41 protein-coding genes (1 of these 41 only partly in view) are annotated in these 45083 nt (G+C 63.2%); 27 read left to right on the forward strand and 14 right to left on the reverse strand.

Going from position 1 to position 45083, the window contains the following annotated elements; translation table 11 throughout:
* Positions 1-1521: the 5' portion of an excinuclease ABC subunit UvrB gene (gene uvrB, locus AC1DEK_RS26465; protein ID WP_478128284.1), read on the reverse strand. It extends 591 nt beyond the left edge of the window; 1521 of the gene's 2112 nt are visible here — the first part of the coding sequence; its start codon is at positions 1519-1521; its stop codon lies beyond the left edge, outside the window.
* A gap of 110 nt (positions 1522-1631) precedes the next feature.
* Here uvrB and AC1DEK_RS26470 point away from each other — a divergent pair, with 110 nt between their 5' ends.
* The 4 genes from AC1DEK_RS26470 to AC1DEK_RS26485 all read left to right on the forward strand — a co-directional run bounded on the left by AC1DEK_RS26470 (position 1632) and on the right by AC1DEK_RS26485 (position 5701).
* Positions 1632-2828, forward strand: a complete 1197-nt coding sequence (locus tag AC1DEK_RS26470) for an amino acid aminotransferase (RefSeq protein WP_478128285.1) — start codon at positions 1632-1634, stop codon at positions 2826-2828.
* 200 nt (positions 2829-3028) lie between these two features.
* Positions 3029-4429 carry a polyhydroxyalkanoate depolymerase gene (locus tag AC1DEK_RS26475; protein ID WP_478128286.1) on the forward strand — a complete coding sequence of 467 codons (1401 nt, stop codon included), beginning with the start codon at positions 3029-3031 and terminating at the stop codon, positions 4427-4429.
* 4 nt (positions 4430-4433) lie between these two features.
* The gene (locus AC1DEK_RS26480) at positions 4434-5069 is read left to right on the forward strand and encodes an RnfABCDGE type electron transport complex subunit B (RefSeq protein ID WP_478128287.1); all 636 of its coding nucleotides are present in this window, start codon (positions 4434-4436) and stop codon (positions 5067-5069) included.
* Positions 5066-5701 carry a LysE family translocator gene (locus AC1DEK_RS26485; protein WP_478128288.1) on the forward strand — a complete coding sequence of 212 codons (636 nt, stop codon included), beginning with the start codon at positions 5066-5068 and terminating at the stop codon, positions 5699-5701. Before AC1DEK_RS26480 ends, AC1DEK_RS26485 begins: the two co-directional genes overlap by 4 nt.
* A gap of 26 nt (positions 5702-5727) precedes the next feature.
* Here the strand turns inward: AC1DEK_RS26485 and AC1DEK_RS26490 are convergent, their stop codons facing one another.
* The 5 genes from AC1DEK_RS26490 to scpA form a co-directional block, all read right to left on the reverse strand.
* Positions 5728-6204, reverse strand: coding sequence for a VOC family protein (locus AC1DEK_RS26490; RefSeq protein WP_478128289.1), 477 nt, complete (start codon positions 6202-6204; stop codon positions 5728-5730).
* Positions 6204-8252 carry an acetyl-CoA carboxylase biotin carboxylase subunit gene (locus tag AC1DEK_RS26495; RefSeq protein WP_478128290.1) on the reverse strand — a complete coding sequence of 683 codons (2049 nt, stop codon included), beginning with the start codon at positions 8250-8252 and terminating at the stop codon, positions 6204-6206. Before AC1DEK_RS26495 ends, AC1DEK_RS26490 begins: the two co-directional genes overlap by 1 nt.
* A 17-nt stretch (positions 8253-8269) precedes the next feature.
* Positions 8270-9802, reverse strand: a complete 1533-nt coding sequence (locus AC1DEK_RS26500) for an acyl-CoA carboxylase subunit beta (RefSeq protein ID WP_478128291.1) — start codon at positions 9800-9802, stop codon at positions 8270-8272.
* Between the two features lie 48 nt (positions 9803-9850).
* On the reverse strand, positions 9851-10903 hold the full coding sequence (meaB, locus tag AC1DEK_RS26505) for a methylmalonyl Co-A mutase-associated GTPase MeaB (protein WP_478128292.1): 1053 nt from the start codon (positions 10901-10903) through the stop codon (positions 9851-9853).
* Positions 10904-11041: 138 nt separating this feature from the next.
* The gene (gene scpA, locus AC1DEK_RS26510; RefSeq protein ID WP_478128293.1) at positions 11042-13195 is read right to left on the reverse strand and encodes a methylmalonyl-CoA mutase; all 2154 of its coding nucleotides are present in this window, start codon (positions 13193-13195) and stop codon (positions 11042-11044) included.
* A 124-nt stretch (positions 13196-13319) separates the two neighbouring features.
* Between scpA and AC1DEK_RS26515 the strand changes: the two genes are divergently transcribed.
* The 5 genes from AC1DEK_RS26515 to AC1DEK_RS26535 all read left to right on the forward strand — a co-directional run bounded on the left by AC1DEK_RS26515 (position 13320) and on the right by AC1DEK_RS26535 (position 17194).
* Positions 13320-13967, forward strand: coding sequence for a GntR family transcriptional regulator (locus AC1DEK_RS26515; protein WP_478128294.1), 648 nt, complete (start codon positions 13320-13322; stop codon positions 13965-13967).
* Between the two features lie 122 nt (positions 13968-14089).
* Entirely contained in the window at positions 14090-14827 is a 738-nt protein-coding gene (locus tag AC1DEK_RS26520) for an SDR family NAD(P)-dependent oxidoreductase (RefSeq protein ID WP_478128295.1), read from the forward strand.
* Between the two features lie 49 nt (positions 14828-14876).
* Positions 14877-15725, forward strand: a complete 849-nt coding sequence (locus AC1DEK_RS26525; protein ID WP_478128296.1) for a transporter substrate-binding domain-containing protein — start codon at positions 14877-14879, stop codon at positions 15723-15725.
* 12 nt (positions 15726-15737) lie between these two features.
* Positions 15738-16406, forward strand: coding sequence for an amino acid ABC transporter permease (locus tag AC1DEK_RS26530; protein ID WP_478128297.1), 669 nt, complete (start codon positions 15738-15740; stop codon positions 16404-16406).
* Entirely contained in the window at positions 16403-17194 is a 792-nt protein-coding gene (locus tag AC1DEK_RS26535; RefSeq protein WP_478128298.1) for an amino acid ABC transporter ATP-binding protein, read from the forward strand. Before AC1DEK_RS26530 ends, AC1DEK_RS26535 begins: the two co-directional genes overlap by 4 nt.
* Here AC1DEK_RS26535 and dusA read toward each other — a convergent pair.
* Together dusA and AC1DEK_RS26545 are read right to left on the reverse strand one after the other, a co-directional pair.
* Positions 17167-18192 carry a tRNA dihydrouridine(20/20a) synthase DusA gene (gene dusA, locus AC1DEK_RS26540; RefSeq protein WP_478128299.1) on the reverse strand — a complete coding sequence of 342 codons (1026 nt, stop codon included), beginning with the start codon at positions 18190-18192 and terminating at the stop codon, positions 17167-17169. The two genes, AC1DEK_RS26535 and dusA, sit on opposite strands and share 28 nt — an antisense overlap.
* 77 nt (positions 18193-18269) lie before the next feature.
* Positions 18270-19400 (reverse strand): DUF2235 domain-containing protein, encoded by a 1131-nt coding sequence (locus tag AC1DEK_RS26545; protein ID WP_478128300.1) that lies wholly within the window; start codon positions 19398-19400, stop codon positions 18270-18272.
* Between the two features lie 222 nt (positions 19401-19622).
* Here AC1DEK_RS26545 and AC1DEK_RS26550 point away from each other — a divergent pair, with 222 nt between their 5' ends.
* The 10 genes from AC1DEK_RS26550 to xylB all read left to right on the forward strand — a co-directional run bounded on the left by AC1DEK_RS26550 (position 19623) and on the right by xylB (position 31250).
* On the forward strand, positions 19623-20828 hold the full coding sequence (locus AC1DEK_RS26550) for an MFS transporter (protein ID WP_478128301.1): 1206 nt from the start codon (positions 19623-19625) through the stop codon (positions 20826-20828).
* A 68-nt stretch (positions 20829-20896) separates the two neighbouring features.
* Positions 20897-22102 carry an MFS transporter gene (locus AC1DEK_RS26555; protein WP_478128302.1) on the forward strand — a complete coding sequence of 402 codons (1206 nt, stop codon included), beginning with the start codon at positions 20897-20899 and terminating at the stop codon, positions 22100-22102.
* Between the two features lie 172 nt (positions 22103-22274).
* Positions 22275-23594, forward strand: coding sequence for an ABC transporter substrate-binding protein (locus tag AC1DEK_RS26560; protein ID WP_478128303.1), 1320 nt, complete (start codon positions 22275-22277; stop codon positions 23592-23594).
* A gap of 122 nt (positions 23595-23716) precedes the next feature.
* Positions 23717-24574: a carbohydrate ABC transporter permease gene (locus tag AC1DEK_RS26565; protein ID WP_478128304.1), complete on the forward strand. Its 858-nt coding sequence runs from the start codon at positions 23717-23719 to the stop codon at positions 24572-24574.
* A 10-nt stretch (positions 24575-24584) separates the two neighbouring features.
* Positions 24585-25409 (forward strand): carbohydrate ABC transporter permease, encoded by an 825-nt coding sequence (locus AC1DEK_RS26570; protein ID WP_478128305.1) that lies wholly within the window; start codon positions 24585-24587, stop codon positions 25407-25409.
* Positions 25410-25548: 139 nt separating this feature from the next.
* On the forward strand, positions 25549-26583 hold the full coding sequence (locus AC1DEK_RS26575) for an ABC transporter ATP-binding protein (protein WP_478128306.1): 1035 nt from the start codon (positions 25549-25551) through the stop codon (positions 26581-26583).
* 9 nt (positions 26584-26592) lie between these two features.
* The gene (gene dalD, locus AC1DEK_RS26580) at positions 26593-28011 is read left to right on the forward strand and encodes a D-arabinitol 4-dehydrogenase (protein ID WP_478128307.1); all 1419 of its coding nucleotides are present in this window, start codon (positions 26593-26595) and stop codon (positions 28009-28011) included.
* A complete protein-coding gene (locus AC1DEK_RS26585) occupies positions 28008-28823 on the forward strand; it encodes an L-iditol 2-dehydrogenase (protein ID WP_478128308.1) in 816 nt (271 codons plus the stop codon). Before dalD ends, AC1DEK_RS26585 begins: the two co-directional genes overlap by 4 nt.
* 22 nt (positions 28824-28845) lie before the next feature.
* Positions 28846-29784 (forward strand): AraC family transcriptional regulator, encoded by a 939-nt coding sequence (locus AC1DEK_RS26590; RefSeq protein ID WP_478128309.1) that lies wholly within the window; start codon positions 28846-28848, stop codon positions 29782-29784.
* 11 nt (positions 29785-29795) lie between these two features.
* Complete coding sequence (gene xylB / locus AC1DEK_RS26595; protein WP_478128310.1) at positions 29796-31250, forward strand: xylulokinase; 1455 nt, start codon at positions 29796-29798, stop codon at positions 31248-31250.
* Positions 31251-31286: 36 nt separating this feature from the next.
* On the opposite strand, the gene AC1DEK_RS26600 is transcribed toward xylB, so the two are convergent.
* Entirely contained in the window at positions 31287-31859 is a 573-nt protein-coding gene (locus tag AC1DEK_RS26600) for a hypothetical protein (RefSeq protein WP_478128311.1), read from the reverse strand.
* A gap of 29 nt (positions 31860-31888) precedes the next feature.
* Positions 31889-32149: a hypothetical protein gene (locus AC1DEK_RS26605; protein ID WP_478128312.1), complete on the reverse strand. Its 261-nt coding sequence runs from the start codon at positions 32147-32149 to the stop codon at positions 31889-31891.
* 158 nt (positions 32150-32307) lie between these two features.
* Here AC1DEK_RS26605 and AC1DEK_RS26610 point away from each other — a divergent pair, with 158 nt between their 5' ends.
* Entirely contained in the window at positions 32308-32712 is a 405-nt protein-coding gene (locus tag AC1DEK_RS26610) for a hypothetical protein (RefSeq protein WP_478128313.1), read from the forward strand.
* 4 nt (positions 32713-32716) lie between these two features.
* Here the strand turns inward: AC1DEK_RS26610 and AC1DEK_RS26615 are convergent, their stop codons facing one another.
* The 3 genes from AC1DEK_RS26615 to phbB all read right to left on the reverse strand — a co-directional run bounded on the left by AC1DEK_RS26615 (position 32717) and on the right by phbB (position 36658).
* The gene (locus AC1DEK_RS26615) at positions 32717-34408 is read right to left on the reverse strand and encodes a cation:proton antiporter domain-containing protein (protein ID WP_478128314.1); all 1692 of its coding nucleotides are present in this window, start codon (positions 34406-34408) and stop codon (positions 32717-32719) included.
* A 37-nt stretch (positions 34409-34445) separates the two neighbouring features.
* Positions 34446-35786, reverse strand: coding sequence for a dicarboxylate/amino acid:cation symporter (locus AC1DEK_RS26620; RefSeq protein ID WP_478128315.1), 1341 nt, complete (start codon positions 35784-35786; stop codon positions 34446-34448).
* Positions 35787-35920: 134 nt separating this feature from the next.
* On the reverse strand, positions 35921-36658 hold the full coding sequence (gene phbB / locus AC1DEK_RS26625; RefSeq protein ID WP_478128316.1) for an acetoacetyl-CoA reductase: 738 nt from the start codon (positions 36656-36658) through the stop codon (positions 35921-35923).
* Positions 36659-36790: 132 nt separating this feature from the next.
* On the opposite strand from phbB, the gene AC1DEK_RS26630 reads away from it, so the two are divergent.
* Genes AC1DEK_RS26630 through AC1DEK_RS26650 form a run of 5 tightly spaced genes read left to right on the forward strand, consistent with a single transcriptional unit; the run spans position 36791 to position 41789 of the window.
* Complete coding sequence (locus AC1DEK_RS26630) at positions 36791-37807, forward strand: ABC transporter ATP-binding protein (protein WP_478128317.1); 1017 nt, start codon at positions 36791-36793, stop codon at positions 37805-37807.
* Between the two features lie 50 nt (positions 37808-37857).
* Entirely contained in the window at positions 37858-39162 is a 1305-nt protein-coding gene (locus AC1DEK_RS26635; protein WP_478128318.1) for an ABC transporter substrate-binding protein, read from the forward strand.
* Between the two features lie 16 nt (positions 39163-39178).
* Positions 39179-40081, forward strand: a complete 903-nt coding sequence (locus AC1DEK_RS26640; RefSeq protein WP_478128319.1) for a carbohydrate ABC transporter permease — start codon at positions 39179-39181, stop codon at positions 40079-40081.
* Entirely contained in the window at positions 40078-40917 is an 840-nt protein-coding gene (locus tag AC1DEK_RS26645) for a carbohydrate ABC transporter permease (RefSeq protein WP_478128320.1), read from the forward strand. The genes AC1DEK_RS26640 and AC1DEK_RS26645 overlap by 4 nt, the downstream gene beginning before the upstream one ends.
* Positions 40914-41789 carry an endonuclease/exonuclease/phosphatase family protein gene (locus AC1DEK_RS26650; protein ID WP_478128321.1) on the forward strand — a complete coding sequence of 292 codons (876 nt, stop codon included), beginning with the start codon at positions 40914-40916 and terminating at the stop codon, positions 41787-41789. The genes AC1DEK_RS26645 and AC1DEK_RS26650 overlap by 4 nt, the downstream gene beginning before the upstream one ends.
* A 23-nt stretch (positions 41790-41812) precedes the next feature.
* Here the strand turns inward: AC1DEK_RS26650 and AC1DEK_RS26655 are convergent, their stop codons facing one another.
* On the reverse strand, positions 41813-42814 hold the full coding sequence (locus AC1DEK_RS26655; protein WP_478128322.1) for a tripartite tricarboxylate transporter substrate-binding protein: 1002 nt from the start codon (positions 42812-42814) through the stop codon (positions 41813-41815).
* Positions 42815-43008: 194 nt separating this feature from the next.
* On the opposite strand from AC1DEK_RS26655, the gene AC1DEK_RS26660 reads away from it, so the two are divergent.
* Together AC1DEK_RS26660 and AC1DEK_RS26665 are read left to right on the forward strand one after the other, a co-directional pair.
* Entirely contained in the window at positions 43009-43806 is a 798-nt protein-coding gene (locus AC1DEK_RS26660) for a hypothetical protein (RefSeq protein WP_478128323.1), read from the forward strand.
* A partial coding sequence (locus tag AC1DEK_RS26665; protein WP_478128324.1) for an XVIPCD domain-containing protein occupies positions 43803-45083 on the forward strand: 1281 nt, incomplete at its 3' end. The genes AC1DEK_RS26660 and AC1DEK_RS26665, both read left to right, overlap by 4 nt.

The raw sequence follows: 45083 nt of genomic DNA on the forward strand, positions 1-45083 counted from the left end.
CACGTCACTGTGCAGGTAACGCACCTTGACACCGTTGTCGCCCAGATAGTCGGTCAGCTGCTCGGCCATCCGCTTGGTCAGGGTGGTGATCAGTACGCGCTCGTTTTTGTCCACGCGCAGCCGGATTTCCTGCAGCACGTCATCCACCTGATGCGTCGCGGGCCGGACTTCAACCTCGGGATCGATCAGCCCTGTCGGCCGCACGAGTTGTTCCACGACGTTTCCCGCGTTGTCCTTTTCGTACTGCGCGGGCGTGGCGGACACGAAGATGCACTGCCGCGTCCGCGCCTCGAATTCCTCAAACTTCAGCGGGCGGTTGTCCATGGCCGACGGCAAGCGGAAGCCGTATTCCACGAGCGTTGTCTTGCGGGCCCGGTCGCCGTTGTACATGGCGCTCAACTGGCCGATCATCTGGTGGCTCTCGTCCAGGAACATCAGGGCGTCCTTGGGCAGATAGTCGGTCAGAGTCGCGGGCGGCTCGCCGGGCGCCGCGCCGGAGAGATGGCGACTGTAGTTTTCGATGCCCTTGCAATGGCCGATTTCAGCCAGCATTTCGAGATCGAAGCGCGTGCGCTGCTCGATCCGCTGCGCCTCGACCAGCTTGCCTTGGGCGACGAAGAACTTGAGCCTTTCGTCAAGCTCGAGCTTGATGGTTTCCACCGCACTCAGCACCTTGTCGCGCGGCGTGACGTAGTGGCTGGAGGGATAGACGGTGAAACGCGGGATCTTCTGGCGGATGCGGCCCGTGAGGGGATCGAAGAGCTGCAGCGACTCGATCTCGTCGTCGAAGAGCTCGATTCGGATCGCCAACTCGCTGTGCTCGGCCGGAAAGACGTCGATGGTGTCGCCGCGCACGCGGAACGTCCCACGCGCAAAGTCCTGCTCGTTGCGCGTGTATTGCATGCGGATGAGTCGGCCGATCACGTCGCGCTGCCCGATCTTGTCGCCTGTCCGCATGATGAAGCGCATCTGCGTGTAGTCCTCGGGCGTGCCGATGCCGTAGATCGCACTCACGGTGGCCACGATCACCGTGTCGCGCCGCTCCAACACGCTCTTGGTCGCTGAAAGGCGCATCTGCTCGATGTGCTCGTTGATCGAGCTGTCTTTCTCGATGAACAGGTCGCGCTGAGGGACGTAGGCTTCCGGCTGGTAATAGTCGTAGTAGCTGACGAAGTATTCGACCGCGTTTTTTGGAAAAAACTCGCGGAACTCGCTGTAGAGCTGGGCCGCCAGCGTCTTGTTGGGCGCAAACACGATCGCCGGGCGACCCAGGCGGGCGATCACATTCGCCATGGTGAAAGTCTTGCCCGAGCCGGTCACGCCCAGCAGCGTCTGGAAGACCTCGCCGTCCTGCACGCCTTCGACCAGCCCGGCGATTGCCGCCGGCTGGTCGCCCGCCGGCGGATAGGGCTGGTAGAGCTCAAACGGCGAACCGGGGAATTTGATGAACTCACCCTGCTTGACCGGACCTACCGGATCGGCATGCTGAGGCTCTGGAATGACTTCGGACGTATCTGGCATGGCTTGGAGCTGAGAGAGATGCGGCCGCGGCCGGTAAAATTCAAGCGAACCGGAAAGCGTAACGCAGCTCCCGGCATCACGCGAATCGACCACCCGAAAAGGATTTCTCCATGTCTATGTTCACCGCCGTCGAGATGGCGCCCCGCGACCCGATTCTGGGCCTCAACGAGCAGTACGCCGCCGACAGCAATCCGCAAAAAGTCAACCTCGGCGTGGGGGTGTACTACGACGACAACGGCAAGCTGCCCCTCCTGAAGTGCGTCCAGGCCGCGGAAGAAGACATGATGAAGTCGCCCAGCGCGCGCGGCTATCTGCCAATCGACGGTATCGCCGCGTATGACAACGCGGTCAAGGGCCTTGTCTTCGGCGCTGACAGCGAACCCGTGAAATCCGGCCGTGTCGCCACCATCCAGGCGATCGGCGGAACGGGGGGCCTCAAGGTGGGCGCCGACTTCCTCAAGAAGCTGAGCCCGCAGGCAAAGGTGCTGATTAGCGATCCAAGCTGGGAAAACCACCGCGCGCTCTTCACCAACGCCGGGTTCGAGGTCGAAACCTATCCCTACTATGACGCTGCCAAGCGCGGCATCAACTTCGACGGCATGCTCACGGCGCTGAACGCCGCACCCGCCGGAACGATCGTCGTATTGCACGCCTGCTGCCACAACCCGACCGGATACGACATCACGCCGGCGCAGTGGGATCAGGTCATTGCCGTGGTCAAGGCGGCGAATCTGACGCCATTCCTGGACATGGCCTACCAGGGCTTCGGCAACGGGATCGCCGAGGACGGCGCGGTGATCGGCAAGTTCGTGCAAGCGGGCCTGACTTTCTTCGTTTCCACCTCGTTTTCCAAGAGCTTCAGCTTGTACGGCGAACGGGTCGGTGCGCTTTCGGTGCTTTGCGAAAGCAAGGAAGAAGCCGGCCGCGTGCTGTCGCAGCTCAAGATCGCCATTCGCACCAACTACAGCAACCCGCCGATCCATGGCGGCGCGGTCGTCGCAGCGGTGCTGAACGACCCGGCCCGGCGTGCTGTCTGGGAGGGTGAATTGGCCGAAATGCGCGTGCGCATCAAGGCCATGCGGCACAAGTTGGTCGACGGACTCAAAGCTGCCGGAGTGAAGCAGGACATGGGCTTCATCACGTCACAAATCGGAATGTTCAGTTATTCGGGGCTTACCAAGGAGCAGATGGTCCGGTTGCGCGAGGAATTCGGCGTGTACGGCACCGACACCGGCCGCATGTGCGTTGCGGCGCTCAATAGCAAGAACATCGATTACGTCTGCCAGAGTATCGCGAAGGTCGTCTGAGCCGTGAATGGCGGCGCGTTGGAGAGGGCGTCGCCTTTTAACTCAGCCTTTGGGTTGGCCCGCACCCCGATGCTTAAGTTGCCGAAATAAGTGTTCAGGGCGACTCGAATGTCACGACTGCCTTGTCAAGTTGAACACTCGCCCCATTTGTAGAAAATGGCAACTGATATATTGCACTGCAATAACTAACTGGGCCTCCCATGCTCTACCAACTCTATGAAGCGCAACGCTCCCTGATGGAGCCGTTTGCGGACTTCGCACAAGCCGCCTCAAAACTCTATGGGCAAGGCGCTGTGTTTGGGCAAACGCCTATTGCACAACGCATGGCTGCCGGCTACGACCTGCTCTACCGCCTGGGCAAAGATTACGAGAAGCCGGAATTCGGGATCAAGACGGTCAAGGTCGAGGACCGCGACGTGGTGATCCACGAAAGCATCGAAGTCGAAAAGCCTTTCTGCCAGTTGCGCCGCTTCAAGCGCTTCACTGACGAACCGAAAATCCTCCAGACCCTCAAGAGCCAACCCGTGGTGTTGATCGTGGCACCGCTGTCCGGCCATTACGCAACGCTGCTGCGCGACACGGTGCGCACGATGCTTCAGGACCACAAGGTCTACATCACCGACTGGGTCAATGCGCGCCTCGTGCCGCTCTCCAAGGGCGAATTCCACCTTGACGACTACGTCAACTACGTCGAGGACTTCATTCGCTACCTGCAGGCCGAGTACGGCAACTGCCACGTGATCAGCGTCTGCCAGCCAACGGTGCCCGTGCTGGCAGCGGTCTCGCTCATGGCGAGCCGTGGCGAAAAGGCGCCGCTGTCGATGACGATGATGGGCGGCCCGATCGATGCGCGCAAATCGCCTACCGCGGTCAACAACCTGGCAATGAACAAGAGCTTCGAATGGTTCGAGAACAACGTGATCTACCGCGTGCCGGACGGCTTTCCCGGCGCCGGTCGCCGCGTGTACCCGGGTTTCCTGCAGCACACGGGCTTCGTCGCGATGAACCCCGACCGCCACGCGAGCAGCCACTACGACTATTTCAAGAATCTGATCAAGGGCGACGATGCGAGCGCCGACGCCCACCGCAACTTCTACGACGAGTACAACGCCGTCCTCGACATGGATGCGGACTACTACCTCGACACCATCAGGACGGTCTTCCAGGACTTCAAGCTCGTCAACGGCACCTGGGAAGTGAAGAACCCCGAAGGCGTGCGTGAGCCCGTACGGCCGCAGGACATCCGTTCGACGGGCTTGCTGACTGTCGAAGGTGAACTGGACGATATTTCCGGCGCGGGCCAGACGCGGGCCGCGCATGATCTGTGCACGGGCATTTCGTCCGACGAGCAAAGGCACCTTGAGGTCAAGGGCGCCGGCCATTACGGGATCTTCAGCGGCCGCCGCTGGCGAGACCGCGTCTATCCCGAAGTCAAGGCTTTCATCCTGGCGCACGACAAGCCGCAGACGCGCGCATCGCAAGTGACGCTGGCCCAGGAAGACCCGAAGCCCTCCGCTGCGAAGAAGCGCGCGACATCGGCTGCAGCACGCAAGACTGCGCCGGCACCCCGCTCACGTACGTCGCAGCGCAAGTCCGCGTGATGCCGTGAGCGCTCTGGCGATGCGCCTGCTCGAGGCGCTGCCGCAAACGCAGTGCACGCGCTGCGGCTATCCAGATTGCGCAGGCTACGCGCATGCCATCGAAGCCGGTGAGGCGGAGATCGATCAATGCCCGCCTGGCGGTGCTGCGGGCATTGAGCGGCTTTCGCGGTTGACGGGTCGCCCGGCAACGGAAGTCAATCCGCAGTTCGGCGTCGAGGGTCCGCGCGCGATGGCAGTCATCGATGAGGCGTGGTGTATCGGATGCACGCTGTGCCTGGATGCTTGTCCGACAGATGCCATCGTCGGCATCCACAAGCGCATGCATACGGTGATCGAGGCACATTGCACCGGATGTGAACTCTGCGTTCCGGCCTGCCCCGTCGATTGCATCTCGCTGGAAGTGGCCACGCCCGGCCGCAGCGGCTGGCAAGCGTGGTCGCAAGAGCAGGCAGAACACGCGCGCGAGCGCTATGAGGGCCATAAGCTGCGCAGCGACAAGAGGGCCCCTGTTGCCGATCCGAGCCAGGTCGATGCGCCTGATGCGGCGCCCCCGGCAGACCGCAAGCGGGCCATCGTTGAAGCAGCCCTTGCCCGCGCTCGCGCGGCGAGCGCATCCAGAACCGGCAGCGGCAAGTCATGAGCGGCGATACCCTCCTTCTCTTTACCCTGGCCTCGATCGCGCTTGCGATCACGCCGGGCCCGACCATGCTTCTTGCGCTGTCCAACGGCATTGGGGGCGGGATGCGTGCAGCGGGCTGGGGAATCGCAGGTGCGTCGCTCGGCAGCAGCATCGTGATTGCCACCGTCGCCCTGGGCTTGGGCTCGCTGCTTGCGGCATCCGAGTGGCTCTTCAACGCGATTCGGCTCGTGGGCGTCGTCTACCTCGTCTGGCTCGGCGTCAAGCTCTGGCGCGCGCCAGCACCCGATATTGCGAGGGAACTGGCAGCTTCAGCGGCCAAACCGCTTCCTGGCCGCCTTGCGTTGCTGCGCAGCCTCGCAGTGGCGTTGTCCAATCCGAAGTCCCTGCTGTTCTTCGCGGCCTTCCTGCCTCAATTCATCGACACGGCCCAGCCGCAGGGCCAGCAATACCTGCTGCTCGGCGCGATCTTCGTTTGTCTCGACACCTGTGTGATGCTGGGCTACGCCACCGCCGGCACGCAAGCCGTGCGCTGGCTCTCGCAACGCAGCCTGCGCAGGCTCAACCGGGGCTGCGCCGTGGGCATGTGGCTTCTGGCCGGTACGCTTGCGATCTGGCGCCGCCCCGGCGCCTGATCGCAATCAACATTGGCGTCGGAGCTCTAAGAGCCCGCGAGGGCCGTGAAAGCCTTGACGACCTCCGGCGGCGCCTGCACGAGTTCGATCAGCACGCCTTCCCCCGAGATCGGAAACTCCTCGTTGCCCTTCGGGTGCAAGAAGCAAATATCGAAGCCTGCCGCACCGGCACGGATGCCGCCGGGCGCAAAGCGCACACCCCGCGCCGTCAGCCATTCGACGGCCTTGGGCAAGTCATCGATCCACAAGCCGACGTGATTGAGCGGCGTGGTGTGCACAGCCGGCTTCTTGTCCAGATCCAGCGGTTGCATCAGATCGACCTCGACCTTGAACGGCCCGCCGCCGATCGCGCAGATGTCCTCGTCGACGTTCTCGCGTTCGCTCCTGAACGTGCCCGTGACTTCGAGACCCAGCATCTCGACCCATAGCGTCTGCAACCGCGTCTTGTCCGGGCCGCCGATCGCGATCTGCTGGATGCCCAGCACCTTGAATGGGCGGCTCATCAGGCAAACTCCATGATGACTTGATCGACGGACAACGATTCGCCCTTGGCGGCCGCAATGGCGCCGACGACGCCATCCTGCGTCGCGAACAGCACGTTTTCCATCTTCATTGCCTCGATCACCGCCAGTTTCTCGCCCGCCTGGACGCGCTGGCCGGCCTGCACTGCCACTTCGACCAGCAGGCCAGGCATCGGCGACATGAGGAACTTGCTGAGATCGGGCGGTGCCTTGTAGGGCATGAGCTTCAGCAGTCGTGCACCGAGCGGCGACAACACCATCGCCTCGAGCTGGGTGCCGTTGTGCGACACGCGCAGCGACAGCGGATTCTTGCCGGCCCCGCGCTCGACCTGAGCGGTGAAGGCGCGACCGTTCACCGTGCCTTCGACGCGAATGCTGCCGAGCGCCGATTTGCTGTCGATCTTGTAGCTGTTGCCATTCACCGCAACCGCGCTCGATCCCGTCTGCCCATGAAAGTCCGTGACCGACACCGGCTTGTGCACATGCTGGCCGGCTTCGTCGAGCACGACCACCACGAATTGCTCGCCGACCTTGACGCCATGGCCTTCGAGCTGGCCGCTGATGCCGGACGCGCGGGCGCGATACCGTCGATGGACGTAAGCCGCGAGAGCCACCAGAAAGTCCGGATCGTCATGCGGCACGTCTTCCGCATGAAAGCCCTTGCCGTAGTGCTCGGCAATGAACCCGGTGTTGAAGTCGCCAGCGACGAACTTCGGATGCGCAAGCAGCGCTGCCTGGAAGGGAATATTGCTGTTGATGCCGCGAATCACGAACCCGTTGAGCGCCTCGCGCATCAAGGCGATCGCGTGCGCGCGATCGCGACCGTGAACGATGAGCTTGGCGATCATCGAGTCGTAGAACATCGGGATTTCGCCGCCGTCGTACACACCGGTGTCTACCCGCACGCCATACAGATGTTCAGTGTCGGCGGAGAACATCGTCTCCTTCGGCGGCTGGAAGCGCACCAGCCGGCCCGTCGACGGCAGGAAGTTGCGGAACGGGTCTTCCGCATTGATACGGCATTCGATCGCCCAGCCCTCGCGCTTCACTTCCGCTTGCGTCAGCGGCAGCTTCTCGCCGGCGGCAACGCGGATCATCAGTTCCACGAGGTCAAGGCCGGTAATGGCTTCGGTCACCGGATGCTCCACCTGCAGGCGCGTGTTCATCTCCAGAAAATAGAAGCTCTGGTCCTTGCCCACCACGAACTCGACTGTGCCCGCGCTCTGATACTTCACTGCCTTGGCGAGCGCCACAGCCTGCTCGCCCATTGCCTTGCGCGTCGCATCGCTGATGAAGGGCGACGGTGCTTCCTCGATCACCTTCTGGTGCCGACGCTGGATAGAGCATTCGCGTTCGTTCAGGTAGATCACATTGCCCTGGGAATCGCCCAGCACCTGGATTTCGATATGGCGCGGCTCTTCGACGAACTTCTCGATGAACACGCGGTCGTCGCCGAAGCTGTTGAGGGCCTCGTTGCGGCACGAGGTGAAGCCTTCGAAAGCCTCCTTGTCGTTGAAGGCCACGCGCAAGCCCTTGCCGCCGCCACCAGCCGACGCCTTGATCATTACCGGGTAACCGATGTCCTTGGCGATCTCGACCGCACGCTCGGCGGTGTCGATCGCGTCGTTCCAGCCGGGAATGGTGTTGACCCTGGCTTCGTTCGCCAGCTTCTTCGACGCGATCTTGTCACCCATGGCGGCGATCGAATAGTGCTTGGGGCCGATGAAGACGATGCCTTCGTCTTCCACCTTGCGGGCGAAGGCTTCGTTCTCGGAGAGAAAGCCATAGCCAGGGTGCACAGCCTCAGCGCCAGTCTGCTTGCAAGCCGCGATGATGCGGTCCGCCTGAAGGTAACTCTCGCGGCTGGCCGATGCACCGATGTGCACCGCTTCGTCGGCGAGTTCGACGTGGCGAGCGTCCTTGTCGGCGTCGGAGTAGACGGCGACGGTCAGGATGCCCATCTTCTTCGCCGTCTTGATGACGCGGCATGCGATTTCACCCCGATTGGCGATAAGGATTTTCTTGAACATGTTCTCTTCTCCCGGACTCACAGAGGGATGTTGCCGTGCTTGCGCCACGGGTTTTCCAGCTTCTTCTCGCGGAGCATCACAAGGCTTCGGCAGATGCGCTTGCGTGTCTCGCTGGGCAGGATCACATCGTCGATATAGCCGCGCGTGCCGGCGACGTACGGATTGGCAAAGCGCGCCTTGTATTCGGCTTCGCGTGCCGCGAGCTTTTCGGGGTCGTTCTTGTCCTCGCGGAAGATGATCTCGACCGCGCCCTTGGCCCCCATCACGGCGATCTCCGCACGTGGCCATGCAAGGTTCACGTCGCCGCGCAGGTGCTTGGACGACATCACGTCGTAGGCACCGCCATAGGCCTTGCGCGTGATCACGGTGATCTTCGGCACGGTGCATTCGGCGTAGGCATAGAGCAGCTTGGCACCATGCTTGATGATGCCGCCGTACTCCTGGCTGGTGCCGGGCATGAAGCCGGGCACGTCGACGAAGGTCACGACAGGGATGTTGAAAGCATCGCAAAAGCGCACGAATCGCGCCGCCTTGATCGAAGACTTGATGTCCAGACAGCCCGCGAGCACCAGCGGCTGGTTGGCAACGATGCCGATGCTTTGGCCTTCCATGCGGGCAAAGCCGATCACGATGTTCTTGGCGTAGTCAGGCTGCAGTTCGAAGAAGTCGCCGTCATCGACCACCTTCGAGATCAGCTCCTTCATGTCGTAAGGCTTGTTGGTGTTGTCCGGAACCAGCGTATCGAGCGAAAGATCGGCGCGTTCGGCCGGATCGCCGCTGGGGCGCACTGGCGGCTTCTCGCGGTTGTTCAGCGGCAGGTAGTTGTAGAGCCGGCGCAGCATCATCAGTGCTTCGATGTCGTTCTCGAACGCCATGTCGGCCACGCCGCTCTTGGTCGTGTGCGTCGACGCGCCGCCCAATTCCTCGGCCGTGACGTCTTCGTGCGTGACCGTCTTCACCACCTCCGGGCCGGTGACGAACATGTATGAGCTGTCCTTCACCATGAAGATGAAGTCCGTCATGGCCGGCGAATACACCGCGCCGCCCGCGCAGGGGCCCATGATCATGCTGATCTGCGGCACGACGCCGGAAGCCATCACGTTGCGCTGGAACACTTCGGCGTAGCCGCCGAGCGAGGCGACACCTTCCTGGATACGCGCCCCGCCGGAGTCGTTGAGTCCGATGACGGGTGCGCCGACCTTCATGGCCTGATCCATCACCTTGCAGATCTTCTCGGCATGCGCTTCGCTGAGCGCGCCGCCGAACACCGTGAAGTCCTGGCTGAAGACGAAGACCAGCCGGCCGTTGATCATGCCGTAGCCCGTGACGACACCGTCGCCGGGAATTCGCGTGTCGGCCATGCCGAAATCACTCGATCGGTGCTCGACGAACATGTCCCATTCTTCGAAGGTGTTGTCGTCGAGCAAAAGCTCGATGCGCTCGCGGGCCGTCAGTTTGCCCTTGGCATGCTGGGCGTCGATGCGCTTCTGGCCACCGCCCATGCGTGCCTGTTCGCGGCGCTTTTCAAGTTGTTCGAGGATTTCTTTCATGACGTTCTATTGAAAAGTTGATCTTGTTGGCTCGATGGGTCCGACAGGCTACGCCTGCCCCGCCTGTGCGGCGAGAAGATTTCGTGCGGCAGTCGATGCCGGAAGCGTGCCAGTGGTGACTTGGGCAATCGCCTGCGGCAGCAGCTCGCGCACGCGTGGATGGTGTCGAAATGCATGTTTCAGGCCCGCCTCGATGCGTTCCCACATCCATGCGAGCGCCTGCTTTTCGCGCCGCGACGCGAGTCTGCCGTTGGCAGTCTGCAGCGACTGGAACTGCAGCACCGAATCCCAGAAGGCATCGATGCCGGTCCCGGCCAGCGCACTGAGTTGCATCACCCTGGGCAGCCACAGGCGCACTTCCGCTTCAGGCGACCCCGGTTCGGCGTGCGCCGCCTGAACGCTCTGTGCATGCGCCGGATTGCCGTGATGACCGAAGAGCCGGAGCGCGGATGTGATCTGCGCCTGCGCGCGCGTCGCGGCATCCTTGTCGATGTCCGCCTTGTTGATGACGACGAGATCGGCGAGCTCCATCACGCCCTTCTTGATCGCCTGCAGGTCATCGCCGGCGTTCGGCAATTGCAGCAGCACGAACATGTCCGTCATCCCCGACACCGCCGTCTCGCTCTGGCCCACGCCGACTGTCTCGACGATGACGATGTCGTAGCCCGCGGCCTCGCACACCAGCATTGCCTCGCGCGTCTTCTCTGCGACACCGCCCAGCGTGCCGGATGACGGGCTCGGACGGATGTAGGCCCGCTCATGCACTGAGAGCTTTTCCATCCGCGTCTTGTCGCCCAGGATGGAGCCGCCGGACACAGTGGACGAAGGATCAATCGTGAGCACCGCAACACGATGGCCGCGTTCGATCAGGAACAGGCCCAGCGTCTCGATGAAAGTCGACTTGCCCACGCCGGGCACGCCTGAAATGCCCAGGCGGAAGGACTTGCCCGTATGCGGCAGCAATTCAGTCAGCAATTCATCGGCTTGTGCCCGGTGATCGTCACGCGTCGATTCGAGCAGAGTGATCGCCTTGGCAATCGCACGCCGTTGCAAAGGCCCCTCCGATGCCACCACCGACCCGGCCGTGACCACGGATTTCATGGACTCGATCGCCGCCACTTCAGCTCCCGCCCCAATCGCCTCGGGAAATACCGCGGAACCGGCTTCGCCGGGCCGCTGGTATTGCCCCCTGCAAGGGGGTGGGCGGCCACACGAAGTGGGCAAGCCTGGGGGTGTGCGTCATAGAACAGCGCGAATCTGCTCGAGCACGTCCTTGGCACTGGCAGGGATGGGCGTTCCCGGGCCGTAGATGCCTTTCACGCCGGCGTCGTAGAGAAACTCGTAATCCTGGCGCGGAATCACCCCTCCGACGAAAACGATGATGTCGTCGGCACCTTGCTTCTTGAGTTCTTCGATGATGGCCGGCACCAGCGTCTTGTGGCCTGCGGCAAGCGTGCTCACACCGACGGCATGCACATCGTTCTCGATGGCTTGCCGCGCGCACTCCTCAGGCGTTTGAAACAGCGGGCCCATGTCGACGTCGAAACCAAGATCGGCAAAGGCGGTGGCAACGACTTTCGCGCCGCGATCGTGGCCGTCCTGCCCCAGCTTGGAGATCATCACGCGCGGGCGCCGGCCCTGCTCTTCAGCAAAAGCAGCGATCTCGTTCTGAAGCGCTTCCCAGCCTTCGGCGGAGTCGTAAGCAGCCGCGTAGACGCCGGTCACCTTCTGTGTGTCGGCACGATGGCGGCCGTAGACTTTCTCGAGCGCATCGCTGATTTCGCCAACGGTGGCGCGCAAGCGCACGGCCTTGATGCTGAGGTCAAGCAGGTTGCCTTCGCCGCTCTTGGCGGCGGCAGTCAACGCGTCGAGCGCTGCCTGCACTGCGGCGCTGTCGCGCTTCTCGCGAATGGCCTTGAGCTTGGCGATTTGCCCGTCACGCACCTTGACGTTGTCGATCTGCAGGATGTCGTGCGTGTCTTCGTTCTTGAGCTTGTACTTGTTGACGCCGACGATCACGTCCTTGCCCGAGTCGATGCGCGCCTGCTTGTCGGCGGCGGCGGCTTCGATCTTCAGCTTGGCCCAACCGCTGTCGACCGCCTTGGTCATGCCGCCCATTGCCTCGACCTCTTCGATGATGGTCCAGGCGGCATCGGCCATGTCCTGCGTGAGCTTTTCCATCATGTAGCTGCCAGCCCACGGGTCGATCACGTTGGTGATGTGCGTCTCTTCCTGGATGATGAGTTGGGTGTTGCGCGCAATGCGGGCGCTGAACTCGGTGGGCAGCGCAATCGCTTCGTCCAGTGCGTTGGTGTGCAGGCTCTGGGTGCCGCCGAACACCGCGGCCATGGCTTCGATGGTGGTGCGCACCACGTTGTTGTAGGGGTCCTGTTCGGTCAGCGACCAGCCCGAGGTCTGGCAGTGGGTGCGCAGCATCAGGCTCTTGGGGTTCTTCGGGTTGAACTCCTTCATGATCCGGCACCACAGAAGGCGCGCCGCGCGCATCTTGGCGACTTCCAGATAGAAGTTCATGCCGATGGCCCAGAAGAAGCTCAGCCGGCCCGCGAAGTCATCGACGTCCAGACCCTTGGCGAGCGCCGTCTTGACGTACTCCTTGCCGTCCGCCAGCGTGAAGGCCAGTTCCAGCGCCTGATTCGCGCCGGCTTCCTGCATGTGATAGCCGCTGATCGAGATCGAGTTGAACTTCGGCATGTTGCGCGCCGTGTACTCGATGATGTCGCCGATGATCCGCATCGACGGCTCCGGCGGAAAGATATAGGTGTTGCGGACCATGAACTCCTTGAGGATGTCGTTCTGGATCGTTCCGCTGAGCTTGTCCTGGGAGACACCCTGCTCTTCCGCTGCCACCACATAGCCTGCAAGCACCGGGAGCACCGCACCGTTCATCGTCATCGACACGCTGACCTTATCGAGCGGAATCTGGTCGAAGAGGATCTTCATGTCCTCCACTGAATCGATCGCTACGCCGGCCTTGCCCACGTCACCCGTCACGCGCGGATGGTCGCTGTCGTAGCCCCGGTGGGTTGCAAGATCGAACGCGACGCTCACGCCCTGGCCGCCGGCAGCGAGTGCCTTGCGATAGAAAGCGTTCGATTCCTCGGCTGTCGAGAAGCCCGCGTATTGCCGGATGGTCCAGGGACGCACCGCGTACATGGTGGCTTGCGGGCCTCGCAGATAAGGCTCGAACCCGGGCAACGTGTCCGCGTACTTCAACCCTTTCAAGTCGGCGGACGTGTAGAGCGGCTTGACGGTGATGCCGTCGGGCGTGATCCAGTTCAATGCATTCACATCACCACCGGGAGCGGATTTTGCGGCGGCCTTGGCCCATGCTTCGAGGGTGGCGTTTGAAAATTGAGGTTCGGGTTTGCTCATGGGCGCAGCTTTGAAAAGGTCGCGGAACGAGGGGGCGCGCACAGGTGCGGCCCGGGTCGGGAGCGAGTCTAACCCATCTGTAATTATTAATTCAAACAATCTGAGTTGCGGTACATTTCCACCCATGTCTGCGCTCACCCTCACTCCTCGCGCCCTCTACGAAGAGGTGGCGGAGCTACTTCGCCAGCGCATCTTCAACCGCGAGCTCGAGCCCGGCAGCTGGATCGACGAACTGAAGCTGGCAGACGAATACGGCATCAGCCGCACCCCACTGAGAGAAGCGCTCAAGGTACTTGCCGCCGAGGGCCTTGTCACCATGAAAGTGCGGCGCGGCGCCTACGTGACCGAGGTTTCGGACAAGGACCTGGCCGACGTGTATCACCTTCTGAGCCTGCTGGAGAGCGACGCCGCTGGCGTGGTCGCCGAGCGCGCCTCCGATGCCGAACTGGCCGAGCTCGAAGCCCTGCACACCGAACTCGAAGCGGCCGCCGCGCCGGGCCACGTGAACCGCCAGAACTTCTTCGCCATCAACGAGCGCTTTCACATGCGGCTGCTCGCCATTGCCGACAACCGCTGGCGCGACCAGATGGTGGCCGACCTGCGCAAGGTGATGAAGCTCAATCGGCACAACTCGCTCTTGAAGTCCGGGCGCATCGCCGAATCCCTCAAGGAGCACCGCGCGATCATGGCCGCGCTCAAGGGGCGCAATCCGGCCGTCGCCATGGCACGCATGCAGCAGCATTTCAGCAACGGGCTCGAAGCGGCGAACTGACCCTGCCCCGTCGGAGGCCCGACTTCGACCCGCATCCTGGCGGCGTGCTTTGCTTGCACAATACTTGCTTCGACTTAACGCAAGCGGCGCCCCTCCGGTGATCCGAAGAGAAAGTATCGTGAATGAGTAGTGTGGTCGTGACCGGCGCGGGCTCGGGCATCGGGGCTGCAACATGCAGGCGCCTGGCGGCACAAGGGATCGATCTCGTGATCCACACCGGCAGCCAGCGAGAAGCCGCAATGGCACTCGCGCGCGAATGCAGCGCCGTACGAAGCACCGTGGTGATCGGCGACATGGCCGATGCGGGCACTGTCGATGCGCTGTTCCATGCCGCACAGGCGCTCGGTGGGTTGCGCGGCGTCGTCGCCAATGCGGGTTTTGCCGACCGCCGCACGTTGGCGCAGTTGGATGACGACATCGTCGAGCGCTCGCTGCGCACCATGGTTGTCTCGCTCGCCCATCTCTTGCGCAAATCCCTTCCGCTGCTCGAACAAGCCTCGCACGGGCGATTCGTTGCCGTCAGTTCGTTCGTCGCGCATCGGTTCACGCTCGGAGCGTCCAGCTTTCCCGCCACTGCCGCAGCCAAGGCGGGCGTCGAGGCATTGGTCAAGGCGGCCGCGGCGGAAGTGGCCGCGCGCGGAGTGACCGTCAACGCGGTAGCTCCCGGCTATGTTCAAAAGGACCGCCCGAACAGCGGCGCCCTGACCGCTGATCAATGGAAGCAGGCATTGTCACGCGTGCCCGCAGGGCGCCTCGCCACGCCCGACGACATTGCGGCGCCGATCGCCTTTCTGCTGAGCCCGGAAGCCGCATTCATCACGGGACAAGTGCTGCACGTCGACGGCGGCATGACCTTGTAGACACGCAACGCCACGCACCCCGATTTTTCAACCGATGGAGAACGATTCGATGACAAACCGTCGCCAATTCATTGCCCGCGTTGCCGCCGCAGGAGCTGCCGGAACTGCGTCGAGCTGGGCCACTCAGGCCTTCGCGCAAGCGGAGCCCGAAAGTGCCTGGGCGCGCATTCACCGCACGAAGGTGTTGCGCATCGGCGCGGTGGCCGGCGCGGCGCCCTACTATCACAAGGATCTGGCGTCCGGCGAATGGCAGGGCTTCATGATCGACTTCGCCAAGAACCTGGCGGGCAGCCTCGACGTCAAGCTGGACATCAACGAAACCACCTGGGGCAATTCGGTGCTCGACCTGCAGTCGAACAAGATCGACGTGTTCTTCGGGCTCAATCCGACACCCCAGCGCGCGCTGGTGGTCGACTTTTCGGACCCGCTCTTCAACAATGCCTTCGTGCTGGTGGCGCGCAAGGGCTTCAATCCCAAGACCTGGGAAGAATTGAACAAGCCGGACGTGAAGGTCGCGGTCGACATCGGCTCGTCGCACGACCAGATGGTGACGAAGACGCTTCCCAACGCGCAGATCATCCGCCTCGAAAAAGCCGCCGACGCCACGCTGGCGGTGCAGACCGGGCGCGCAGACTGCCAGGTACTGGCAGTGGTGCTCGCACTCACCGTCATGAGCAAGAACCCGACGATCGGCCACATCGTGCTGCCGACGCCGACGCAGGCAACCACGACGAACCTCGGCTTCCGCAAGGAAAACGATCGCCAATGGATCGAATACGTGAACAAGTGGATCGCGCAGACGCGCGCCAGCGGCAAGGTCAAGCAGGTGGTGCTGAGCAACATGCAGGCGCTGTCGGGCGTGAAGCCGGATCAAGTACCGACCGAAATCAGCTTCTGAAGCAAGGCCGCCGTGTACCAGTGGGACTTTGAATTTCTCTGGGGCTTTCGCCGGCTCCTCCTCATCGGCCTGGGCTACACGGCCGCCTATACGGTGATCTGCACGCTGCTGGGGCTGTTGATCGGATTGGCAGTCGCCATGGGCCGGCTGTCGCGGCACGGTTGGCTCCGGGCGCCGCTGCGAGGCTATGTCGAAATCTTTCGCTGCACGCCGGTGCTGGTGCAACTGGTGTGGTTCTATTACGCGCTGCCGGTGCTGACGGGCATCCAGATTTCGGCGGCGCTCGCGGCCATCCTGGCGCTGTCACTCTACGGGAGCTCGTTCTTCTCGGAGATCATCCGCGGCGGCATCATCTCGATCGACCCCGAGCAAAGCGATGCCGCACGCGCATTGGGGATGCGCCGCTTTCAGGTGATGCGCCGGGTGGTGCTGCCCCAGGCCTTCAGGCGCATGGTGCCGCCGCTGCTCAACCAGTCGATCCTGCAGCTCAAGAACACTTCGCTGCTGTCGGTGCTTGCCTTGCCCGACCTGCTCTACCAGGGCCAGAGCATCGCGCACGAGACCTACCGTCCGCTGGAAACCTACACCGTCGTGGCGCTCGCCTATTTCATCGTGCTGCTGCCGGCGACGATTCTGGTTAAGCGTGCGGAAACCCGTCTTTCGAAGACCGCCCGCGCATGACTCCGACCGTGAACGCACCCATGATCGAGGTCAGCCACCTCGGCAAAAGCTTTGGCGACAACCGCGTCTTGCGCGACGTGTCCCTCTCCGTCGGCAAAGGCGAGGTCGTGGCACTCATCGGCCCGTCGGGCTCCGGCAAGTCGACGCTCCTGCGATGCCTGAACCTGCTGGCCGTGCCCGACGAAGGCACCGTACGCGTGGGCGACCAGACGATGGCCTTCAAGGGCGCTGCGACGCGGCTGCCCAGGGACGCGCTGCTCTCCGCATTCCGCGCCCGCACCGGCATGGTCTTCCAGCACTTCAACCTGTTTCCGCACATGACTGTGCTGGGCAATGTCATGGAAGGACCTGTCACCGTGCTGCGACAAGCCAAGGCGCAGGCGGAAGCCAAGGCAAGATTGCTGCTCGGCAAGGTCGGCTTGCAGGACAAGGCCGACGCCTGGCCGGATCAACTGTCAGGCGGGCAGAAGCAACGCGTCGCCATTGCCCGCGCGATGGCCATGGAGCCGCAGGTGATGCTGTTCGACGAGGTGACGTCGGCGCTCGACCCAGAGCTGGTTGGCGAAGTGCTGCGCGTCATCAGAGTGCTGGCCGACGAAGGCATGACCATGGTGCTCGTCACGCATGAGATGGCCTTCGCGCGCGAGGTGGCCGATCAGGTGGCGTTCATGCGCGACGGCGTCATCGTCGAATGCGGTCCAGCGCGCCAGGTGATCGATGAGCCCAACGAGCCGGCGACACGCGCCTTCCTCGCCCGCTTTCACGAAGGCAGGCCGGCCAGCGCCTGAGCCGGCTCCTCGGCGTCAGGGCGAATCGCGTGCGAGTGCGCCCGCGTCATCACTTCATGCGGCGACAGCGCCTTGAGCCGATGGTCGCTCCAGACTTGCCGCCAATGGCGCGCGCCGGCGAGCCCATTGCGCAGGCCGAGCATGTGACGCGCGATGTTCGACCATGGCGTGCCGTGGGCTTCGGCCTCGCGCACCATGTAGTCGCACATCTGGCGCTCGACGTCTTCGCGCGTGGCCGTCGAAGGCGCCTCACCGTAGAAGGCTTGGTCCCACTCAGTCAGCCACCACGGGTTGTGATAAGCCTCGCGCCCGATCATCACGCCGTCCAACAGCCGCAAATGCGCCTGCATTTGCGCGATCTCATTGAAGCCGCCATTGATTGAAAAACGCAGCGCCGGGAAGTCGTGCTTCAGCCGATGCACCAACTCATAGCGCAGCGGCGGCACTTCCCGGTTCTGCTTGGGCGAAAGCCCCTTGAGCCAGGCATTGCGCGCATGCACGATGAAAGCTTCGCAGCCCGCCTCGCTCACCTTGCCGACGAAGTCGCGCACAAAGTCGTAGCTTTCGACCTTGTCGATGCCGATGCGGTGCTTGACGGTGACCGGCACCTCGACCACATCGACCATCGCCTTCACGCAATCCGCCACGAGCTCGGGTTCGTTCATCAGGCAGGCACCGAATGCGCCGCGCTGCACTCGCTCGCTCGGGCAGCCGCAGTTGATGTTGATCTCGTCGTAGCCCCATTCCTCGCCGAGCTTGGCGCAGTGCGCAAGGTCGGCCGGCTCGCTGCCGCCGAGTTGCAGCGCGACAGGGTGCTCTTCGGTGTTGAAGCGCAGGTGTCGCGGCACGTCGCCGTGGATGAGCGCGCCGGTGGTCACCATTTCGGTGTAGAGCAACGCGCGGCGCGTGAGCAGGCGGTGGAAGAAGCGACAGTGGCGGTCCGTCCAGTCCATCATGGGGGCGACAGATATCTCGGGCGGCTTGACTCTTTGATTCATAACGGTTCTTGCTGCGGCACCGCCTGAAGAGGGCGGCCCGGGAATGCGGGAATGCGCACAAGGCGCCATTTTCCCCGTTATGCCGCCAACACCGCCGCAGCCAGTTGCCTGCCCCTGAGCCAGGGCGCGAGATTGGAAGACGGCTCATAAGCCGCAAACTGCGTGAGGTACAGCTGTACGCTTGGATGAAACCGCGCGTCCCCCGGGATCTGCCTCGGCGAATGTGGCCGCACGTCGAAGGGTGGCTCCCTGTACGGCGTGTGAATCGGGCCAAATTCGAACGCATCGGTCGCCCGGTACTGCGCAGAGATCGCAACGCCGGCGCCGCGCAGGCGCCCGATCATCCAATCGAGCGAGCAGGTGGCCAGATCCCGCTTTGCATAGCCGCCGCCGACGTCGGCATGCGCACCGCAGAACCAACGCTGTTCGATGCCTTGCCTGTCTTCCCAGAGGGTCGGCTCGAAGTCCACGCGCTGCTCGTCGATCGCGAGCGCGTGGAATCCGGCCTTCACCTTGTCCGACAGAACCCGGTCCGCGAATTCGAAGATGTCGACTTTCGACGCATCGTCCAGGCCATAGGTCGGCACCCCGAGCGCGCCCACGGTGTCCCAGACGCCGACGGCTTCGATGCCGGCGCCCTGCACCAGGCGATTCAGGTCGATGGGCTGAGCCTTGAACTCTTCAAGATACCCGAGCAGGGTGCTCTGCTTGCCCATTGCCTTGCGGTGTTGGCTCCAGACGAAGATGCCGAGCTTGTAGGCGGTTTCGGCATCGTGCATGGCGTCTTGCGGCAGCAGGCCCATCTTCGCGATCATTCCGGCGAGCGCCCTGGCGGTGTAGGCGCCGCGGCTGAAGCCGACCAGATAGATGCGGTCGGCTGGCGCGTAATTGCGCGAGATAAAGGTGTAGCCGCGAACGATGCGCTCGATAAAGCCCTCGCCGAACACGCCGCCGAGGATCTTCAGGACGGCATTCTGCGAATCGCCGACGCCGTGCAGGTATTTCGCGACCTGCGTGATTCGGGCGTCCGGTCCGGCGGCGACCTTTTCCTGCTCGTCCTGCTTTCGAAGCGAATCCGCGGTGACGTCACCCTGCAGTGCCGCGAACAGACGCAGCACGTTGGTGGCCTTGGCCTGGAGATCCTGCGTATCGCCTTGGCCGAGCCCATTCCACGTGCCGTCGGCACAAAAGACGATGTTCTTTGCCACGGCGAATTCCTTTCGCAAATACACAAGGCACACAAGGCACACAAGGCACACAAGGCATCCTGATCTTGCAGCGGCAGTTTGGCCCCTTCCCAAATGCCCGGCCATGCGCCATTCGCGATATGCCGCGCGGCAACCCCGCACCGGGCGGCCTGCACGGCGGCGTGAGAAATGCTAAGGTGCCAACCCTTTCGGGTTAACCCCTAAATCCGTCGAAGGTCTCTTTTGCCTCACATCAAAGCGCCCGCACCCGGCGGGCTTTCCACCGGCTTGACCGTTCTGTTCGCCATCGCTTGCGGACTCTGCGTCGCCAACATCTACTTCGCGCAGCCGCTCATCGGGCCGATCGCCGTCACGTTGCAACTGCAGCCGGGTCTGGCCGGGCTGATCATGACGCTGACCCAACTCGGCTACGGCGCCGGATTGCTCCTGCTGGTACCTCTGGCCGACGTGGTCGAAAACCGTCGACTGATCACGTTCGCGATGGCCGGCGCAGTGATCGGGTTGATCGGCATCACACTGTCCGACTCGGCAGCGAGTTTTCTCGCGGCTTCGTTCCTGGTTGGCGCTTGCGCGGTCGCCGCGCAGGTGCTGGTTCCGTTGGCCTCTCACCTCGTACCGGAGGCAACGCGCGGCAAGGTCGTCGGCAACATCATGGCCGGACTGCTGGCCGGCATCATGCTGGCGCGGCCGTTCTCCAGTGTGGTCGCCGCAGCTTTCGGCTGGCGCGCGGTGTTCGGGATTTCCGCCGTACTGATGGCAACCCTCGCGGTCGTGATATGGCGTGTCCTGCCCGATCGGCACCCGCACGCATCGCTCGGCTACGCGCGCACGATGGCCTCTCTGCCCGGCATCGTCTGGCGAACGCCGCTTCTGCGGCGCAGGGCGTTCTACCAGGGAATGATGTTCGCCGGCTTCCAAGCGTTCTGGACCGCGGTGCCGCTCGCGCTTGCAAGCGAGTTCAACATGGGCCAGGGCGGCATCGCGCTGTTCGCGCTGGCGGGGGCGGCGGGTGCACTCGCCGCACCCTGGGCCGGGCGGCTGGCGGATCGCGGCCTCTCGCGGCCCGCGACGGGCGCGGCGATCGCGGTGGCGCTCCTGTCGTTCGGCCTTGGGGCTGTCTCGGTGCACTTCCATTCGCTGCTGGGGCTGGTCGCCGCGGGTGTGCTGCTCGATGCGGCCGTACAGCTGTGCAACGTGCTCAGTCTGCGCAGCTTGTATGTGCTGGCGCCGGAACTCCGCGGACGGCTGAACGGCCTCTTCCTGACTTTCATCTTCATGTGCGCCGCAATCGCTTCCGGACTGGCTGCGGCCATCTACACCTTCCACGGGTGGAACGGCCTCAGCCTGCTGGGGGGCGTGTTCGCCGTGGTGGCACTGTTGTTTTACGCCACGGAGTTCCGTCGGAATTCCCTTTCGCCTGCGACCTGACGAAGTGCTTCGGGATAATCAGGGTTAACCCTATATCCTCCTCCGATAGCACCTTTCAGCACCTTCGCATGACCCAGCACACCGAAGCGACTTCCGCCATTTCGTCTCGCATGCCCATTGCCCTGCTGGCGCTCGCCGCCGCGGCCTTCGCGATCGGCACCAGTGAATTCGTGGTCATGGGCTTGTTGCCGCAAATGGCGCTCGATCTGGGCGTCACGCTTTCGCAGGCGGGGCTTCTCGTCACAGCCTATGCCATGGGCGTGGTCATCGGTGCGCCCGTCTTTGCAGTCGCCACGGCACGCCTGCCGCGCAAGGCGACGCTGATCGCGCTGGCTTCGCTCTTCGTGGTGGGCAATCTCCTTTGCGCGCTCGCGCCCAATTACGCGATGCTGATGGTCGCCCGCGTGATTACCGCGCTCGCGCACGGCACCTTCTTTGGCATCGGCTCGGTCGTCGCTGCGGGGCTGGTTGCGCCGAACAAGCGCTCGCAAGCCATCGCCCTGATGTTCACCGGCCTCACGCTGGCGAACGTGCTGGGCGTGCCGCTTGGCCGCATCATCGGCGAGCACTACGGCTGGCGCATGACCTTCGCAGCCATCGTCGTGATCGCACTGGGCGCAGTGGCTTCGCTGATCGTGCTGCTGCCCCGCCACATCGAAATGCAGAAGAGCAACATCCTGCGCGAATTCACCGTGCTCGCGGACGCCCGCGTCCTCCTGGCACTCGCGACGAGCGCATTGGCATCCGCGAGCCTGTTCTGTGTTTTCACCTACATAGCCCCCCTGCTGACTCAGGTGAGCGGTTTCTCAGAGGCTGCGGTGGCGCCCATCCTGCTCCTGCTGGGCGTCGGGCTCACGATCGGCAGCACGGTGGGCGGGCGGCTGGGCGACCGGCGGCTCGTGCCTTCACTGCTGCTGGTGCTGGGCCTCAACGCACTCGTGCTGGCACTCCTGCATTTCGCTTTGCCGGTGCGCTCGCCGACCGTCGTGCTGATGCTGGTCTGGACCACGCTGTCGTTTGCGCTCGTGCCGCTCCTGCAGACGCTGATCGTGCAGCACGCGAGCGCCGCCCCCAACCTGGCCTCGACGCTGAACCAGGGCGCTTTCAACCTCGGCAACGCAACGGGCGCGTGGATCGGTAGTGGCATGCTCGCCGCCGGCGCTCCCCTGGCTGATCTTCCGTGGGCCGGTGCCGCCATCACGCTGGTGGCTTTGGCAATCGCTGCATGGGGCAGCCGCTTTGGCGATCGCGCACCCGCGTTGCAAGCCGCCTGAACGCACTGCCCAAGCCCATCGAGCGGCACATCACTTCTTGCTCGAATTAGGGAAGTCACCAATCAACTGGTGCAATTAAGTATCGGCACTGGCCGAAGAAGTACCAAACCCGCAATTCAGAGTCTCCAGAATCTGGGCGCGGCGACGCCTGTCGTCGAACCAAGGAGACAACATGAAGCGTTTTCTGAAGGCGGGCCTGGTGCTCGCAGTCGCAGCGGCAGCCGCAACCGCCGGCCTGGCGCACGCCGACACCGAGCTTGTCGTCGCGACCGTCAACAACGGCCACATGATCGAGATGCAGAAGCTCACCAAATTCTTTGAGCAAGCGCATCCGGACATCAAGGTGAAGTGGGTCACGTTGGAAGAAGGCACGCTGCGCCAGCGCGTGACCACGGACATCGCCACCAAGGGCGGCCAGTTCGACGTGATGACCATCGGCATGTACGAGACGCCGATCTGGGCCAAGAAAGGCTGGCTGCTGCCCATTGCGACGGATGCCGCCTATGACGTCGACGACCTGCTGCCCGCGATCCGAAGCGGCCTCTCAGTGGACGGCAAGCTCTACGCTTCGCCGTTCTACGGCGAAAGCTCGATGCTCATGTACCGCAAGGACCTCGCGGACAAGGTCGGCTTCAAGATGCCCGAGCAACCGACCTGGACGCAGGTCAAGGAATTGGCCGGCAAGATCCACGACCCGAAGGGCGGCGTCTACGGCATCTGCCTGCGCGGCAAGCCGGGCTGGGGCGACAACATGGCGCTCCTCACGACGATGGTCAACACCAATGGCGGGCAATGGTTCGACACCACCTGGAAGCCGCAGATCGACTCCAAGCCTTGGCATGACGCAGTCAGCTTCTACGTCGACCTCATGAAGGCCTACGGCCCGCCCGGTGCCTCGGCCAACAGCTTCAACGAGAACCTTGCGCTCTTCAACGAAGGCAAGTGCGGGATGTGGGTCGATGCGACCATTGCGGCTTCCTTCGTGAGCGATCCGAAGCAATCGAAGGTGGCGGACAAGGTCGCCTTCGCTCAGGCTCCCGTGGCGGTCACGCCGAAGGGCGCGAACTGGCTCTGGGCTTGGGCGCTGGCGATTCCCGCCAGTTCGCAGAAGGCCGATGCGGCGCAGACTTTTGTGAAGTGGGCCACGTCGAAGGACTACGTCAAGCTCGTCGCCAAGGAAGAGGGCTGGGGCTCGGTGCCGACCGGCACGCGCAAGACGACCTACGCATCACCCGAGTTCGTGAAGGCGGCGCGCTTTGCCGATGCCGAAAAGAAGGCGATCGATACCGCCAACCCCAATGACAGCACATTGCCCAAGTCGCCTTACGTCGGCGTGCAATACGCGGCCATTCCGGAGTTCCAGGCCATCGGCGTCGCTGTCGGCCAGCAGATGAGCGCCGCGCTTTCAGGCAAGGTCACGGTCGACCAGGCATTGAAGACCTCACAGACGGCCGCCGAACGCGAGATGAAGAAGGGCGGCTATTACAAGTAGCCCCCTAGGCTGCGCGCACTTCGTGTCGCTTCGCCCACCCCCCACGGGTGGCGCTGCCAGCGGCCCGGCGAAGCCGGGTCCGCGGCAACTCACGACAAAAGCCATGCCATGGGGGTCTTCTTATGAACCGCTTGCTGCCTCGAACGCTGATGGCGCCGGCCGTGATCACGCTCGTCCTCTGGATGCTCGTGCCGCTGCTGATGTCCATCTACTTTTCGTTCGTCAACTACAACCTGATGCAGCCCGGCGAGCGCACGTTCAACGGGATCGAGAACTTCAGCTACTTCGTCACCGACCCCGACTTCTGGCCGGCAGTGTGGAACACGCTGGTGCTGATCGGCAGCGTGATCATCATCACGGTCGGCTTGGGGGTCGGGCTTGCGCTGCTGGTGAACGAGCCCTTTCCCGGGCGCGGCATCGTGCGCGTGCTGCTCATCTCGCCCTTCTTCGTGATGCCCACGGTGAACGCGCTGCTGTGGAAGCACATGATGATGAACCCGATCTACGGCGTCCTCGCGGACCTGTGGCGCAGCTTCGGCGCCGAGCCCGTCGACTGGCTCACGGATGTGCCGCTGTTCTCGGTCATCATCATGGTCGCCTGGCAGTGGCTGCCGTTCGCCTGCCTGATCTTCATTACCTCGCTGCAGTCGCTCGACCGTGAGCAGATGGAAGCCGCGCGCATGGACGGCGCCACGGCCGTCCAGCGCTTCGGCTATCTCACCCTGCCCCACCTCGGGCGGCCGATGGCGGTGGTGATCATGATCGAGATGATTTTTCTGCTTTCAGTCTTTGCCGAAATTGCGGTCACGACCAATGGCGGGCCGGGCAACGAGAGTACCAACCTCACCTACCTCATCTTCAAGCAGTCGCTGATGAACTTCGACGTGGGGGTGGCTTCCGCAGGCGCGCTCTTCGCTGTGGTGCTGGCCAACATCGTTGCGGCCTTCCTGATCCGCATCATCGGAAAGAACCTCGACTGAGGGCCGCAGCATGCAAACCACCAACATCTTTCCCCTCGCACTGCGCACGGTCGTCGCTTGGGCCGTCACGCTGCTGCTCTTCTTTCCGCTGGGCTGGCTGCTGCTGACTTCGTTCAAGACGGAGTTGCAGGCCATCCACGTTCCGCCGCTTTTCATCTTCGAGCCGACGCTGGAGAACTTCACCGAAGTGCAGCGCCGAAGCGACTACCTGCTCTATGCAAAGAACTCGCTCATCACGAGCGTTGGCTCAACGATCATAGGGTTGCTGATCGCCGCGCCCGCCGCGTATTCGATGGCCTTCTTTCGCACGAAGCGCACGCGTGACATCCTCATGTGGATGCTCTCCACCAAGATGATGCCGGCCGTGGGCGCATTGGTGCCGATCTATGTGCTCGCGCAGACCGCCGGGATGCTCGATACGCGCACGGCACTCACCGTGGTCTTCACGCTGTCGAACCTGCCGATCATGGTCTGGATGCTCTACACGAGCTACAAGGACATCCCGCCGGAGATCCTCGAAGCCGCGCGCATGGATGGCGCCAGCCTGTGGACGGAGTTCCGGCACGTGGTGCTGCCACTCTCGATTGGCGGGCTGGCTTCCACCGGGCTGCTCTGCCTGGTGCTGAGTTGGAACGAAGCGTTCTGGGCGCTCAATCTCAGCTCCGCAAAAGCCGGCACCCTCGCGACGCTCATCGCGTCCTACTCCAGTCCCGAGGGCCTCTTCTGGGCCAAGCTCTCTGCAGCGTCGGTGATGGCCATCGCGCCCATCGTGGTGTTCGGCTGGTTCAGCCAGAAGCAACTCGTCCAGGGTCTGACCTTCGGGGCGGTGAAATGAGCTCGCCCCCAGGCTGCGCGCACTGCGTGTCGCTTCGCCTACCCCCTGCCGGGGGCGCCGCCGACGGCCCGGCGGAGCCGGTTCCGTGGCGGCCTCACTGTTCGCGGCGTTCCCCGACAAATATTCAAGGAGACATTTGATGGCCTACCTGCAACTCGACAATATCCAGAAGAGCTTCGGGGAAACGCACGTCATCAAGGGCGTGAATCTCGAGATCGACAAGGGCGAGTTCATCGTGTTCGTCGGTCCCTCGGGTTGCGGCAAGTCGACGCTGCTGCGGCTGATTGCGGGGCTCGAAGCGATCACGAGCGGCAAGCTGTTGCTCGATGGCAAGGACATCACGCACACGCCGTCCGGCAAGCGCGATCTCGCGATGGTGTTCCAGAGCTACGCGCTCTATCCGCACATGAGCGTGTACGACAACATGTCTTTCGCACTCAAGCTCGCGAAGGTGTCGAAGGACGTCATCAAGACCAAGGTCGAATACGCCGCGAAGACGCTGAACCTCACGCAATACCTCAATCGCACGCCGAAGGAGCTCTCGGGCGGTCAGCGCCAGCGGGTCGCCATCGGTCGTGCAATCGTGCGCGCGCCCAAGGTGTTTCTTTTCGACGAGCCACTTTCGAATCTCGATGCGGCCCTGCGTGGCAACACGCGGGTGGAAATCCACAAGCTGCATCGTGCGCTGGGTGCAACCAGCATCTACGTCACGCACGATCAGGTCGAAGCCATGACATTGGCCGACCGCGTGGTCGTGCTGCGCGATGGATTGATCGAGCAGGTCGGCACGCCGATGGACCTGTACGACCGGCCTGCCAATCAGTTCGTCGCGCAGTTCATCGGCATGCCGTCGATGAACATGGTGGAGGCCAAGGCGATACCGAGCTTCTCTGCGCTGACAGGCGGCAGGCTGCCGCAGGATGGATTCCTTGGTGTGCGGCCCGAGGGCTTGCGCGTGCATCACGACGGGCACGGCGTCGGCGCGCAAGCTCGCGTGGAACTGGTCGAATCGCTCGGCGCCGACACGCTGATCCACATCGACGTCGGCGGCGTGCCTTTGGTGGCGCGCCAGAACGAGCGCACCGACCTGCAGGCGGGCGATCCGGTCAGCGTCGAACTCGATCCTTCCGTACTTCATTTCTTCAATCGCGAAGGCCGAACGGTCGCCGCCTGAGTTGCTTCCATGGCCCATCCCTCCCCTTCCGAATTCGCGGTGCTCCACCTCGGGCTCGGCTCCTTCCATCGCGCGCACCAGGCGGTGTACCTGCAGGCGCTGATCGATGCTGGCGACACGCGCTGGTCGCTCATTGGCGCGAATCTGCGGCCCGACATGGCCGACGTGGAAAACGCGCTGCGCGCCCAGGGCGGCCAGTACACGCTGGAAACCGTGTCGCCCGCCGGCGAATATCGCTACCAGCGCATCACGTCGATCCAGGAAGTGCTGGCCTATGACCCAGAGCTGCGCGAAGTCATCGCGCGTGGCGCTGAATCACGCACGCGGGTGATCTCGTTCACCGTGACCGAGGCCGGTTACTACCTCGATCCGATGGACAAGCTGGACTTCACTGCGCCGGATCTGGCGGCGGATCTCGATCGGGCTCGCAAGGGACATCCGGGCGCGACGATCTACGGCGCCATCTGCGCGATCCTGCGTGCGCGACGCGGCGCCAATTCGAGCGCGGTGACGCTGCTCAATTGCGACAACCTGCGCCACAACGGCGACCGCTTCCGCAAGGGACTGCTGGAATTCATCGAACAGGCGGGCCAGACCGATCTGGCCGATTGGGTCCGCACGCAAACGCGTTGCCCGAATGCGATGGTCGATCGCATCACGCCCCGACCCCCTCCAGAGCTGCGTCAGCGCGTGCTGCAAGCCAGCGGCTGGGACGACGCCGCGCCGGTCACCGGCGAGAGTTTCATCCAATGGGTGATCGAGGACGACTTCGTGAATGGCCGACCCGACTGGGGCCGCGTCGGCGTGCAGTTGGTCGATTCGGTCTCGCCTTATGAAGAAGCGAAGATCCGCATCCTCAACGCAAGCCATAGCTGCATCGCCTGGGCCGGAACGCTGCTGGGTCTGCAGTACATCCACGAAGGCACCCGCAACGCCGCGATACGGCGCATGGCTTTCGACTACGTAACGGACGACGTCATCCCCTGCCTGAACACGTCCGCGAATCCCAGTCCCGTCGACCTTCCGGCGTACCGCGACGTGGTGCTCGACCGCTTCGGTAATCCTGCAATACGAGACACCAACCAGCGCGTGGCGATGGACGGCTTCTCGAAGATCCCCGGCTTCATCGCACCGACGGTGCGCGAGCGCCTGGGGCGCGGCGAATCCATCGACAGCGTCGCCATGCTCCCTGCCCTTTTCCTCGCCTTCCTGCAACGCTGGCATGAAAAGACGCTGCCCTACGTCTACCAGGATCAGGGAATGGACGAAGCCGTAGCGCACGCCATCTGCGAAGCAGCCGATCCGGTCGCCGCGCTGAGCGCAGACCCCGCCTTGTGGGGCGATGCTGCCGGCGATGCCCGGCTGGTCGATGCCTTGCGCAAGGCTGCGATGCGTGTCGAGGCATTCATCAAGGGAGCCGGAAAATGACGGAGGCAACTGTGAGGACAGGAACCACAGGTCGACTCGCACAACGGCATGTGCTGATCACGGGTGCCGGCGGCGGCATCGGTCTGGCCATCGCCGAAGCCTGCCTTGCCCAGGGCGCCAAATGCACCTTGGCCGACAGGACGGCGCAGCCATCCGATGGTGTCCAGTCGCTTCGGCGGCGGCACCCGAATGCGCTCGCCTATGTCGAAGCCGATGTGACGGACATGCCTTCCGTTGGCGGCATGCTGTATGCGGCGCAGGCGGCGCACGGGCCGATCCATACGCTCGTCAACAACGCCGCACTGTTCGACATGGCACCGCTGTTGCAGAGCGACGAAGCCTCGTTCGACCGCCTCTTTGCGGTCAACGTCAAGGGCATGTTCTTCGTCATGCAGCGTGTTCTTCAGCACATGGTGGACGCGCAGACGCAAGGCGCGTCCGTGATCAACATGGCTTCGCAGGCAGGTCGTCGCGGCGAAGCGCTCGTCTCCCACTATTGCGCGACGAAGGCGGCGGTCATCAGCTACACGCAAAGCGCCGCGCTTGCGATGGCGCCACATGGCATCCGCGTCAATGCGATTTCGCCGGGCGTCGTCGACACGCCCATGTGGGCCCATGTCGATTCCCTCTTCGCCAAATACCAGAACCTCCAGCCCGGCGAGAAGAAGCGCCAGGTCGGGCTCGAAGTTCCCCTCGGGCGGATGGGGCGTCCGGACGATATCGCCGACGCCGCGGTATTTCTCGCGAGCGACGAGGCTCGCTACATCACGGCGCAAACGCTCAACGTCGACGGTGGTAATGTGATGAGCTGAGGCAAAGAGAAGGTCCGTTTCCATGACATCGGCGCGCCAAAGGCATCTGCCCCGCCATCGAGAGCCCGAACTCGAGCGCGACATCACGCGCTCGCCATCGCTGGGCTACGAGGCGCCGGAAGAAAGCGGCCTCGTGCGCTGCCTCGCGCACGGCTTTCCGAGCCCGCTGGTGCGCTGGCACTTTCATGAAGAGTACGAGCTTCATCTCATCACGGAGACTTCGGGCCGGGCCTTCGTCGGCGACTGGATCGGCCCTTTCCAGCCCGGTCATCTCGTGCTGTGCGGACCGCGGCTTCCTCACAACTGGATCTCGCTCGATGCGCCGGAAGGCGGCGCCATCGGACGCGACCGCGTCATCCAGTTTCGCCATGAGCCGATCGAACGCGCGGCAGCGGAGATTCCGGAGCTGCGCGAGACGCTGCAGTTGCTCGAACGCGCGCGCCACGGCGTCGAGTTCTTCGGCCTCGCGGACCGTGCGCTCGCGCACTGGAATGCAGTCAAGGCGGCACATGGCCTGCAGCGTCTGTCGCGCTTTCTCGAATACCTGGACGAACTCGTCCACTGCACGGATTACCGGCTGCTTTCGAACGTGCAGATGCAGGGTGTCGAGGGCGACGTGGAGGTCGACCAGATCAACATCATCGTCAACCGGATCACGTCCAACCTGGCCGATCCGATCGTCATGGCCGACATCGCCAGCGAACTCGGCATGAGCGAAAGCCGCTTCAGCCGCTTCTTCAAGCGCTCGACTGGCAACAGCTTCACGGACTTCGTGAACCGGGTCCGCATCAACAGCGCCTGCCACCTGCTGATGCAGACGGACCACTACGTGACCGACATCTGCTATCAGGTCGGCTTCAACAATGTCGCGAACTTCAACAGGCGCTTTCTCGAGATCAAGGGCATGACGCCGACCGAGTTCCGGCGCCAGAGCGACAGCCGTTTCGGCAGCATCGCTTGAAGGAAACGGCCGTGTACCTCGGGCTCGATCTCGGCACGTCGGAGCTGAAGGCGCTGCTGCTCGGCGCGGACCACCGCATCATTGCGCTCGCCCGCGCGCCGCTCACCGTGAGCCGGCCCTCACCGCTGTGGTCGGAGCAGTCGCCCGAGCAATGGTGGGAAGCCCTGGAGACGGTCATGGCGGCGCTGCGCCGGAGCAATGCAGAGTCGCTTGCTGCCGTTCGTGCCATGGGTCTTTCGGGCCAGATGCACGGCGCCGTCGCATTGGACGCGGCCGGCGAGGTTCTGCGGCCCGCCATTCTCTGGAACGACGGTCGCAGCGCAAAGCAGTGCGAAGCCCTCATGGCGCACGTGCCGCGCCTCACAAACATCGCCGGCAATCTTGCGATGCCCGGCTTCACCGCGCCCAAGCTGTTGTGGATGCGCGAGCACGAGCCGGAACTTTTCAAGCGCACCGCCTGCGTGCTGCTGCCCAAGGACTGGCTGCGCTTCAAGCTGAGCGGCACGCGCGCGAGCGATATGTCCGACGCGTCGGGCACGCTGTGGCTCGATATCGCCGCTCGCGACTGGTCGGACGAACTGCTCGCCGCCTGCGGACTCGGTCGACAGCACATGCCGGACCTGGTCGAAGGCAGCGAGATCGCCGGCAGGCTCAAGCCCGAGCTGGCTCGGCGATGGGGGCTCCCCGAAAACATTCCGCTCGCGGGCGGTGGCGGCGACAACGCAGCGAGTGCCGTGGGCATGGGGCTGGTGGAAGCGGGCCAAGGCTTCGTGTCGCTGGGCACATCCGGTGTCATCTTCGTGTGCGGAGACCACTTCGAGCCGAATCCGTCACAGGCCGTACACGCCTTCTGCCATGCCCTTCCGGGACGCTGGCACCAGATGTCCGTGATGCTGTCGGCGTCCAGCGCAGTGACTTGGGCTGCGCGCACATTCGGCCTGGGCAACGAGGCCGCGCTGCTGGCTGCCGCCGCAACGCTGAACGCCGCCGGCCGCGAGCACTCGCCTTTTTTTCTCCCCTATCTTTCCGGCGAGCGCTCGCCCCACAACGACACCCGCGCGCAAGGTGTGCTCTTCGGGCTGACGCACGCGCACGGACCGGCGGAGATTGCCTATGCAGTGGCGGAAGGCGTGAGCTTCGGGCTGCGGGACGGGCTGGACACCCTCGCGCGACCGGCCGGCGATCTGGTGCTGGTCGGCGGCGGTGCTCGCAGCGCGTGGTGGTCGCAGCTGCTGGCGGACATCCTCGAAGTGCCCCTTGCGGTCTGCGAAGGGGGCGAAGCCGGCGGAGCGATGGGCGCGGCACGACTGGCTTGGCTGGCGGATGGCGGGTCGGAAGCGGAAGTCTGCCGCCGTCCGCCGGTGCGGCAGAGATTCGAGCCAGATCCATCGAACGCAAGTGTCCTGACGACCCGCCATGCGCGCTTCAAGGCGCTGTACGCGGCCATGCGGCCGGCTTTTGGCTAGAGACTGCTGGAGACTGCTGGAGACTGCTGGAGACTGCTAGAGATTGCCGAGTTGTCCGAAGGACGTTCGCAGACCGGCATAGTCGGTCGGGCCATTGCTTTCGGGCGGATTGCCCGTGGCCGACAACCATGCGGCGATGCTCGGGAGGCGCCGCTCGAAGTAGAGATGCAGATGCGGCCAATTGCCGGCGTCGCTGTGGCCCTCGGTCATCTCCAATGCTTCCACAGCGATGGTGCGCAGGCTGCTCACCATGGCGAGCGAGCGGCCGTCCAGCATTTGCAGCGTCACTTCGCGGCCTTGCGAAAGCACCTCCTGGAGGATGCGGCGGTGCACTGTGTAGTCGGCCCAGCTGCGCTTGCCGCAGGCATCGCTCAGCTCACGAAAGACCCAGTGCATGTGGCTTGCAAAGATGGAAGCGACCTGGCCCGCCTGTCGCAGGTTCTGCCTGGATGCCGCCAATTGCAGCCGCACGGCCCAGAGAATGGCTGCGAGCACACCGAGCGTCTGCACCCAGGCGGCGATCTCGGCCGACGTGGAGGGCCGGTAGAACCAGCCCGCGGCCACCAACACAGCAATGCCGGCCGCGATGGCCGCTCCAAGTTTCCGCATGGTTTCCCCCTGATTCCAAGGCAGCCCGCTCAACTCCGCGGGCCGTCCTTGCCAAACATTTTTCGGATTGCTGCCACACCCGCGACCAAAGCATTGGAGTACGTGACCTGCGGCTCGCTTGCCGCCTCTATCGGCAGGTAAGAGAGCGTATCTTCGACGACACAGTCGGTCGCCTCCATCAACACCCAGTAGAACTCGCCTTCTTCGAGTTCCTGGACGGTAAGGGCGATATTTCGCAGTTGCGACATAGAGTTAGCGGCGACATCAAGTAAGCGGTTGATCCTATGCAACCGCCGCTGCAACGGCTAGTCACAATATCACGAATCGTCACAAATGTGACCATTAGTATGAATTTTGCACCTCTCGCGCCGCCCTCTTGAACGCGCGCATGACTTGACCAATGAGACGGCTAGGCTCAATGTTCGTAAATCCACCTTCAGGAGGAGACATGAAGCATTTCACGCTGGCACCGCACATGACCGCAGCCGTCGGGGGCGCGTTTTATCCTTCGGGCCATTCGTTCGTGATGTTTCCGCACGCAGCCGACGCGAGCCGCATTGGGCACCAACTCATCGACGAAGGCTTCAGTGGCGACGAGGTCTATCTGATTCCGCCACACGTCGTGCTGGAGCAGATCACGCCGACCGTCCGCGACACCGACAACCCGCTTCCTTCCGCCGGAACCGACGGGGCGACCGTCAGGGCCTATACCAAGCTTGCGCGCGAAGGCCACACGGCGCTGCTCGTTCGCACCAAGGACGAAGCCTCGGCGCAGCGGCTCATGATGCTCGTGCGCGAAGTGCCCTACTCGATTGCCCAGCGGTACAGGGCACTCGTGATCGAAGACCTCTGAAGGATCATGCGGCCGCGGCGTGCGAAAGCACTTCTCGAGCCATCGCTTGGGCAAGTTCGTGCTCGCCCAGGAACACCGTCGCGCAGGCCTCCTTCGCCAGCAGGTTGGCCTCGTCTTCATTGTGGCTGCGGATCACCGTCTGAATGGCCGGATTGAGGGTTCGTGCGGTTTCGATCATCTGCCGCACATTGATTGCATCGGCCGTGGCCACCACCAGGACACGCGCGCGAGCAATATGCGCCTGGACCAGCACGCCTGGATCGGAGGCGTCGCCCCAAACTGCCGCAATGCCCTGTTCGCGCAGCTTTTCGACCAGTTCCCGGTTCTGCTCGGCGACCACGAAAGGAACGTCGTGAGCGGCCAGGGCCGAGGCGATTCGCTTCCCGACGCGGCCGTATCCGACCAGCACGACCTGCCGTGACAGATAGCGCGCCGCCGTGCTGGTCGGCAGTTCGGCCAAAGGATCGTCCCGCGATTCCAGCCCGCGCGCGAAAGACGAATGAGCATGCAGCCACCTTTGCAGCGGAGCGATCAGGCTGAACCAGAGCGGATTGGTCGCGATCGAGATCAGCGCACCGGCAAGCAGCAGGCTCTGGCCCTCCATTGGCAGCAGCCCCAGCCGGGCACCCAGTGCGGCAAGGATGAACGAGAACTCGCCAATCTGCGCCAGGCTCGCGCTGACCGTGAGCGCGGTGCCCAGCGGATAGCGAAAGAGCAGCACCAGCGCGCAAGCGGCGACGGATTTGCCGACGACGATCACCAGCACCACTGCCAACACCTGCAAGGGACGCTCGACCAGCACAGCCGGATCGAACAACATCCCCACCGAAACGAAGAACAGCACCGCGAACGCATCGCGCAGCGGAAGCGATTCCTGGGCGGCACGGTGGCTGAACTCCGATTCGCGCATCACCATCCCCGCAAAGAAGGCGCCCAGCGCAAACGAGACGCCGAACAGCGAAGCCGATGCGAACGCAATGCCGACCGCGGCCGCGACGACGCAAAGCGTGAAGAGTTCGCGCGAACCGGTCCGGGTGACCTGCCACAGGAGCCACGGAAACACCCTGCGCCCGACGACCAGCATCAGTGCGACAAAGCCGCCGACCTGCAGCAGCGTGAGGCCCAGCGTCTGCCAGATAGGAAGGTTCTCGGCACCCGCATCGGCACCGCCGAGCGCCGTCGCCAAAGGTGGCAGCAGCACCAGCACGAGCACCATCGCCAGGTCTTCGACCACCAGCCAGCCGACGGCGATGCGGCCGGTGAAGGAATCGAGAAAGCCGAGGTTTTCAAGCGCACGCAGCAGGACCACCGTGCTGGCAACGGAAAGCGCCAGGCCGAAGACCAGGGCACCGCCAAGGCTCCATCCCCACCAAGTGGCCAAGGCGCCGCCGAGCAAGGTCGCCACGATCATCTGGAACAGCGCGCCCGGTAGTGCGATTTTTCGGACCGCGAGCAGATCGTCGAGCGAGAAATGCAGGCCCACTCCGAACATGAGCAGCATCACCCCGATTTCGGCGAGTTGCGCCGCGATCTCGGCATCGGCAACGAAGCCGGGGGTGAACGGGCCGATGATCACGCCCGCCAGCAGGTAGCCCACCAGCGCCGGCAATCGCAGGCGCGCCGCGAGAAAGCCGAGCAACAGCGCCAGGCCCAGGCCTGCCGCGACGGTGTTGATCAGTGAAACGCTATGGGGCATCGCCTTGCATTCTGCAAGAACGACGCCCGAAGCCGATTCAAGTGGCCATCTTTCCCGTACGGGCGTTGACCAGGTCTTCCGGTTCCTGCGCCTCGACCCAGGTCTCGTTGTTCAGGCCCGCCTTCAACCGCGCGGTATCGAGTTCGTCGGTCCACTTGGCGACCACGATGGTCGCAACGCCGTTGCCGATCAGGTTGGTGAGCGCTCTCGCCTCCGACATGAACCGATCGATGCCAAGGATCAGCGCCAGCCCCGCGACCGGCACGTGTCCCACCGCCGACAGCGTTGCAGCCAGCACGATGAAGCCGCTGCCGGTGACGCCCGCCGCGCCCTTCGAGGTCAGCAGCAGCACGGCCAGCAGGGTGATCTCCTGCATGAGGGTCATTGGCGTGTTGGTCGCCTGCGCGATGAAGACCGCCGCCATCGTGAGATAGATCGACGTGCCGTCGAGGTTGAACGAGTAGCCCGTGGGAATCACCAGGCCGACAGTTGTCTTGTTCGCGCCGAGGTTCTCCATCTTCTCCATCATGCGCGGCAGCACTGATTCGGAGGACGAAGTGCCAAGCACGATCAGCAGTTCTTCCTTGATGTACTTGATGAATTTCCAGATGCTGAAGCCGTGGAAGCGCGCAATCGCGCCCAGCACCACGAAGATGAACAGCAGGCACGTGAGATAGAACGTCCCCATCAGCTTGCCAAGCTGGAAGAGCGAGCCGATGCCGTACTTGCCGATCGTGAAGGCCATCGCGCCGAAAGCCCCGATGGGCGCCAGCTTCATGATGTAGCCGACGATCACGAAGAGCACGTGCGAGCCCTTCTCGATCACGTCGAAGACCAGAGTGCCGCGGCCGCCGAAGCGATGCAAGGCAAAGCCGAACAGCACCGCAATCAACAGCACCTGCAGGATTTCGCCCTTGGCGAATGCGTCCACGAGCGTGTTGGGGATGATGTGCATCAGGAAGTCGACCGTGCCTTCCATCTTGCCGGGTCCCGTGTACGCAGCCAGCGCACGCGTGTCGAGCGAAGCCGGATCGACATTCATGCCCACGCCCGGCTTCAGCACGTTCACCAGCACCAGCCCCACCACGAGCGCGATGCTGCTGACGACTTCGAAATAGAGCAAGGCGAGCCCGCCTGTCTTGCCCACCTTCTTCATGTCTTCCATGCCGGCGATGCCGACGACCACGGTGCAGAAGATGATCGGCGCGATCATCATCTTGATGAGCTTGATGAAGGCGTCTCCCAGCGGCTTCATCGTCTCGCCCACCGAGGGATAGAAGTGTCCGAGGATCACGCCGATGACCACCGCGGTGATCACCTGCGCATAGAGCGACTTGTAGATGGGCGGCTTTGCATGCGCCGGGGCGGCTGGGCTCATTTCTGGTCTCCTTGCTATAGGCCGTTTGAACGACTGACCGGGCGGCTATGACTGTAGCCGCGAAACACGTGGCCGCCCAGAAAGCAAAAGACCCGCCTGAGCGGGTCTCTTGCTGAATGGTCTGCGGCCAATCCTCAGTGCATGTGCAAACCGCCGTTGACCGAGAAGTCGGCCCCGGTGGAATAGCCGCCTTCGTCGGTCGCGAGCCACGCGATGATCGAGGCGATTTCGCTCGGTTCGCCCAGGCGCTTGACCGGGATGGTGGCGACGATCTTGTCCAGCACTTCCTGGCGGATGGCCTTGACCATGTCCGTGCCGATGTAGCCCGGGCTCACGGTGTTGACCGTCACGCCCTTGGCGGCGAGTTCCTGTGCCAGGGCCATGGTGAAACCATGCATTCCGGCCTTGGCGGCCGAGTAGTTGGTCTGGCCGGCCTGCCCCTTGGCGCCGTTGACCGAGCTGATGTTGATGATGCGGCCCCAACCCTTTTCGACCATGTCGCCCACCACCTGCTTGGTGACGTTGAACATGCTGTTGAGGTTGGTCTCGATCACCGAGCTCCAGTCCTCGGGCGTCATCTTCAGGAACATGCGGTCGCGGGTGATACCCGCGTTGTTCACGAGGACGTCGATGGTGCCGTGCTCCGCCTTGGCCTTGGTGAAGGCATCGACGGTGGATTCCCAGTCGCCGACATTGCCGACCGACGCGTGGAACTCATAGCCTTCGGCCTTCTGTTCCGCGAGCCATTTGCCGAAGTCCCTTGTGGGGCCGCAGCCCGCGATGACGGTGAAACCGTCCTTGTGAAGGCGCTGGCAAATGGCCGTTCCAATGCCTCCCATGCCTCCGGTGACGTATGCGACTTTTTTGCTCATAAGAGTGTTCCTTGGTGTGTGCATGCCTGGACGGCGGGATCACTGTAGCGAAGTTTCCCACCAACACTCGATCAGGAAAACACTGAGCCTTCTTTGCAACGGGGTGTCACAAGACGTCCATATACTGAATCGATGTCTTCCATCGCGTTGATCGACATCGCCAAATCGTGGGGCGACACCACCGCCCTGCATGCGGTCAATCTGAATATCGAGCCTGGCTCGTTCTGTGTGCTGCTCGGTCCGTCCGGCTGCGGCAAGTCGACGACCCTGCGCATCGTCGCCGGGCTGGAGACCGCCACGGGCGGACGCGTGCTGATCGACGGCCACGACGTCACGGCCCTGCCCCCGGCAAAGCGCGGGATCGCCATGGTGTTCCAGAACTACGCGCTCTTTCCGCACCTGAGCGTGGCGGACAACATCACCTTCGGACTTTCGGTGCGCAAGACACCGCAGTCCAAGCAGACTGAACGGCTGCGGCACGCGGCGGACTTGCTTGGGCTGGCCGAGCTGCTCGATCGCAAGCCTTCTCAGCTTTCGGGGGGCCAGCAACAGCGCGTGGCGCTCGGCCGCGCGCTGGTGGCGCAAGCCAAGGTGTGCCTGATGGACGAGCCGCTGTCCAACCTGGACGCACAGCTTCGCCAGGAGATGCGCCGCGAATTGCGGGATCTGCAGCGGCAACTCGGGCTCACGGTGATCTACGTCACCCATGACCAGGCGGAGGCAATGAGCATGGCCGACCAGGTCGTGCTGCTCAACCGCGGCCATGTCGAGCAGACCGGGGCCCCGCGCGACCTTTATGCGCAGCCAGCGACCACGTTTTCCGCCCGGTTCATCGGCACCCCGCCGATGAACCTGATCGCGCTGGGAGACGGTTGCATCGCGGGGAGCGACACCAAGGTGGGCCTGAAGGCCGCAACACTCGGCGTTCGGCCGGAAGCCATCTCGCTCGATCCGGATGGCATCGGCGCCACCGTGGAAAGTGTGGAATACCTGGGTGCAGACCTCGTTCTGCGCTGTCGGATAGGCACCGAGATGCTCCTGGTTCGCACGGACGGGCGGCACCTTGCCGAGCCGGGTCAGCGCGTGGGCCTGCGCTGGGCCGGCGAGGACGCCCACGGCTTCGACACGGCCGGGCGACGCATCGATTGACTGAGCCAACCATTGCACCACCCGACGATTCAACGAAGGAAAAGAAGACCATGCAACGCAAGACTTTCATCAAGACGCTCGCAGTCCCCTTTCTGGCGGCCAGCGGCCTTTTTGCAGCCACTTCCGGGCTGCTGCATGCGCAGACACCGGTAGAACTCCAGTTCTACTACCCCGTCGCGGTGGGCGGCCCCATTGCCAAGACCATCGACGGCTTCGCGGCCGGTTTCATGAAGGAAAACCCCGGTGTGAAGGTCTCGCCGATCTACGCCGGCACCTACCAGGAAACCATCGTCAAGGCGCTGACCGCGCACAAGTCCGGCACGCCGCCGGTCACGTCGGTGCTGCTGTCGACCGACATGTTCACGCTGATCGACGAAGACGCCATCGTTCCTTTCGACGACTTCATCAAAACAGCGGACGACAAAGCGTGGCTCGGCGGCTTCTACAAGGCCTTCATGATGAACAGCCAGACCGGCGGAAAAACCTGGGGCATTCCGTTCCAGCGTTCGACCGTCGTGATGTACTGGAACAAGGAAGCTTTCAAGGAAGCCGGCCTCGACCCCAACAAACCGCCGACGAACTGGGCCGAACTCAAGGAGGCGGCAGCCAAGCTGACGAAGAAGGACGCGAGCGGAAAGGTCACGCAATGGGGCGTGCAGATTCCGTCGAGCGGCTTTCCCTATTGGCTCTTCCAGACGCTGACCACGCCCAACGATGCGATTCTGGCGAACGAGGCCGGCACCGCCGTCAAGTTCGACGACCCGAAGGTCATCGAAGCGCTGCAGTACTGGGTTGATCTCGGCAAGGCGGGTGTTCACCCGCCGGGGGTGGTCGAGTGGGGCACGACGCCCAAGGACTTCTTCGAGAAAAAGGCCGCCATCATCTTCACGACCACGGGCAATCTCACCAACATCAAGGCCAACGCCAAGTTCGACTTTGGTGTCGGCATGATCCCCGGCAACCGCCGCAAGGGCTCGCCGACGGGCGGGGGCAATTTCTACATCTTCAAGAAGTCGACACCCGCACAGCAAGAAGCGGCCTTCAAGTTCATCAAGTGGATTACCCAACCTGAACGCGCCGCCCAATGGAGCATCGACACTGGCTACGTTGCCGTCTCGCCAGCCGCCTACGAAACCGACGCCTTGCGCAAATATGGTCGCGACTTCCCGGCCGCGCTGGTGGCCCGCGATCAGCTGCCGGTGTCCGTTGCCGAGTTCTCCACGCACGACAACCAGCGCGTGACCAAGGCCCTCAATGACGGACTGCAGGCGGCATTGACCGGCACGAAGACGCCGGCTCAAGCCATGCAGGACGCTCAAAAAGAGGCCGACCGCATCCTGCGCTCATTCAAGTAAGCATCAGACCCAGCAGATGGCCAGCCAAAGCATCGCCGCAGGGAGTACCGCATCGCGCAACGCCATTCACGCGTGGCTGATGCTGCTGCCGGCGCTGGTGCTGCTGGTCGCCTTCACGCATTGGCCGGCCGTCTCGACGCTGATCGACAGCTTCTTCTCGACACCCAAGGGTAATCGTCCGGGCGTGTGGGTCGGGCTCGAGAACTATGCGGTGATGGTCGACGACCCGGTGTTCTGGAAGGCCGTGCGCAACAACCTGTGGTTCGCCGGAGCAACCATACCGCTGTCGATCGGGCTGGCGCTCGTCATGGCGTTGTGGGTCAACGAGCGCATCGCGGGCCGTGCCTTCTTGCGTATGGCGTACTTCACGCCGACGGTGCTGCCGATGATCGCCGTGGCCAACATCTGGCTCTTTTTCTACACGCCGCAGTACGGCCTGCTCGAACAGATCACCGGCGCGCTCGGCCTGCCGTCGCACAACTGGCTGGGCAGCCCTTCGACGGCGCTTGGCGCAGTCACGCTCGTGGCGATCTGGAAGGAAGCCGGCTTCTTCATGATCTTCTACCTGGCCGCACTGCAGACCCTCAACCCGAGCCTGCGCGAAGCGGCTGCCATCGAAGGCGCCAGCCGCTGGTACTTCTTCAGACGCGTGCAATGGCCGCTCCTGATGCCGACCACGCTCTTCGTCCTGGTCAACGCTTTCATCAATGCGTTTCGAATGGTCGACCACCTCTTCGTGCTGACGCGCGGCGGGCCCGACAACGCGTCCATCCTGCTGCTTTATCACTTGTACGAGGTGGGGTTCAGCTTCTGGGACACGGCGTATGCGTCGGCGATCACCGTGGTGCTGGTGGTGGTGCTCGCCGGGATCGCGCTCTTCCAGTTCTTCGTGCTGGACAAAAGAGTCCACTACAAATGAAAGCCGCCGTCAAAGCGCAGCGGTTGGCGTTCAATGAGCCGACGTGGCTGGACACCGTGGCGGCCTGGATGCTGGCGCTGCTGTGGATCTTGCCGCTCGCCTATGCCGTGTGGACGGCCTTTCATCCCGCTGAATACTCGACGCGCTTCGCCCTCGCTGCGCCGCTCACGCTGGACAACTTCAGGCGCGCCTGGGAAGCCGCGCCCTTTGCCCGCTATTTCCTCAACACCACGCTGCTCGTCGCGATGGTGCTCGCGGTGCAAGTGGTGCTGGGCACGCTTGCCGCATTCGCCTTTGCCCGCTATGAGTTCAAGGGCCGGGGTGTCGCCTTCGCGCTCGTGATGGTGCAGCTGATGATCATGCCGGACATCCTCGTGGTCGAAAACTACAAGACCATGGCCCGGCTCGGACTCGTCGACACCTTGGTGGCCATTGGGCTTCCCTACTTCGCGTCTGCCTTCGCGATCTTCTTGCTTCGGCAGACTTTCCTCGGCATCCCCAAAGAGCTGGACGAAGCTGCGCGCGTCGAAGGCGCGAGCGCCATGCAGACCTTGTGGCGCATCTACGTGCCGCTCGCGAAACCCGTCTACACCGCCTTCGCACTGGTCTCGATCAGCTTTCACTGGAACAACTTCCTCTGGCCGCTGATCATCACCAACAGCGTCAACGCCCGGCCGCTGACGGTGGGCTTGCAGGTGTTCTCCTCGGTAGACCAAGGCGTCGACTGGTCCGTGATTACCGCGGCGACATTGATGACATCCGCGCCATTGCTGATTGCTTTCTTGCTCTTTCAGCGACAGTTCGTCCAGAGCTTCATGAGGGCTGGCATCAAATGAAACTGGTGACATGGAATACCCAATGGTGCTGCGGGCTGGATGGGGTCGTGAGCCCCGAACGCATCATCGAAGCCGCGCGCGCGATGGGCGACTTCGACGTGCTGTGCCTGCAGGAAATCGCTTCCGGATTCGGCGAGATGCCGGGCCGGCCCGGCGACCAGCCGGCGGAGATCCAGGCCCTGCTTCCCGGCTTCCAGGTCTTCTTCGGTGCTGCCGTGGATGAGTTCGATGCCGACGGCCGGCGCCAGCGCTTCGGCAACCTGATCGCGACCCGCTTGCCGGTGTCTCGCGTCCAGCACCATGCGCTGCCATGGCCCGCCGATCCCAGCGTCACCAGCATGCCGCGCATGTGCAGCGTCGTCACGCTGAGCAGCCCTGAACTCGGCGCCTTGCGCGTGATGACCACGCACCTGGAGTACTACTCTGCCTCGCAGCGCCTCGCGCAAGCCCGGGCGCTGCGTGATCTGCACGCGCAAGCCTGCGAGCAGGCCGCGGCGCCGCCCGTTGCCGAGTATCGCGGCTCGCCGTTTCAGCCCAAGCTGCACACGCCGCAGGCCATTCTTTGCGGCGACTTCAACATGGCAGCCTCGGACCCCGCCTATGAGGCGATCCAGGAACCCTTCACCGATCCGGCGTTGGCTGCCGGCGGCACGCCCGACAGGCGTCTGCAGGATGCTTGGCCGCTGGCCCATCCCGATCGTCCGCACGACGCGACCTTTCGGCTCTTCGACCGCACCTACGGCCCTGATCCGATCGCCTGCGATTTCGTGTTCGTGAGCAACGCCCTGGCGCCGCGCGTGCGGCGCGTAGAGGTCGATCTGCGGACGAAGGTATCCGACCATCAGCCGGTGCTGATCGAACTCTCCGACTAGCGGGCCTTGGCGCTGAGTTCCAGTCATTCGCCCTGGATGCCCGCCTCCTGGATTACCTTGCCCCATTGGGCGACCTCGGCCTCCAGGTGCCGACGCAAGGCTTCGGGCGTCACCTTGTCCATCGGCACGATTTCCGAACTCAGGTCGGCAAGGCGCTCCTTGACACTGTCGTCCTGCAACGCGACGCGCAGGGCGGCGTTGAGCTTTTTGATTGCGGCGGGCGGCGTGCCCTTGGGCGCATAGATGCCGTGCCATACGCGCACGTCGAAGCCTTTGAGGCCCTGCTCGTCGAGCGTCGGGATGTCGGACATGCTCGACAGGCGCGTCGGCGTGGTCACGCCGAATACCTTCACGCGATTTCCTTGCTTGATGACGGGCGCGGTCTGCGTGGTCTGGTCGCACAGCAGATCCACCTGCCCGCCCATCAGATCGTTGAGCGCCGGACCAGCGCCCTTGTAGGGCACCGTCGTGAGTTCGACGCCAATCTGGCGCGTGAACAGTAGACCGCAAAGCTGCGACACCGCGCCGACGCCGGCATTGGCAAGGGACACCTTGTCCTTGTTCGCCTTCACGTAGGCGAGCAGTTCCTGGAAGTTGTTGGCGGGAAAGTCCTTGCGCGACAGCAGCGTCATCGGCACATCGAGGACCTGCCCGACGTATTCGAAGTCCTTGAGCGGGTCGTACGCCAGCTTCCTGTAGAGCGCCGGTGCGGTCGCCACGCCCATGTGGTGGATGAGGATCGTGTAGCCGTTGGGCGCGGCTCTCGCCACGCGTGCCGGCGCGATGGTGCCGCCCGCGCCGACGGTGTTTTCAACCACGACTGTCTGCCCGAGCGACTTGCCCATCGGGATCGCGAGCATGCGCGCAACCACGTCGGTGGGCCCGCCCGCCGAATAAGGCACGACCATCGTGACGGGCTTCTCGGGCCAGTTGGATTGCGCGACCGCGGGTGCCTGCAATGCCAGCAGGCCAGCCGCCAGACCTGTCCAGATCGTGGCATTCAGACCCATTGTGATTTTTCTCATGTCGCCTCTTTGACGGATGGTAATTGGAGCCTCATCGTCATTGCTGAGATGCAGACGCGCAATCAGGAATTGCGAAGGAGGGGCTTCTGTTTTGCCTAACAACTGGCCAAAAGTTTGCTCGATGCAATGCGTTCAGGCTATAGCGGAGGCGTGCATAGAATGCGATAAAAATTTCTATGCACAGGGAGGAAAAGGTGAATCGATTCATCGGGGTCGGCCACAGCCTGGCCGGCCGAAGTCTTCTTCGGGAGCTTCAAACAATTTTCATAGTTGGCCCGCGAACTTCGCGCTTTGCGGCTTCCGTTGACCTGATTAATTTTGACAATTCGAACAAATTGGCAACGGGCTTTCTGGCTCGCGCCCTCGCTTGTTTTTTGGTCGGACTTGCGCTCGGCGCCTGTTCATCGACGACCGACAAAGCCGTACTTCATCCGCAGAAAGAAACCATGTCCAGTTCAGTTTTCACAGAGGCGCCTCGGCTTGACGCGCCTGAAGTGCTGCGCCGACTGCTGGCGCTCATCGATAGCGTGCGTGAGCCGCAAGACCTGACCATCGAGCGGGTCGCGCAGTTCACTGGGTTTCCGATGAAGCCCTTCTCTGACAAGCCCGCTAACGACACATATGTGATATCTCAGCTACTCACGGAGAACTGGCGGTACAGATATCTCTGGGGGCCAAACGGCGCAACACATCTTGCCGAATTGGGCTTGGCGTTCTACAAAAGACACTCCGACCAGCATCCTCCCAAGACGGACATCTGCCAGTTGGACGCGGCGCAGTTCCACGAAGCGCTCCTCCAGATGGGCTATCGGCATGTCGGCAGCACTCGTCGTGAAAGTCCCGCCAAGCAATACGAACGCGGAGTGGTCGAAGTAGAAATCGGAATCGTCGGGGAGAGCGACGAGAGCCTTGAAAAGATTTCGCATGACTGCATCAAGAGAGTGTCCATTGGCTTCGTGGTGAAAGATGTGGACTTGGAGGCAATGCAGTGAGCGCCATCAGCCCCCAACTCGACCGCATGATCCGAGAAGTCGGTGACCCGACATCAGCGTCCTATCGAAACCTGCGCGCAGTCATCGAGGAATCGCCGGTGTTGATGCGGCAGATAAACGACGCCGTCGCGCAAGGTCATTTGAAACACTTCGCCTTCATGCCCGAAGGCGAGAGCGCGGGAGCCAGCTACTGGCCCGACACACAAACCATCAATCTGAAGCACAGCGATCTCTTGAATCTCAGGCAAAGAGATTCGCTTACCTTCCTCCTGGGGCATGAAATACAGCATGGCATCAACCGTGAGCGCACGAGGCAAGGTCTCCAACAGTTCGACGCCGATGTCAGGAGCGTCGTTGAAAGCGGTCAGGCAGTCCATGACTACAGCACGCCGTTGGATCAGATGCTGGCGATCAACCGGAACGATGAAGCAAGTGCGCATATTGCCGGTTGGAACGCCTTGGTCAGCCGAGTGAAGCAAGGGGACCCAGAAGCCAATTTGTCCGACCTTGACAAACTGGCGAAGTACGTCGGATATGTGAACGACTTTGTCGAGAGCCAGGAAATCGACGGGCACCTATACACCACTGCGAAGGATGGCTTCACCCTCAACGCTGATCTTTCCATCACCCCAAACTCCCGCAACATCGAAGCCGCCGCAAAACACTTCTTCGACAAGAAGCCAGACGACACCCGACTCGGCCACCACGGCAATTCCGACTACGCCAACTACTACGCCGCCGGACTCGTCGGCTCCGTATGCCGCTATGAAATGCTCAACCCCGCTTTGGCCGGCAAGCTGCAGTTGGACATGCGCGGGCTCAAGCTCGACGAGAAACTGCTGGAGCAAAACGGCATCTGGCTCGGCGCACCAGCCGCCCGCTGCGCCTACCAAGACACACGGGCGCCGCATGTCGCAGAGCATTTCGATCACACGGCTGACAGCCATCAGCACGTCCCGATCCACGGCCTTCCGGCGCCGAGGCAACTGCAGCTGAGCAAGCTGGACCACCCCGAGCACCCGGCTCACAAACTATTCAGCGAGGCGCAGGCCGGCGTGCATCTGCTCGATGCGAAGGTGGGCCGCACCCCCGATCGGCAGAGTGACCAGTTCGCCTCCGCCCTCGCCATGGCCGCGCGCACCCATGGGATCAACCGCATCGACCACGTCGTGCTGAGCACTGACGCCTCCAAGGTGTTCGCGGTCCAAGGCGCGCTGGACTCGGCTCTCAAACGAATTGCCGGTGTGCCGACGGTCGAAAGCCTGAACACGCCGATT

This window comes from Variovorax sp. 10N420, from assembly GCF_056394705.1.

What these genes read in the sequence shown, in the direction of transcription:
- AC1DEK_RS26535 (WP_478128298.1), top strand. Translation starts at nt 16,403, where the DNA reads ATGACTCCGACCGTGAACGCACCCATGATCGAGGTCAGCCACCTCGGC.
- AC1DEK_RS26490 (WP_478128289.1), bottom strand. Translation starts at nt 6,204, where the DNA reads ATGAGCCGCCCATTCAAGGTGCTGGGCATCCAGCAGATCGCGATCGGC.
- AC1DEK_RS26585 (WP_478128308.1), top strand. Translation starts at nt 28,008, where the DNA reads ATGACGGAGGCAACTGTGAGGACAGGAACCACAGGTCGACTCGCACAA.
- scpA (WP_478128293.1), bottom strand. Translation starts at nt 13,195, where the DNA reads ATGAGCAAACCCGAACCTCAATTTTCAAACGCCACCCTCGAAGCATGG.
- AC1DEK_RS26650 (WP_478128321.1), top strand. Translation starts at nt 40,914, where the DNA reads ATGAAACTGGTGACATGGAATACCCAATGGTGCTGCGGGCTGGATGGG.
- phbB (WP_478128316.1), bottom strand. Translation starts at nt 36,658, where the DNA reads ATGAGCAAAAAAGTCGCATACGTCACCGGAGGCATGGGAGGCATTGGA.
- AC1DEK_RS26485 (WP_478128288.1), top strand. Translation starts at nt 5,066, where the DNA reads ATGAGCGGCGATACCCTCCTTCTCTTTACCCTGGCCTCGATCGCGCTT.
- AC1DEK_RS26470 (WP_478128285.1), top strand. Translation starts at nt 1,632, where the DNA reads ATGTCTATGTTCACCGCCGTCGAGATGGCGCCCCGCGACCCGATTCTG.
- AC1DEK_RS26525 (WP_478128296.1), top strand. Translation starts at nt 14,877, where the DNA reads ATGACAAACCGTCGCCAATTCATTGCCCGCGTTGCCGCCGCAGGAGCT.
- AC1DEK_RS26645 (WP_478128320.1), top strand. Translation starts at nt 40,078, where the DNA reads ATGAAAGCCGCCGTCAAAGCGCAGCGGTTGGCGTTCAATGAGCCGACG.
- AC1DEK_RS26615 (WP_478128314.1), bottom strand. Translation starts at nt 34,408, where the DNA reads ATGCCCCATAGCGTTTCACTGATCAACACCGTCGCGGCAGGCCTGGGC.
- AC1DEK_RS26610 (WP_478128313.1), top strand. Translation starts at nt 32,308, where the DNA reads ATGAAGCATTTCACGCTGGCACCGCACATGACCGCAGCCGTCGGGGGC.
- AC1DEK_RS26640 (WP_478128319.1), top strand. Translation starts at nt 39,179, where the DNA reads ATGGCCAGCCAAAGCATCGCCGCAGGGAGTACCGCATCGCGCAACGCC.
- AC1DEK_RS26555 (WP_478128302.1), top strand. Translation starts at nt 20,897, where the DNA reads ATGACCCAGCACACCGAAGCGACTTCCGCCATTTCGTCTCGCATGCCC.
- AC1DEK_RS26570 (WP_478128305.1), top strand. Translation starts at nt 24,585, where the DNA reads ATGCAAACCACCAACATCTTTCCCCTCGCACTGCGCACGGTCGTCGCT.
- AC1DEK_RS26590 (WP_478128309.1), top strand. Translation starts at nt 28,846, where the DNA reads ATGACATCGGCGCGCCAAAGGCATCTGCCCCGCCATCGAGAGCCCGAA.
- meaB (WP_478128292.1), bottom strand. Translation starts at nt 10,903, where the DNA reads ATGAAATCCGTGGTCACGGCCGGGTCGGTGGTGGCATCGGAGGGGCCT.
- AC1DEK_RS26630 (WP_478128317.1), top strand. Translation starts at nt 36,791, where the DNA reads ATGTCTTCCATCGCGTTGATCGACATCGCCAAATCGTGGGGCGACACC.
- AC1DEK_RS26500 (WP_478128291.1), bottom strand. Translation starts at nt 9,802, where the DNA reads ATGAAAGAAATCCTCGAACAACTTGAAAAGCGCCGCGAACAGGCACGC.
- AC1DEK_RS26600 (WP_478128311.1), bottom strand. Translation starts at nt 31,859, where the DNA reads ATGCGGAAACTTGGAGCGGCCATCGCGGCCGGCATTGCTGTGTTGGTG.
- AC1DEK_RS26520 (WP_478128295.1), top strand. Translation starts at nt 14,090, where the DNA reads ATGAGTAGTGTGGTCGTGACCGGCGCGGGCTCGGGCATCGGGGCTGCA.
- AC1DEK_RS26635 (WP_478128318.1), top strand. Translation starts at nt 37,858, where the DNA reads ATGCAACGCAAGACTTTCATCAAGACGCTCGCAGTCCCCTTTCTGGCG.
- AC1DEK_RS26515 (WP_478128294.1), top strand. Translation starts at nt 13,320, where the DNA reads ATGTCTGCGCTCACCCTCACTCCTCGCGCCCTCTACGAAGAGGTGGCG.
- AC1DEK_RS26565 (WP_478128304.1), top strand. Translation starts at nt 23,717, where the DNA reads ATGAACCGCTTGCTGCCTCGAACGCTGATGGCGCCGGCCGTGATCACG.
- AC1DEK_RS26655 (WP_478128322.1), bottom strand. Translation starts at nt 42,814, where the DNA reads ATGAGAAAAATCACAATGGGTCTGAATGCCACGATCTGGACAGGTCTG.
- AC1DEK_RS26575 (WP_478128306.1), top strand. Translation starts at nt 25,549, where the DNA reads ATGGCCTACCTGCAACTCGACAATATCCAGAAGAGCTTCGGGGAAACG.
- dusA (WP_478128299.1), bottom strand. Translation starts at nt 18,192, where the DNA reads ATGAATCAAAGAGTCAAGCCGCCCGAGATATCTGTCGCCCCCATGATG.
- AC1DEK_RS26560 (WP_478128303.1), top strand. Translation starts at nt 22,275, where the DNA reads ATGAAGCGTTTTCTGAAGGCGGGCCTGGTGCTCGCAGTCGCAGCGGCA.
- AC1DEK_RS26475 (WP_478128286.1), top strand. Translation starts at nt 3,029, where the DNA reads ATGCTCTACCAACTCTATGAAGCGCAACGCTCCCTGATGGAGCCGTTT.
- dalD (WP_478128307.1), top strand. Translation starts at nt 26,593, where the DNA reads ATGGCCCATCCCTCCCCTTCCGAATTCGCGGTGCTCCACCTCGGGCTC.
- AC1DEK_RS26620 (WP_478128315.1), bottom strand. Translation starts at nt 35,786, where the DNA reads ATGAGCCCAGCCGCCCCGGCGCATGCAAAGCCGCCCATCTACAAGTCG.
- AC1DEK_RS26495 (WP_478128290.1), bottom strand. Translation starts at nt 8,252, where the DNA reads ATGTTCAAGAAAATCCTTATCGCCAATCGGGGTGAAATCGCATGCCGC.